Below are 57,671 nucleotides of genomic sequence, written 5' to 3' on the forward strand. Positions count from 1 at the left end.
GCCCCTGCTTTTTCAGGGGCGCGGGGAACTGCGCGAGCAACCCCCACCCACCCGCACGCGCCCAACCACCGCACCCCCCACCCCCTCCGCCTACTCCCGAGTCACCCGTATCCGGTGTTTCCCGGCGGCATCCACCCCCATGACCCGCACCTCGATCCCCGCCCTCGTGTCCTTGAACGTCTCCCCGGTGACGAACGGCGCGTCCGACAACTCGGCGTGGACGTTGGGGCTCCGCGTACACCCCCCGCTGTCCCGCCGGGCGTCGTACACCCGGATGGGCCCGTTACCGGTGTCGACATCCGCGTCGACCCGGTAGACCAGCACCCCGGGCCGGCACACGGCGGCGTCGTTCCCGGCCCGCGTCCGCAGCTCGACGGCGTACGCGGCCCGCGAGGTCAGCGGCACGACGACGAGCTTGCCGCCCCCCGGCTCGGCCAGCGGCGTCAGGTTGTACTCGACGCTGCCGCGCGCGGCCACGCACCCGACCTGCCCGGGGTCCAGCCACCCGAGCTTCCACTTGTGCCAGCCGAGGAGGTCGTTGTCGGCGCCCCAGTCCTCGCTCATGATGTCCCAGTGCCCGACGGCACCCCCGCCCTCATGGGTGTAGAGATCGGGCAGTCCGAACACATGACCGTTCTCGTGGGGGAGCACGCGGTAGCCCGTCTCGTCGTACGAGCCGGAACCGTCGTCCTGGCGGCTGTAGACGAACGACGCGTTGGCCACCGGCGTCCCGTCCGCGACCGGCGCCTCCCTGTTCCCGGCGAAGGTCACCGACAGCACGGTGTCGAGGGCGGAGGGGCCCGCGTTCGGGGTGACGAGGACGTTGACGAGGTCGTACGCCCGGAAGTCGACCAGCGGATCGGCGACCCGGACGAGGTCCTGGACGAGACGGCGGTAGCCGGGGTCGAAGGGCGCGCCGCGCTCTATGTCGTAGGAGCGGAACGGCTTCGGCATGCGCAGCCACTCGGTGACGGGGGCCTCCGGACGGTAGTCGATCCGGCCGTAGGAGCTGGTCCTGAACCACTTCTGGGTCTGCGGCGCGAACTCCGCGAAGCGGTCCATCGCCTCGCCCTCGCCGGGCGCGTCGGAGAAGTCGACCATCAGATTGAGGGCGCGGACGGTGCCGGTGGAGCGGGAGTAGCCGGGCGGGGTGGGTATGCCCTCGGACATCTGGACGCCGAGCCGTCCGCGGATCATGCAGGGGCCGAGCGCCGAACCCCGGGCCAGGGACGTGGCGCCGGCGGCCGTCGTCGCGTTCGCCATGAGCCGGCCGGTGCCGGCGGAGGTGGAGACGGCGAGGGTGAGCACGGTGACCGAGGCGAGCGCGACGACGCGACGCGGACGAATCCGGCGTCGTATGGACCGGGGCTCGGGACGTATCCGGCGTCGTACGGACCGAACCTGCGGGCGTATCCGGCGTCGTACGGACTGCGACTTCGGGTCCGGCTGCTGCATGCACGGGTCCCTTCGCGTCACGGCAGCCACGGGGTGCGAAGCGGCTGCGCCCTTTCGATCACCCTGGGGCGGGGGGTGCCGGGGGCGCGCGTTGGAAGAGGCCGAACGTGGGTTTCCTGGCCAGCGGGCTGTGACTCAGGTCACAGGAAATCTCCTCGATGGCGGGAAATAACCGGGGACCGTTTCCCCGTTTGGTCAGGTGTCCGAGCGAAACGGGGACAACATCCCCGGATAATCACCCTCAAGGAGTACGCCGTGGAGACCATGACCGCCCCCGTGCCGCGCAAGGCGCCCCGCCCCCGGGCCGACGCACTGCGCAACCGGGAGCGGATCGTCACCGCCGCCCGGGAGATGTTCGTGGAGTTCGGCCCCGAGGTGCCGCTCGACGAGATCGCCCGCCGCGCCGGTGTCGGCAACGCCACGGTGTACCGCAACTTCCCGGACCGCGAAGCGCTGGTCCGGGAGGTCGTGTGCTCGGTCATGGACCGTACGGCGGAGGCGGCCGAGGCCGCGCTCACCGAGACCGGAGACGCGTTCGAGGCGCTGTCCCGGTTCGTGCACACCGCCGCCGACGAGCGGATCAGCGCGCTGTGCCCGATGGTCCAGAGCGCGTTCGACAAGCACCACCCCGACCTGGAGGCGGCGCGCGAACGGCTGGAGGACCTCATCGGCGAGGTCATGGAGCGCGCCCGGCGGGCCGGGCAGCTCCGCGCCGACGTCGGCGTCGGCGACATGATGCTCGCCGTTGGCCAGCTCAGCAGGCCCCCGGCGGGCACGCAGTGCGCGGGCGCCGACCGCTATCTGCACCGCCATCTGCAGCTCTTCCTGGACGGCCTGCGCGTCCCGGCCCGCTCCGACCTGCCCGGCACCCCTCTGACCATGGAGGACCTGCGCCAGGCCTGACCGACAGACCGACAGACCGACTGACCGACTGACCGACTGAGCAAGGACGCAAGGACGCGGGGACGCGGGGACGTCCCAGGAGTCACCTTCACGGCTGTCAGCGTTGACCAGCCGCACTTCAAGTCACCCTTTTTTGCCGCCAGTTACCGATATTTCCGTCACATACTCCCGGAGTGGGTACCCCCATGTCTGAAACGGCCCAGAGCCTCGCGAAGTCGTCGGTGGACGACTCGCACTCCAACCGCTGGAAAGCGCTCGTCTTCATCGCGCTCGCCCAGCTGATGGTCGTACTGGACGCGACCATCGTGAACATCGCCCTCCCGTCCGCCCAGCAGGACCTGGGGATATCGGAGGGCAACAAGCAGTGGGTCATCACGGCATACGCGCTGGCCTTCGGTGGTCTGCTGCTCTTCGGCGGCCGCATCTCCGATCTGTGGGGCCGCAAGCGCACCTTCGTCACCGGTCTGATCGGCTTCGCCGGCGCCTCCGCGCTGGGCGGCGCGGCCACCGGTGAGGCGATGATGCTGGGCGCCCGCGCGCTCCAGGGCGCCTTCGGCGCACTCCTCGCGCCGGCCGCGCTCTCCCTGCTGGCCGTGATGTTCACGGACGCCAAGGAACGCGCGAAGGCGTTCGGCATCTACGGCGCCATCGCGGGCGGCGGCGGTGCCGTCGGTCTGATCCTCGGCGGCTTCCTGACCGAGTACCTGGACTGGCGCTGGACGTTCTTCGTCAACATCCCGTTCGCGGTGATCGCGGCGGTCGGCGCGTACTTCGTCATCCGTGAGCCGGAGGGCGGCCGCAACCGCTCCCCGCTGGACATCCCGGGCGTCGTCCTGTCCACCCTGGGCCTGGTCTCCCTGGTCTACGGCTTCACCCGCGCCGAGTCCGACGGCTGGGGTGACGGTGTGACCATCGGTCTGTTCATCGGCTCCGCCGTCCTGCTGGCGGCCTTCGTCCTCGTCGAGTCCAAGGTCAAGGCCCCGCTGCTGCCGCTGCGCGTGGTGACGGAGCGGAACCGGGGCGGTGTCTACCTCTCCCTCGGCCTCGCGGTCATCGCGATGTTCGGCCTGTTCCTCTTCCTGACCTACTACCTGCAGATCGTGAAGGGGTACTCACCGGTCAAGACCGGTTTCGCCTTCCTCCCGATGATCACGGGCATGATCATCGGCTCCACCCAGATCGGCACCCGCCTGATGACGAGGGTCCCGCCGCGCCTGCTGATGGCGCCGGGCTTCCTGGTGGCGGCCGTGGGCATGCTGCTCCTCACCCGGATGGAGGTCGACTCCTCGTACCTCGGCCTGCTGCTGCCCGCCCAGCTGCTGCTCGGCCTCGGCATGGGTACGGCGTTCATGCCGGCGATGTCGCTCGCGACCCTCGGCGTCGAGCCGCGTGACGCGGGTGTGGCCTCCGCGATGGTGAACACCTCCCAGCAGGTGGGCGGCGCCATCGGCACCGCCCTGCTGAACACCGTCGCCGCCTCGGCGACCACGTCCTACATCGAGGACCACATCGCCACGGCCACCTCGAAGCCGGCCGCCCAACTGGTCCAGCTCCAGGGCATGGTCCACGGCTACACCAACGCCATCTGGTTCGCCGTGGCCATCCTCGCCGTCTCGGCGGCCATCGCCTTCACCTTCGTCACCACGGGCCGGCCGGACGCCTCGAATCCGGTTGCCACGGGCGGCGAAGAGGCCGAGTCGGACGAGGTCAAGATCCCGGTGATCGCTCACTGAGGTTGGAAGGCCGGGGCGCAGCCCCGCCTTCCAGGGGCGCGGGGCTGTGTTGGATTTGCGGCTACCGCCGCGTGGGCGCGACAAGCCCCCACCGGACCCGCACATCTCCCCAACCCCAGTCACCCCCCACCTCACCCGGCTCCCCGGCGGAGCCTCACCGCAGCCAAGGCAAATCCGCCCCGGCCTCCTTCGGCTGAAGTCCCTCGGCGATGATCCCCATGATCTCGCCGAGGGACTTCTGCTGTTCCGGCGTCAGCCGATCGAACAACGCCTGCCGCACCGCGGCCACATGCCCCGGCGCCGTCTTCTCCAGCACCTCCTGCCCCTCGTCCGTGAGCACCGCGAACTGCCCCCGCTTGTCCGACGGGCAGTCCTCGCGCCGCACCCACCCGTTCTTCTCCAGCCGGGCGACGGCGTGCGACAGCCGGGAACGGGTGATCTTCGTGTGCATCGCCAGCTCGGTCATCCGCATCCGCCGCTGCCGCGAGCCGGACAGCACCACCAGCAGGTGGTAGTAGAGGTGCGGCATGCCCGCGTCGCGCTGCAACTGCCGGTCGAGATGGTCCTCCAGGAGGGTCGTGGCGTGCACAAACGCGAGCCAGGTGCACTGTTCGCCGTCGGTGAGCCACCGGGGTTCGTCCGGGGCCGGGGACATGTCGTTCGACGTGTCGGATGCCTTCTTCATACCCCCACTGTACGAGTACCCTTCTTGAATTTTGAACTATAGAGATGTAAGGTGAAGCAATAAATATTGAGACTTCAACTACTGGGGAGTTGGGAGAGGTCTCAAGCGCCGGAAAGGCGCGTTTGAGCACGAAGGAGCCCTGAAGCAAGCCGAAAAAGCCGAAGAGGCAGAACAAACCAAACAGCCTGAAGCGACCGCAGTGCCCGCTGAGGCATATGCGTTCCGCATGTGATGCATCACCTGTATGCACTGGATGCGACGCATACGACGTACGAGATCTACGCACCCGTACATCACGTATGTCACGGACGACCGCACACCGCCGACAACACCGCCGACAACACCGCGCGTAGCCGTCCGTAGCCACCCGAACCCGCCCTGCGCGTCGCGAATGCCGTGTCGAGGGAGTCACCCCTGATGTCCGCCACCTCAGCCACCTCCGCCACCACCGTCCCCGAAGGGCGCCCGGCCGTGGAGCCGGAGCGTATGCCCGCGCTCTATCTGAGCCACGGCGCCCCACCGCTCGCCGACGACCCCATCTGGCCCGGCGAACTGGCCGCCTGGTCCGCGAGCCTGCCCCGCCCCCGGGCGATCCTGATGATCTCGGCCCACTGGGAGGAGGCACCGCTGGCCATCGGCGCCGTGGAGCCCGTCCCCCTGGTCTACGACTTCTGGGGCTTCCCGGAGCACTACTACAAGGTCACGTACGGTTCGCCGGGCGCCCCCGAACTGGCCGAGTCCGTCCGCAAGCTGCTGCGCGCCCCCGGCATCCCGGTCCAGGACATCCCGGACCGGGGCCTGGACCACGGCGCGTACGTCCCCCTGGTCGAGATGTACCCGGACGCCGACATCCCCGCCCTCCAGATCTCGATGCCGACCCTGGACCCCCTGAAGCTGATGGACATCGGCCGCAGGCTCGCCCCCCTCCGCGACGAGGGCGTCCTGATCATCGGCTCCGGCTTCTTCACCCACAACCTCGCCGCCCTACGCCACTCCGACACCCCGTCCTGGTCCACGGAGTTCGACGCCTGGGGCCACCAGGCCCTCGAATCCCACGACTGGGACGCCCTCCTGGACTTCCTCCACAAGTCCCCGGCAGGCCACCTGGCCCACCCCCGCACGGAGCACTTCGCTCCTCTGTTCGTGACGATGGGCGCGGCGGACGCCTCCGGCGAACTCACCGCCCAGAAGTCGGTGATCGACGGCTTCTGGATGGGGTTGGCGAAGAGGTCGGTGCAGTTCGGGTAGCGGCGTCGGCGCGGTTCGGGTAGCCGTGGCCGACGTGCCGTTTCCCCTATGGGCGTGGGGGAGTTGCTCCTAGGCTTGACGGTGTGACGGAGCGGGGCGGGACGGACAACAGCATCAACGACACCACGGTCCACGGCACGGCCTTCCAGGCGCGGGACGTGGGCCAGTTGGTGATCAACCACTACGCGACGCCCGCACCCCCGACCGCCGCTCCCACGGAAGCGCTTCACCCCTGGGTGCGGGAGATCGACGGTTCCCAGTTGTGGCAGCGCGTCCCCGAAACGCAGAACCGCTTCTCCGAAACGCGGGACGGGGAGGCGTTCCGGGGCGCGGCCCGCGTGCTGGCGGGCGCGCTCGGGGCGCTGCACGACGAGGCCGAGCGGACGTTCGCGGACGACGACCCCTGGTGGGACCGAGGGCTCACCAAACGGTTCCACGGCCACATCAGCAGGCTCGCACGGGCCGGCGCATGGCAACTGGCCGGAGTGGAGGCCCTGTTGCTGGCCCTCGCCCCGTTCCTCTCCCAGTGCCTGTGGGCGCGTACCGCCGCCGCCCGCCGCCATGTGGGACCCTCGAACCTGGAGCCGACGGGCACAGCCGGGGAGCGGGCCGACTTCGAGGTGTTCTTCCACCGCGAGCACGAACGGCTCGTCAGGCGGGCCAGGTTGGGCCTTCCCGCACGAGGGGACGCCAAGAAGGAGATCGGCTGGTGGCTGTTCCACCAGTGGGTCGACGCCGAACTGCGCGGTGCCGAGCGCTACTCGTGCGCGTACAAGGACCTGATGGACCGACTGCCCTGGGACGATCCGGCCCTGGTCGCCGTGAGCGCGGACCGTGTGCTGCGGCGATGGCGCCTGGTGGAGCGGATGCTGTACGGGGTGCGGCTGCCGCCCGGCGAGTTGTGCCGTCCGGAGCGTTTGGAGACGGTTGACGCGGTGGCTTCCCCCGGCGGAGGCGGCCAGGTCCGCCAGGTGATCCACGCCAGAAGGCTCGGCCTGCTGCTGGCGGTCGCCCGGGCCCGCGCCCTGGACATGCCCGCGCTTCCCGACGTCCTGGTGGAGAACCTGGGCATCCCGCACCGAGTGGATCTCGACGAGCTGCGCACCACGCTCGACGAAGCCGACTGGGAGGGCGACACCGCGACCACGGTCCTCGCCGCCGAATGCCATCACGAGGCGGTCTTCGAGGCACTGCTCCAGCACACGAACCAGATCGACGCCCTCCTGTCCGACATCCACCGGACGGTACGCGACAGCGACGACCGGGAGCCCCTGCGCGCACTCCCGATCAGGGCCCAGGCGGAGCGCCTGAAGCCCGCGCAGGGCGACGACCTGAGACCGAAGTTCGAGAGCTACAGCAAATTCCAGGTCGATCCACAGCGCGTGCAGACCCTCCTCATGGGCGACCAGCTCTACCGCAGCCCCGGCCTGGCCGTGCGCGAGCTGTACCAGAACGCCCTGGACGCCTGCCGCTACCGCAGGGCCCGCACCGCGTACCAGACCCGCCTGGCGCGCAAGAAGGGCGTCGTACGCGGCGACTCCTGGACGGGGAAGATCCGTTTTCGGCAGGGTGTGGAGAACGGTCGCGCGTACCTCGAATGCGAGGACAACGGCATCGGCATGAGCGACAGCGATCTCGCCCGCGTCTTCGCCCGCGCGGGCACCCGCTTCACCGACCTGACGGACGTACGCAACGAACGGGCGAAGTGGCACACGGAGGACGTCCACCTCTATCCCGTCAGCCGCTTCGGCATCGGAGTCCTCAGTTACTTCATGATCGCCGACGAGATCGAGGTCACCACCCGCAAACTCCGGGAGGACGGCAGCACCGGCCCCTGCTACACGACCTCCATCCACGGCCCCAACCACCTGTTCCGCATCGCCCCCACCGAGACCGGCCGAACCGGCCCGGGCACAACCGTGCGGCTCTATGTCCGGGACAACGCCCCGTCCTGCGTACGGGAGTTGACCCGCCTTCTGGGGGTCGCGGACTTCGAGACCACGGCGGAGTTCGAGGGGCGGGGGCCCGCGGTGACATGGGAGGCGGGGGAGCTGCGGCCGAGGCCGCGGTCCTCGTGGGACGACGGCACGGACGGCATCCACGCGGAGGGGGCACTGGTGCCCTGCCTGCGTACGGCGGACGCCGCGATTCCGCAGGTGGTCTGGTGCGGGGAGGGAGGGGGTGTGCTGGTCGACGGGCTCCTCGCGCGCCCGAGTCGACCGGTCGGGCTGCTCGCGGTTCCCCGTAGGGACATGCATACGTCATGGCAGTCGTCATCGGATGGGAGGCTGCGCGGTGCGGTGGTGAACCTCGTGGGAGCGCAGGTGCCCAAGCTCTCCATCGACCGCCTGGAGATTCTTGAGGACGTCTCGGGGAAGACGGGAGAGCTGTTGGGCGCGGCGGCAGAGGAACTGGTCGCCTCGGACCCCGATCTGCTGACCTTCGGATGGATCACCGATGTGGCCCGCCACAGCCCAGGGGTCGCCGACATCGTGGTCAGGGCGGCAATGGTGGCGGGCGTGGAGTTGGGGCTGCGGGACGGCCGGACGTTCAAGGTGGCCGAGGTGGGTTGCTTTCCCACAGATACCCACCTGATCGCTTTGGCCTTGGGCAACACCCATCCGAGCGCCGGAACCCCGGACCACGTCCTGCTCTGGCGGCTACTGCACCATGGTGCGGCCGAAGCGTTCTCCGTCCTCGTCCCGGAGTTGAGGGACGTGGGGCCGCTCCTCCCCGCGCTGCCGTCGGACCATGATGTACTCGGGGGCTTTCGGGACTGGACCGGGGTCGGCGGCGATGTGGCTCCCGGCCATGTGCTCTCGGTGGCCTCCTGGACGGGGATGACGCCGCGCACGGTCGCCCAGCGTGCCGTGGCACTGGGCGCCGACATCAACCGGGTCGACCCGTTCCCGGACACCCCGCCTGACCCGCTCGACCTGGCGCTGCTCAGCCGCTCACTCAACGGGTCTCCGGATTGGCTGCCCGCCGATGAGCCTGTTCCACTGGGACACTTTCTCGACGCCTGCCTCCGACTCGACATCAGTGTCCCGGAGGCCGCCAGGCGCCTGAAGGGCTACGGTCTCGACGTCACCGCTGCCACGAAGCTTCCGGCTCGGCCCGGCGAGGAGGAACTCCGCCTGCTGAGCGTCGCCGTGGACGACGTTGGGGGCTGGCTGCCATCGGACGAGCCCGTACCGCCCGGACGGGTGCTCCAGCAGTCGGTACACCTCGGTGTCTCCGCCGAGGAGCTGCGGCAGAGACTGCGTGACTTCGGCTTGACCGTCGGTCAGGCACCGGCCGTCCCAGGGCCCAGCGACATGAGACTGCTCAGCCACGATCTCGACGGTGCCCGCCCCTGGCTGGTGGCCGGGGAGTCCGTTCCCGGCCTTCACCTGCTGTGGGCCGCGAGGGAACTTGACCTGTCCATGAACACACTGGTCTCGATCCTGGAGTCCTACGGAATGGCCGTCCCGTCGGTGCCGACCTGGGAGCCTTCCGCCCGGGACTGGGCACTGTTCGATGTCTACGAAAGCGCGGCCAACTGCGACTACCTGTGGATCTGGGCTGATGAACTGAATCTGACGTTGAAAGAAGTGGCCGACGGGTTGCGCAGACTCGGCGTGGACATCGTGTTCGATCCTCCCGAGGCACCGGACACCCTGGACACGGTGCTCCTGAACGAGAGGCTGAAGATCTGGAGTGACCGGGGTTTGAACGATTCCAGCGTTTCGATCGTGGAACTTCTGACCACGGCACAAGACCTGCGCAGGAGCACCGCCGAGATCGCGTCCCGACTCGCGTCGTACGGACTGGACATCCCGGACTACGACCACCCGGACCGGAACCGCTGTCAGGACGACCTGAAGCTGCTCAGCTGCTTCCTGCACGGCGTCGAGCCCTGGCTCGACCCGCGAGAGTGCCCTCACCTGGGTCACATCTACGCCGCCTCCCGGAAACTCGACCTCACCATGGACGAGGTGGCGGCCCGCCTCCGTTACCTCGGCGTCGATGTCCCCGACGTCAGGGACATGATCCGCGCCGCGATGGCGAAGCTCCCCAGGTTGTCGGGGGACGGGCGGTCGCGGGAACAAAACCCCGACCAGGTCCGGGAACAAAACCCCGACTAGAGGTCCTTCTCGTACCAGGCCACATCCCAGTACCGCCCGAACTTGCGGCCCACCTCGCGGTACGTGCCGACGTGGCGGAAGCCGAAACGTTCGTGGAGGCGGGTGGAGGCGGCGTTCGGCTGGGCGATGCCGGCGTAGGCGCGGTGGATGTCCTCGTCGGCGAGGGCCTCGAAGAGGGCCTTGTAGAGGAGGGTGCCCACGCCGCGGCCGCCGGCGTCCGGGGCGAGGTACACCGACACCTCCACCGAGGTGTCGTACGCCGCCTTCGCCCGGAACGGGCTGCTTGTGGCGTAGCCAAGGATTCTCTGTGAGTTTGCCGTGGCGGCAACTATCAGGCGGTGCCGTCCGTCTTCAAGGTGGGAGAGCAGCCAAGGACGGCGCTCTTCCGGAGTGAAGACAGTGGTATCGAATGTGATCGGCGTCTCATGGACGTGGTGGTTGTAGATGTCGGTGAGGGCATCGAGGTCCGCCTCGACTCCCGGCCTGACCTGCACCTCTTCGGGCTCGTTCGACATCACGCCCCCTCCTGTGGCCGCACAGGGTACTGCAAGATCAGAAAAATAGTGGGACAGGTTGGGAATTCTGTCCTGATTCCAGTCGTTGTTTCCTTCGGAAGCCGGGCACTCGCGGCAGAGTGAGAGGCAGTGGCTAGTGCAGTCAGTGACTAGTGACCGCCTCGCAGCTCAGCGGCAGCGCCCGTGCGGCCACCGGACCACGTAGGACCCAGACACGACCCTGCCAGCCCACCATCGCAAGGGAGCACGCATGGCAACCCGTGCCGTCGCCGCTCGTCGTTCGTCCGCCACCGGCGGGAGCGACGCGGCAAGCAGCGTTCGCGCCTCTGGCGGCGAGATCGCCGACCGCGACCTGGTCGGCATGTACCTCGACGAGATCGCACGTACACCGCTGCTCGACGCCGCCAAGGAAGTCGAGTTGTCCCAGATCATCGAGGCGGGTGTGTTCGCACAGCAGATCCTCGACGGCGAGGAGGAGCCCAGGGCGGACGCCACACGCGAGGAGCTCCAGGCCCTCGTCGCCGACAGCGACCGGGCCAAGGACATCTTCATACGGTCCAACCTCCGCCTTGTCGTGGCCGTCGCCCGCCGCTATCCGCGCAGCGGCCTGCCCCTGCTCGACCTCATCCAGGAGGGCAACGCCGGCCTGGTCCGCGCGGTGGAGAAGTTCGACTACCGCAAGGGCTTCAAGTTCTCGACGTACGCCACCTGGTGGATTCGTCAGGCCATCACCCGTTCCATAGCCGACCAGTCGCGCACGATCCGGCTGCCCGTCCACCTCGTCGAGGAACTGGGCCGCATCCGCCGGGTGCAGCGCGAGTTCAACCGCGAGCACGGGCGCGACCCCGAGCCCCACGAGATCGCCGCCGAGCTGGGCTCCACCCCGGAGCGCGTCGGTGACGTCCTCGACTGGGCCCGCGACCCCGTCTCGCTGAACATGTCGGTGGACGACGAGGGCGAGACCCAGTTCGGCGACCTGCTGGAGGACACCTCCGCGGTCTCACCGGAGCAGTCCGTGCTGACGCTGCTGCGCAGCGAGGAACTGGACAGCCTCATCGGGCGCCTCGACCAGCGCACCGCCTCCATCATCAAGATGCGGTACGGCATCGAGGACGGCCGCGAGCGCACCCTCACCGAGGTCGGCAAGGAGCACGGGCTCACCCGCGAGCGGATTCGCCAGATCGAGAAGCACGCGCTGCTGGAACTGAAGAAGCTGGCTCGCGACACCGGGTTCGACGCGGCGGCGTAAGCCGCCCCCGGGCCGCGCCCCCTTGCGCCGCTGCGGGGCGGCCGCCGACGGTTCGCTCCTTCGGCCGCGGGGGAGTGGGGTGCTGGGCGGGGTCGCCGTTGTAGGACGACGTGGTCGAGGGGTGGATGTGATTCGGTCGGTCCGGTGTGGGCCGACCGGTCGGGTCCGCGTGGTGAGGCGTGGGTCGGCTGTGGCTGCCGCGATTGCGCTGTGGCGGTACCGGGCGCCGGGCAGCCGGTCGGTCGGCTGGGCGGCGGCGTACCGTACCGCCGTGCGTCGGCCATGGCTCGGCCGTAATGGCTGTACTACGTCGCTTCAATCCCCCGTTCCCGGGGCACAAGACTGGCGGGCCCACCGAATTCACCGGGCCCGGAGCCTCGCGGCCCGGGACCCGTGGTCCGAGAACGTCCGTCCCGAGAGGAGTCCGGGGAAGCCGAGGGCGCCGCGACCAAGCCCCTTGAACGAACCGAGCCGAACCGAGCCGATCGCGCCACGTGGCCGCACCTCAGCCCGAACGAGCAAGTGAATCCAGCCGGTGAGCCTGGTGCACCCAGCCCAGGTGGCCGCACCTGAGTCCGACCGAGCCGAGTGAACCGAGCCGCCGAGTCCGGTGCACCTGGCCCGCGCTTCGACCCAATGCGACCCATCGGCCCACCCGAGACGAACGCCGAACGACCGAGAGCCCCGGCGTAGGCGGCGCAGGGCGACGGCCGACCGAAGACAGGTCGACGTCGACCCACCGACCACCGACCGCCGAACCGTGGACCACCGAACCGCCGCCCCACCGAAGCCAAGTCCCGACGCTCTCCCCCCAGCGCCGGGACTCTCCCAGAGCCGGGCTTCGGCGCCTCCCCTCGGCGCCGGAGCCCGGCTCCATTTCCCCGCCTTCCCGCTGTGCCGCCGTTCTCCGCCGGTCCTCTACGCCGTCCGACGACCCACTCGCCGCCCTCCGGCTCCCGCCCCCTCGCTCCCGCTCTCGCCTCCCCGGCGCCCGCCACCGAACCTGCCCCGCTTCCGCCCTCCCCCTGTCCAGCCCCCTCACCCCTCCGCCGCTTCAGCTGTCGTCGCCGTCGCCGCCCGACTGAGGCGGGCGCCCAACTGCCGTACGCACTCGACCAGTTCCGGCGGTTCGCGCACCGTGAAGTCGCAGTCGAGGAGGGCGAGGCGGACCGCCACCCACTCCAGGGCGTCGCCGGTGGTGGTGCGGAGACGGCAGCTGTGGGCGTCGACGGGTTCGGGGGTGCCGAGCCAGTGGGCCAGGCCGGGCGGGAGGGACTCGGCGGGGGCGGCGAAGGTGACATCGACGTCGTACGAACCCTGCCGGCCGTACATCGACTGCTGGACGAACTCCTCCGCACTCCCCGCCGGCAGCTCGCGCGGCGCGAAACGGGCGCCCGTGGCGAAGGGGTCCGCGACACGGTCGACGCGGAAGGTGCGCCAGTCGGCGCGTTCGAGATCGTAGGCGACGAGATACCAGCGGCGGCCGGTCGAGACGAGCCGGTACGGCTCGCAGTGGCGCCGGGATTCGGCTCCCTGGCCGGAGCGATAGGCGAAGCGGAGGCATTCATGGCCGGCCACCGCCGAGGCCATGACGGTCAAGGTCTCGGGAGCCACCGTCGCACCGTCGCCGCTGGTCAGAGGGCTGGTCGCGGCCTGGAGCGTGGAGACGCGGTGCCGTAGTCGGGAGGGGAGCACCTGTTCGAGCTTGGCGAGGGCCCGTACGGAGGCCTCGTCCACGCCCTCGACGGCGTGCCCGGCCCCGGCCCGCAGCCCCACCGCGATGGCCACGGCCTCCTCGTCGTCCAGCACGAGCGGCGGCATGGCCTTCCCCGCGACCAGCCGGTACCCGCCGTCCGCGCCCCGGGACGCCTCCACCGGATACCCCAGCTCCCGCAACCGATCGACGTCCCGCCGCACCGTCCGCCGCGACACCCCGAGCCGCTCGGCCAACTCCCCACCGGGCCACTCCCGAGGCGTCTGGAGAAGCGAGAGCAACTGCAGCAGGCGGGCCGGGGTGTTGGTCGTCACGACGCGGCCCTTCCCGCGCAGGAGATGGCGGAGGTACGGGATGTGCCGGTCATCCTGTGTGTCGTCCTCATGGCCCCAAGAATCCCGCACGAGTGGGACAGGAACTGACCCAACCGGACGGCATTCCCCGACGAGCGAGCCGCCGGTCCACGTCGCGCCACCCCGGCTACCCACACCCACAGATGCCCACTTGTTTCTGATCAACGTCCGAACCTGTTTACTTTTCGGAAATCCGGGCGTAGCCTCCGAGCGAAACCACAGACTCGGGCATCAGGCGGAGGCGAACGGACATGTACGCACCGGAGCGGCAGCAGGAGATCCTCCGGCTCGCCCGTGACGGCGGCCGGGTGGACGTGGTGTCGCTGGCCGAGGAGTTCCAGGTCACGGCGGAGACCATCCGCCGCGATCTGAAGGCCCTCGACCGCGCCGGTCTCGTCCAGCGCGTGCACGGCGGCGCCATCCCGGCCGGCCGGCTGGACTTCGAGCCCGACCTCGCCGAGCGCGAGGGCACCGCGGCCGACCAGAAGGACCGTATCGCCCAGGCCGCCCTCGCCGAACTGCCGAGCGACGGCACGGTCGTCCTCGACGCCGGTACGACCATCGCCCGCCTCGCCGCCGCGATCCCGCTGGAGGCGACGCTCACCGCCGTCACCCACAGCCTCCCGATCGCCGCACGCCTCGCCGACCACCCCGGCATCCAGCTCCACCTCGTCGGCGGCCGGGTCCGCCACCGTACGCGCGCCGCCGTCGACGCCTGGGCCCTGCGGGCCTACGGCGAGATCCGCGCCGACGTCCTCTTCGTCGCCGCCAACGGTTTCTCCACCGAGTACGGCCTGACCACCCCCGACCTCGCCGAGGCCGCCGTCAAGCGGGCGGCGGTGGCCGCCGCCCGCCGGGTCGTACTGCTCGCCGACTCCACCAAGCACGGCCAGGAACACTTCGCCCGCTTCGCCCACCTCGGCGACGTGGACCTGCTCATCACCGACAGCGGCCTCAGTCCCGAGGACACAGCGGCCATCGAGCGCGGCGGCACGGAAGTACTGCGTGTCTAGGGCCGCGGAGGCCGGGAGCTGAAAAGCCTCCGGGCGAAGCGGCAGATCGGAGCCGCGCAGAAGGCCTGGCAGAAGGCATGGCAGAAGGCCTGGCAGAAGTCCTGTCTGTCGAGAAACGAGTGCGCATGATCCTCACCGTCACCCCGAACCCCTCCCTCGACCGCACCTACGAGGTCCCCTCCCTCGACCGCGGCGAGGTCATCCGGGCCACCGGCGAACGCATGGACCCGGGCGGCAAAGGCGTCAACGTCTCCCGCGCGGTCGCCGCCGCCGGACAGCGCACCGTGGCCGTACTCCCCCTCGGTGGTGCGCCGGGCGCACTGGTCGCGGACCTGCTCGACGCCCAGGGGATCGAGGTGGCCCGCGTCCCGGTCGCCGGGGCGACCCGCTCCAACATCGCCCTCGCCGAGGCCGACGGCGTCCTGACGAAGGTCAACGCACCCGGCCCCGAACTCTCCCCCGCCGAACAGGAACTCCTCCTGGAGACCGTCCGCGCCCAGTCCGTCGACGCCTCCTGGATCGCCTGCTGCGGCAGCCTCCCGCGCGGGCTCGCCCCGTCCTGGTACGCCGAGGTCGTCGCCCGCGCGCATGCGGCGGGCGCCCGTATCGCCCTGGACACCTCCGGCCCCGCCCTCATCGCCGCCCTCCGCGAACGCCCCGACGTCGTCAAGCCCAACGCCGAGGAACTCTCCGAAGCCGTGGGCCGCCCCCTCGCCACCATCGGCGACGCCGTCAAGGCCGCCGAGGAACTCCGCGAGATGGGTGCCACCGCCGTACTCGCCAGCCTCGGCGCCGACGGCCAACTCCTGGTCGACGCCTCGGGAGCCTGGTACGGCAGCGCCCACGTGGACGTCGTCCGCAGCAACGTGGGCGCCGGCGACTCCTCCCTGGCCGGCTTCCTGATCGCCGGCGGCCGAGGGCCGGAAGCCCTTGCCTCCGCCGTGGCGCACGGAGCTGCCGCGGTGCAACTGCCGGGGAGCGTGATGCCCGCCCCGGGGGACCTGGATCTGGGCGCGGTGACGGTCACGGCGGAGGTGCCGGTGGACCGGGGGCTGAGGGAGGGGGTGTCGTGAGCGGGGGTGGGGGTATGGCCGGAATGAACGTTCGTTTTGTTTCGGGCCGCGGGGGTGTTGATGCTGTGGGGGCTCCGCGAGCGAACGTTCGTTTTGCGGCGCCCGCCCCCGACTCCGACGTAGCCCCAGCTCCGCGAACGAACCTTCGTTTTGCGTTACCCCACCTCACCCCAACGCCCCCTACCCCCCACACTCCCGTCACCCCCGTCCCCACCCCCGCCCACCACACTCCCCGGGCGATACGCGTGCGAAGGAGCCCGCGATGAGCGAGATGATCACCGCGGACCTGGTCGACCTCGACCTGTCCGCCGAGACGAAGGAAGCGGCGGCGCGTGCCCTCGCCGAGCGCATGGTGGCGAAGGGCCGGGTCACCGACCTGGACGGCTTCCTCGCCGATGTCGCCGCGCGTGAGGCCCAGATGCCCACCGGCCTCGACGGCGGTATCGGCATCCCCCACTGCCGTAGCGAACACGTCACCGAGCCGACCCTCGCCTTCGGCCGCAGCGCCGCCGGTGTCGACTTCGGCGCTGCCGACGGTCCCGCCGACCTGATCTTCCTGATCGCCGCCCCGGCCGGCGCCGACGACGCCCACCTCACGATCCTGTCCTCCCTCGCGCGCCAGCTGATGAACACCGAGTTCACGGACGCGCTGCGCGCCGTGGACGACGCGGCCCGCGCCGCCGCCCTCATCCGGGGCGACGCGGACGCGCGGCCCACCGAGGTCGCCGAGGTCACCGGCGGCGCCGACGGCACCTCGGGCACCGAAGACTCCGCGGCGGCGTCGGGCGGAACGGCCTCCCCCGACGCCGCCGCGGTCAGCACCACCCCGGACACGCCCTCCACCCCGCCCACCACGGATGGGCCCTCGGCCACCACGGACGACCCCCCGGCCGCCGAACCCGCCCCGGCCGCCCGCCCGTTCCGTATCGTCGCCGTCACCTCCTGCCCCACCGGCATCGCGCACACCTATATGGCCGCCGAGTCGCTAGAGAACGCGGGACGGGACACCGAGGGCGTCGAGGTCGTCGTCGAGCCGCAGGGCTCGGCCGGCTTCACCCGCCTCGACCCGGCGGTGATCGCCGCCGCCGACGGTGTGATCTTCGCCCACGACGTGCCCGTACGGGAGAAGGACCGGTTCGCCGGAAAGCCCACGGTCGACGTCGGTGTGAAGGCGGGCATCAACCGTCCCGCCGAACTGATCGCCGAGGTACGGGAGAAGGCCGCGCGCGGCGAGGTCACCGCGGCCGCACGACCCGGCGGCTCCACCCCCGTCGAACGCGCGGGCGAACCCGGCGAGGGCTACGGCACCAAGCTGCGCAAGTGGCTGATGTCCGGCGTGAGTTACATGGTCCCGTTCGTCGCGGCGGGCGGCCTCCTCATCGCCCTCGGCTTCGCGATCGGCGGCTGGGAGATCAACTCGGCCAAGCCGGTCACCGAGCACTTCGACTGGCTCCAGGTCGACAGCTGGGCCGCACTGCTGTTCCAGATCGGCGGCGTCGCCTTCGGCTTCCTGATCCCCGTCCTCGCCGGTTACATCGCGTACGGCATGGCGGACCGGCCCGGTCTCGTCCCCGGCTTCGTCGGCGGCATGATCGCGTCCAACATCAACGCCGGCTTCCTCGGTGGTCTGGCCGCCGGTCTGATCGCCGGTGCGGTCGTCATGGGCATCCAGCGGATCAAGATCCCGCCGGTGCTGCGCGGCATCATGCCGGTGGTCGTGATCCCGCTGGTCTCGTCGATGATCGTCGGCTTCCTGATGCTGGTGGTGATCGGCAAGCCCATCGCCGAGGCGCAGGAGGGCATGACGGACTGGCTGGACGGCCTCTCCGGTTCCAACGCCGTTCTGCTCGGCATCCTCCTCGGCCTCATGATGTGCTTCGACCTCGGCGGCCCGGTCAACAAGGTCGCGTACGCCTTCGCCACCGCCGGAATCGCCGTGCAGGACCCGAGCGACTCGGCGATGAAGGTGATGGCCGCCGTCATGGCCGCCGGAATGGTCCCGCCGCTGGGCATGGCCCTCGCCACCACCATCCGCAAGAAGCTGTTCACCACCGCCGAGCGCGAGAACGGCAAGGCGGCCTGGGTGCTCGGTGCCTCCTTCATCTCCGAGGGCGCGATCCCGTTCGCGGCGGCCGACCCGCTGCGGGTGATCCCGGCCTCCATGGCGGGCGGCGCGGTCACCGGCGCGCTGACCATGGCGTTCGGCTCGACCCTGCGCGCCCCGCACGGCGGCATCTGGGTCACCTTCCTGATCGGCAAGCCCGTCCTCTATCTGCTGGCCATCGCGGCCGGTACGGCGGTCACGGCCGGCCTGGTCATCGCCTTGAAGGGCATGCGCAAGACCCAGCCGGGTACGGCCGCCGGCTCCGCCTCCGCTCCCGCCGGCACGGAGGCCAAGCAGCCGGTCGCCGCCTGAGCACCACCCCGGCCACCACCACTCCGGTGACCACCACGTGGTGACCACCACGGGCACGTCGTACATCGGCCGCAGCTCTCGTGCAGAGGGCTGCGACCGCGCGCGTTCGCGCGCGGGGGCCATGTCCCGCGCGCCCCTTTGGGCGCCTTTACAACCCGTGTGACTTGTACGCCGTACCTGCGAGATACGTCACGGTCCGGGCACAAAGTCCCATCCGTTGGTGTCTACTGGTGGGCATGCCTGAGCACGTGTCGATCCTCCAGTTGGTGGGCGTGGCCGCCCTCGCCCTCGCGGCGGTCATCTGGGTCGCCGTGCTGGTCCGCGTACTGCGCCGGGACCGCGAGGTCCACCGCATCCGCTTCGCCGAACTGGCCCGCCGCCGCGGTGAACGCCTGCGGGCCCTGCCGCATCAGCGCCGCAGAGGCCCCCATGTCGAGCATGTGGAACTGACCCCGGCGGAACAGGACGCCTTCGCCTTCCTGGCCCGCCGCTTCAGCGACGACGGCCGCACCTGACCCACACCTCTACGTCGTGCGCGCCTATGCGCGCCTGTACGTCGTTCACCCGGCCCGGCGTTCCATCGCGTCCCGCGCCGCGTCCTCCGTGGTGTACACCTCGCACATATGGCGTCCGTCCGGAGTGCAGGTGTGCTCGACCTCCCACAGGGAGATCTCCTGGCCGTCGGTGAGTAGGAACGCGTGTTCGTAGAGCGAGAAGTTGGCCCCCGGCCGACCGCGCCGAGCGCGCCTGCTGGGGCGGCCGAAAGCCTGGGTGATCTCGTGTGCGAACGCTGTCCGCAGCAGCAGTGTGGCCAGCTCCCCACCGGGAGGGTCCGGGTTCTCCGCGCGCCGCAGCAGTCGCCGGGCATGGTCCGCCGAGTCGTCGAGAAGATACTCGTGACGCGGCTCCGGGAACGGCGTCAACTCCACCATGTCGGGCAGCTCGAAGTCCTCCGGGGAGTCCGGGGGCAACGGCAGCCGCGCGGTGGCGGCCCGCAACTCCTCCTCCTCGGTGTACACCTCGTGCTGGGTGTCGCTGCCCGGCGTCGTGTTGTGCGCGAGCTCCCACAACGTGACCGCGGAGCCGTCGGCGAGCAGCCAGGTGTGCCGGTACGTCGCCCGGTGCAGCCCCGAACTGTAGTGCGCGGAGTGCAGCGAGCTGTCGTGCGCGAGGGCGCAGTCGAGCTGCCGTATGGTCTCGTCGGGCAGTTCGAAGGAGTTCAGGGCGCGACCGAGGAGTCGCGCGAGGTGCTCCTCCGGAGACTCGGGCGACTCGGGTGGTTCGTACGCTGCCGTCTCGTACGGAACGCTCAAGGTTTCTCCCGGCGTTGCTGCATGTCACCTTGTGGGTGCATACCGTAGCCCCTCGGTCGGACATCATGTCCCCGAACCGAGAAACGTACGTCCATAAAACGACGTGGCCGCGCGGGCGGTTCCCGCGCGGCCGTACGAACTCCGGCCAACCCTCGGCCAGGGGGAGTTCACCGGGTGGATCACTTGGTCGTCATTCGGGCGGTATGCGGCGCACCGCTCACCTGGAACTCTCCGCTCCCGCCCCTCAGACCGCGCTGCCCGCGGTCCACGCGCTCCACGACATGTTCCAGCCGTTCAGGCCGTTGTCCGGCGCGACCGTGTCGTCGGGGGAGTTCTTGACGATCACGACGTCACCGATCAGCGAGTTGTCGAAGAACCACTTGCCCTCCGTGTCCCCCTGCGCCCCCTGCGCGTCCGCCAGACCGACACAGCCGTGGCTGGTGCCCTGACTGCCGAAGGGCGGGTTGGACCTGCTGTACCAGTAGTTGCCGTGGACGAAGGTGCCGGACGTCGTCAGCCGCATCGCGTGCGGCACGTCCGGGATGTCGTACTCCCCGCCGAACCCGACCGTCGAGCCGTTCATCCGCGTCTGCGTGAACTTCTCCGAGATCACCATCTGACCGTTGTACGTGGGGTTCTGCGCGCTACCGGCCGAGATCGGCACCGTCTTGAGTGTCTGACCGTCCCGAACGACCGTCATCGTCTGTGTGTTGACGTCCACCGTGGACACCTGCGAACGCCCGACGGTGAAGGTGACCGTCTTGTCCTGCACCCCGTACAGCCCGTTCGCGCCCTCGACGCCGTCCAGGTCGATCTTCATCGTGACCTTGGACCCGGCCTTCCAGTACTCCTCGGGCCGGAAGTCCAGCCGCTGCTCCCCGAACCAGTGCCCGACCACCTCCTGCCCACTGCTCGACGACACCGTGATGTGCGACTGCACGGCCTTCTTGTCCGTGATTGCCTTGTCGAACGTGAACGACACCGGCATCCCCACCCCGACCGTGGTGCCGTTGTCCGGCGTGTACGTCCCGATGAAGCTGTTGGCCGAAGAGACCGTCGTGAAGATGGAGTTGGCCGCCGACGTCTTCCCCTCGGTGTTCTTCGCCGTCGCCGAGATCTGGTACTTGGTGCCCCGCTCCAACTGCTCCTTCGGCTGCCAGGACCGCCCGTCCGCGGCTATCTCACCCGGTACCTCCGTCCCGCTCTCCGTCACCTTCATCGTCACCTCGGTCAGCTTGCCGCCGCTGACCTTCACCCCGGTCGCGTTGATCGACGCTCCCGTTGAACCGTCCTTCGCCGAGATCGTGATCCGCGCCGCCGAGTCCTTCGCCGACGTCTTCTCGCCGCCGCTGCCGTTGTCGGCCTTGGCGTCCCCACCGCATCCGGTGAGCGTCAACGCCCCGACCACCAGCACGGCACAGGCCACCGTCGCACGCCGCACAGCACTCTTCGGCCTCGTCACGATCTGCTCCACCTTCTCCGCGTCCGCGTGATCCGCACCATCCATGCGATCCGCGAGATCTGCGTGATCTATGTGATCCGCTCCAGTACGTGGAGAAAGAGTGCTTGTCGCTTCAACGGGTTCCCCCGACCCGGTCACGTGACAGAACCGGGACAATCGCCAACTCCGGTGCCGGGAGCCACCGCTGTGGCCGAAGCCCCCGACGGGATGGATGAGGAGCCGGGCGGTGGGGTTCCGGCGCCCCTACCGAGCCCCGTCGCCTCTGCCGTACAACTCCCCGTACGACGGCCACACTCCGCCCGGCCCGTCCACCGACTCCGCCGCCCGCACCGCCCTCACGATCGCCCGCGTCACCAAGTCGGCGCCCACCGCCAGGAGTTCGTTCAGGGCGAGAGGGCCGGCCTCGGGCGGCAGCGGACGGGCGCCCGTCGCCAGGGTGAAGACCGTGTCGCCGTCGTTGAGCAGATGGACCGGGCGCACGGCACGGGCGATGCCGTCATGCGCGGTGCCGGCCAACTTGTGGGCCTGGGCGCGGGTCAGCTCGGCGTCGGTGGCGACCACGGCGAGCGTGGTGTTGAGCGTCGGCGCCGAGTTCTTCGCCGCGATCTCCGCGAGCCTCAGCCGTGCCGCCTCATGAACTCCGGGCTCCGGACACGTCGTACGCCCCTGGAACAATTCCCCGTACAGCACCCCCGTCTCCGGATTCACCACTGATCCCGCCGCGTTGGCCACCACCAGCGCGGCCACCGTGATCCCCGAGCCGAGCACGGTGCTCGCCGTGCCGACCCCGCCCTTGAACTGCCCGACCGTGGCCCCCGTCCCGGCGCCCACACACCCCTGCTCCACCGGCGCACCCGGCCCGCTCGCGGCGGCCGCCTCCACCGCCGCCCGGCCCATGGCCGCATCCGGTCTGGCCCGGAAGTCGCCACCCCGGCCCAGATCGAAGACACAGGCGGCGGGCACCACCGGCACCACATGCCCGTGGTCGGGCCCGACCCGGACACCACGCCCCCGCTCCTCCAGCCAGGCCATCACCCCCGACGCGGAGTCCAACCCGTACGCGCTGCCGCCGGTCAGCACCAGCGCCTCGACCTTCTGCACCAGGTTCCTGGGGTCGAGCGCGTCCGTCTCCTTGGTGCCGGGGCCGCCGCCGCGCACATCGACGGCCGCGATCGCGCCGCCCTCCGGTGCCAGCACGACCGTGGTGCCGGTGAGCCAGCCGCCGTCGTTCCGGGTGGCGTGACCGACCCGCAGACCCGCCACATCCGTCAAAGCGTCAACTGTCATGGCCACCAGTCTCGTTCGTGTCGTCGACCAGGGGTGTGCGTGGGGCTCTGGAGAGCCGCCGGTGAGCCGGGAGCGATGTCAGAGAGCCCCGGGGCCGTCAGGAGGTCGCCTTCTCTGCCGCCGTCTGCTCCTTTCCGCTCCGGCGGGCGGTGAGTATCACGCCGACCGCCACCGTCGTCGCCGCAACGACACCCGCCGCCAGGACCGCCCAATGGCCCAGGAACGTGCACAGGACCGTCGCCAGCGCGGCCACTGGCAGGACCGCCTGCTGCGCCATCCCCACCTTGTAGTGGCGGGAGTGCAACGCCCAGACCGAGATCAGATACAGCGCCGTCGGCAGCGTCACCGCCGCGGACGCGGCCAGAGTGGAGATGTGCGCCTCGTGCACCGCCTCCTCCACGGCGACCTCCAGCCCGGCGCCGATCGCCGCGGCCGAGGCGAAGATCAGGTAGTGGCCGTAACCCCACAGGAAACTCTCCCTGTTGGAGCGCAGATGGCCGTGGATGGGCACCGTGAAGTAGATCCACCACGCGGCGAACACGATCAGCAGCCCGCCCACCGCGATGGGCAGCAACTCGCCCAGCGCGTCGTTCTCGTCGGCGGCCGACTTCACCGCGACCGTGGCCGCCAGGATCGTCTCGCCCAGCACGATGATGGTGAACAGGCCGTACCGCTCGGCGATGTGATGCGGATGCCAGGACGTGTTGAAGCTCTTCTCCGCGAACACCGGCACGCTCAGTTCGGCAATCGCCATCCCCAGGAACAGCCACGGTCTGGCCGACTCCGGCAGCGCCAGCAGCCCCAGCCAACCGATCTGGCACAGCACCACACCGGCCGCGTACCGCAGCGCCATGGTCCGCTCGCCGCTCGTCGCGGACCGTGCCGCTCTCAGCCACTGCGCGGTCATCGCCAGCCGCATGATCACGTAGCCGAGTACGACCAGCGTCCAGTCGTGGTCCTCGAAGGCCCGGGTCACCCCGGCGGCGAGCACCAGCACCCCCGCTATCTGGACCAGTGTCACGAGCCGGTAGAGCACGTCGTCGTTGTCGTACGCCGAGGCGAACCAGGTGAAGTTCATCCAGGCCCACCAGATCGCGAAGAAGACCATCGCGTAGTTCACGATGCCCTCGCCCGCGTGGCCCTCCGCAATCGCGTGCACCAACTGGACACCGGCCTGGGCGACGGCGACCACGAAGCACAGGTCGAAGAAGAGCTCCAACGGCGACGCGACCCGATGTTCCTCCCCGCGCCCCCGGGCGACCAGCCTGCGCAGCGCCGGACGCGCGGCGGAGGCGGGGTGCGAGGTTGAGGACGAGTGCGAGGGCGAGGCTATGGGTGAGCCGGTCGGAGGCGCGGCAGCGGGGGTGGGGCGGCCCGGTGCGGGGGTGGGCTCCGGGCCCGCACCCGAAGGGCCGGATGGACTCGAACGGGGCGTCATAGCGCCTAGCAGACCAGAAAACCCAGGGGAATTCTCGCGCGGACGTTCACCGGCACATGTGCCCGTGCTAGCCGGATGCCGGTGGTAGGCGGGGCCGTACCCTGGAGGCATGAGTACCGCCGCCGCCCCCGAACCGCGTGACCCCAAGGCCGCGCTGATCTTCGACGACCCGCTCAGCCGTCCGTCGTCCGACGACTCGGACCACGGCTGGGGCGAGCGACCCGCCGACGGCGGCGACAGCGCGGCCGACCTGAAGCGCTTCCTCAACGAGAAGCCGCCCCACCACCTCTGACCCCGTCGGACGGGAGCCATGAGGGCGCGGCACCACCGGCCGGCCGCCCAAGCCGCCCCGGGCGGCGTTACCCGCGGTCGTGGTCGGAGCCCCGCTGGGCCACCAAGGCGTCGCGGATCTCCTTCAGGACCTCCAGCTCGGTCACCTCGATGACCTCGTGGGTGCCCTCCTTCGCCTTGCGGCGGGCCTCCTGACGGGCCAGGTACTTGGCCATGGGCAGGACCATCAGGAAATAGACGACGGCCGCCGTGATCACGAAGCTCAGCGTCGCGCCGAGGACCGAGCCCCACGCGATCCGGATGCCGCTGGTCACGGTGCCGTCCGCGGCCACGACACAGGGGTCCTTCAGGCAGGAGGCGTAGCTGTCGAGGTTCTTGGTGCCGACGGCGCCCACCAGGGGGTTGATGACCCCCTTCACCACCGAGTTGACGATGTTGGTGAAGGCCGCGCCGATGACCACGGCGACGGCCAGGTCGACGACGTTCCCCCGCATCAGGAAGGCCTTGAAGCCCTCCCAGACGCTCGGCTCCTTCTTGTCGCTCACCACGAGGCCCTTCTGCACTGGTTGTTGTGGAACAAACGACTCCGCAACTTACGTCAGGGCATGGCCCGGGTGTCCAACTGGGTCCCTCCGCCGGGGGACTTGCCGGGCAGGTGTCGGTCTTCGGCGCAGTGCCTCCGCCGAGGCTCGGGCTCACCACAGGGTCACCGCCAGTCGGGAGGTGACACCGGCACCGGCCAGCTTTGCCGCCGTCGTGCGGGGCACCGACAGGACGATCAGGGCGCCGCTCTCCGTGGCGTCGGCGGCCGGCACCTCGGTGACCCGGGCGCCACGGGCGATCACACGCGCGGTGCCGCCGGCCGCGGCGGACTCCTCGGCGGCGATCACATCGACGCGGTCGCCCGGCCGCAACAGCCGTACCGTCGCTCCGTCGGCGATCCGGACGGGCGCCGCCACCTTCCCCGACCGGGAGCCGCCGTCGGCCCCCGCACCGGGCCGGGGCACAGGGTCCGCCACGGGGTGCCCCCTGACCCGTTCGGCTTCCCCGGGGCCCGCCGCCCCTGTCGCCAGCAGCGCGACGGCGGTCACCGCGAGGCCGGCCGCCATGGCCCTCCGCCGACAACGGGCCAGCCGCCGCAGCCGCCCCGCCCCACCGCGCACCCGCAGCGGGGCGAAGTGCGGGACCTCGCAGGTGGGCGGGGCATCGGTACCGGGAGGGCCTGCGGCCCAGGAGGGGGTGCGTGCGGGCTGTGAAAGGGGTGCGGGCGGGCGCACGGGCGAGGAGGACATGGAACCGGGCGTGGAACGGGGCATGGAACGGGACATGGGGTCACCACCTGCTGTCGTGAGATCGGCTTGCGGTCCCACGATGAGGCCTCGTGGCGAAGCCCGCTGCGACCGGTGGACTACTCGCCGGTTGTGGAAAACTCCGCCCCTCGAACGAGCGATTCCGCCCCCGCCGCCCCTACCCGTCCCCTCCACCAGGGGCGCCGCCCCTTCGACCCGGACCGGTTCGGGGCTGCCGCCCCCCAGGCCCCGGCCGAGTTGGGGGAGGGCCCGCCCAGCCCCGGCCGAGGTGAGGGAGGGGTTCGCCCAGCCCCGGCCGTCTTGAGGGAGAGGCTGTCCAGACCCCGGCCGTCTTGAGGGGGCTGCAGCGCCCAGGCCTCAGGCCCGAGTCAGGTTCCCCAGCTGCCGCCCCAGCCCCGGTCGGGAGCCGGGGCCGTCGACACAGCCCCCGTGCATGGCCCAGTCGCTCGTCGACACAGCCCCCAGTCAGCCCCTGGGGCTCGACCCAGCCCCCGTTGATGGTCCAGTCGCTCACGGCAGGTCGAAGCCAGGACTCATGCCGCCCAGGGCCTTCGTGCACAGGCAGTCGCGGCCCTTGTTCGGAGGGAGCGCGGCGACCGCGTCGAACAGGACGCCTCGGAGGCGGTCGATGTTGGCGGCGAAGACCTCCAGGACCTCCTCGTGGGAGACGCCCTCGCCGGTCTCGGCGCCGGCGTCGAGGTCGGTGACGAGGTTCAGGGAGGTGTAGCAGAGCTCCAGTTCGCGGGCGAGGATCGCCTCGGGGTGCCCGGTCATACCGACGACGGACCAGCCCTGCGCCCGGTACCACAGGGATTCGGCGCGAGTGGAGAAGCGGGGACCCTCGACCACGACCAGCGTGCCCCCGTCCACCGGTTCCCAGTCCCGACCGCGAGCCGCTTCGAGGGCGGCCTTCCGGCCGACGGGACAGTACGGATCGGCGAGCGAGACATGCACCACGTTGGGGGTCGTGCCATCGGGCCGGGGGATGCCGTCGAAGTACGTCTGGGCCCGGGACTGCGTACGGTCCACCAGCTGGTCGGGCACCAGCAGAGTGCCGGGGCCGTACTCCGGCCGCAGCCCGCCCACCGCGCACGGGCCGAGTATCTGGCGTGCCCCGACGGAACGCAGCGCCCAGAGGTTGGCGCGGTAGTTGATGCGGTGCGGCGGCAGATGGTGACCGCGACCGTGCCGGGGCAGGAACGCGACTCGTCGGCCCGCGATCTCGCCGAGGAAGAGCGAGTCGCTGGGCGGACCGTAGGGAGTGTCGACCTGTATCTCGGTCACGTCGTCGAGGAAGGAGTAGAACCCCGAGCCGCCGATGACGCCGATCTCCACCGGCCCGTTCGCCGCAGCTTCTGCCGCAGTCGCCATGTCGGACGCCGCACTCGCCACCACCGCCTCGGCTGCCGTATCCGCCGCGCCCGCCGCGTTCACCACATGCTCCGTGTTCGCCATGCCCGCACCCTAGCCGCACGCCGATCACCCCAGGCCGGGGTCCCCAGCCGCACGCCGATCACCTCCGGCCGGGCCCATGGCAGCACCTCGATCACCTCGGGCCGAGCCGATGGCCGTACCGCGATCACCCCCGGCCGGCCGCACCCGCGCCTAGCCCACCGACTACCGACCGCCCGATCGTGCACCCACGCGCGCGTGCCCGCACCGCCGGGGCGGGCGACCGCCACCCACCACCTCGGCCACCTCACCCGGAAACGCCGAAGACCCCGCCCGTCGTACGGCGACGACGGCAGGGTCCGGGCGGAGCAGGCGCTATGCGGCGGAGGAACTGCTGCTGGAGGAAGAACTCGTGGACGACGACTTCGAATCGGACGACGACGAGGACGACGTCGACGAAGAGGTCGTCGACGAAGACGACTTCGAGTCCGACGAGGACGACTTCGACGCGGGGCTGCTGCTCGACGACGAGCCGCGGCTGTCGTTGCGGTAGAAGCCGGAGCCCTTGAAGACGATGCCGACCGCCGAGAACACCTTCTTGAGGCGTCCATTGCAGCTGGGGCACTCGGTCAGGGCGTCGTCGGTGAACTTCTGCACCGCTTCGAGGCCCTCACCGCATTCGGTGCACTGGTACTGGTACGTCGGCACTTGTCTTCCTCCTGGCACTCTCACTCGATGAGTGCTAACGACTGTCCATAGTGACGCATTCCCCGGCGATCAGTCCACTGTCACCGGCACTCGGTGACCGATGACACGTGCGACGGTACGGCCGCGGGGCCTGGTCGCGAGACGCGAACGCAGGGCCACCAGGGTCGCGAACGCCAGTGCCGTACCGGCCATCGGCACCAGGAACCCGGCGCCGTCCCACAGCCGGTCCTCCAGTTGCCCGGCGGCCGTCACGGCGGCCGCCTGGCCGAGCGCGACCGCGCCGGTGAGCCAGGTGAACGCCTCGGTGCGGGCGCTGGCGGGCACCAGGCCCTCGACGAGCGTGTAGCCGGTGATCAGGGCGGGCGCGACGCACATGCCCACCAGGAGGCCGAGCGCGGCCAGGACGAGCACCGAGTCGGCGGTCCACAGGGTGGACGCCACGAGCGCGAGGGACGCGTAGCCGACGATCAGGCGGCGCCGGGGAACCACCTTCCAGGCGATCGCGCCGCAGACGACGCCGGAGAGCATGTTGCCGGCGGCGAAGACGCCGTACAGGACGCCGTTGAGACCGGGCTCGCCGATCGCCTCGGAGAAGGCGGCCAGCGAGACCTGCATACCGCCGAAGACGGAGCCGATGCCCAGGAAGACGACGATCAGGACGCGCACTCCGGGGACGGACAGGGCGGAGGCGTGCTCCACGCGTGCGTGGAGCATCGACACGGGCTTGGGCTGGGTGTCGCGCCGGGCGGCGAACAGCAGACCGCCGACCAGGGTGAGCGCGGCCTCGGTGAGCAGCCCGGCGGCCGGGTGCACGGCGGTACACAGGGCGGTCGCCAGCAGTGGGCCGAGCACGAAGGTCAGCTCGTCGGTGACGGACTCGAAGGCCGCCGCCGTGGTCATCAGCGGTGAGTCCTTGAGGGTGACGCCCCAGCGGGCGCGCACCATGGGCCCGATCTGCGGCACGGAGGCACCGGTCGGCACGGCGGCGGCGAACAGCGCCCACAAGGGGGCGTCCGCGAGCGCCAGAGCCGTCAGGGACGCGCCACCGAGGGCGTGCAGGACGACACCGGGCAGCAGGACGGCCCGCTGCCCGTACCGGTCGGCGAGACGGCCGCCGTAGGGGGCGAACAGCGCCATGGAGACACCGGTGGCGGCGGCCACGGCGCCCGCCGCCCCGTACGAGCCGGTGGTGTGCTGGACCAGCAGCACGATGGAGATCGTCAGCATCGCGAACGGCTGGCGGGCCGCGAAGCCGGGGAGGAGGAACGTCCAGGCGCCAGGGGTGCGCAGCAGCTGCCCGTAGCCGGGGCGGGACGCCTTCGAGGTGGTGGAGCTGTCCGAGGTGACCGTGGACGCCACGGCCGTGCCTTTCCGCCACCTGGTAGCGCGCCCCCCGGCTGCGGGGGATCGGGCGCCGAGAGCTGTCCTCTTGCGCTACTGCGGTAGATGCCGGCGCCCACAGGGAGGGGCGTCCCGACCGCCATACGGTCGCGCCAGCTCTGCGTCAGGCAGAGTTGGTCCGATCAAGTGCGCCTTCATCGTACAGGGTGATCATCTGATCAGCCTGTGAAAATGAGCACCATGACGCGCCACGCCTCTCATTTGTAGAGGGTGCGATCGGTATGAAACGCGCCCTTGACGACCGGCCGCAGCCCTAATGCCCGCCGGCACCGCCCGAACGCCTCCCGGGCCCGGAGCCCTCGTGGCCGTTGCCCGTGCCCAGCCAGCCCGCCAGCTTGCCGCCCTGGCCGACGGCGCGCAGCCGGCGTTCGGCGGCGTCGCGGACCGGGTCGGTGGCGACCACCAGGAGTTCGTCGCCGCGGCGCAGCACGGTCGTCGGCAGGGGCACGAAGGACTTGCCGTCGCGGACGACGAGGGTGACGGCGGCCCCCGCGGGCAGCCGCAGCTCGTTGACCTCGACGCCGTGCATCCGGGACTTGTCCGGGATGGCGACGGACAGCAGATGGCCGCGCAGCCGCTCCAGGGGCGCCGATTCGATGCCGAGGTCGGCGGCCTCCCCGGTCTCGCCCAGCTTCAGCTTGCGGGCCAGCCAGGGCAGGGTGGGCCCCTGGACGAGTGTGTAGACCACGACCAGCACGAAGACGATGTTGAAGATCCGGCGGCTGGCCTCGACGCCCTCGACCATGGGGATGGTCGCCAGGATGATGGGCACCGCGCCGCGGAGTCCGGCCCAGGACAGCAGCGTCTGCTCGCGCCAGGGCACCTGGAAGGGCAGCAGCCCGACGACGACGCTGAGCGGGCGGGCCACCATGGTGAGCACCAGGCCGATGACGAGCGCGGGCCAGATGTCGTCGCCCATCTCGTGCGGGGTGACGAGCAGGCCCAGCAGGACGAACATGCCGATCTGGGCGATCCAGCCCACCCCCTCGGCGAAGCCTCGCGTGGCGGGCCAGTGCGGCAGCCGGGAGTTGCCGAGGATCATGGCGGCCAGGTAGACGGCGAGGAAGCCGCTGCCGTGGGCGAGCGCGCCGGCCGCGTACGCGGTGACGGCGATGGCCATGACGGCGATCGGGTAGAGGCCGGAGGCGGGGAGCGCGACATGGCGGAGGCCGAACGCGCCGAGCCAGCCGATGGCCAGGCCGATCGCCGCGCCTATCGCCAGCTCCAGGGCTATCTCCCCGATCAGGACGTACCAGTGTTCGGCTGGCCCTGCCATGGAGAGCGAGGCGACGAGGATGACGACCGGGGCGTCGTTGAAGCCGGACTCGGCCTCCAAGGTGCCCGTCACGCGCGCGGGGAGGGGGATTCTGCGCAGCACGGAGAAGACGGCCGCGGCGTCCGTGGAGGACACCACCGCGCCGATGATGAGTGACTGACGCCACTCCAGCCCGATCAGATAGTGCGCGCCCGCGGCCGTGACCCCGACGCTCACCGCGACTCCGACCGTCGCCAGCGAGCCGGCGGCCGGCAGGGCCGGCTTGATCTCCTTCCACTTCGTGCCGAGGCCGCCCTCCGCGAGGATCACGACGAGGGCCGCGTAGCCGATGACCTGGGTCAGTTCGGCGTTGTCGAACTGGATGTCGCCGATGCCGTCCTGGCCCATGGCGATGCCGATGCCCAGGTAGACGAGCAGGCTGGGGAGCCCGCTGCGCGACGAGATCCGGACCGCGGCCACCGCGATGAGCAGGACGAGCGAGCAGACGAGCAGGAGCTGGTTGAGGTCGTGGACAGTCAGTGGCCGAACCTTTCTCGCCGAACCGCACGTGGGTGGGAGCACTGGACGCAGGGCGTCGAATGCGGGCACACGCGCGTGTGGGCATGCGAAGCCGATCACGAAAACCGTGCTTCTGTCAGTGCAAGTACTTCGTTACCTTACCTAACTCTTGACGATTTCTTGACGCTTTCGAGGGCAAGATCGAACGTCCGTCCGCGCCAGTTCCCGACTCCGCGTCAAGTGGTGTCGGGCCCTGCGCCTATGGTTGCTCCAGCGTTCAGTACAAAGCACAGCCCGACCTGCCGCTCGTGTTAGGACAGCAAGGACAGCGATGCCCACCGACACCACCGCCTCCTCCGGCCAGCAGTCCGGCAAGTCCGGCAGGAAGAAGGGGCGCAAAGCCCGGCTGCTCCTGATCGTCCTGGTCCTGGCCATCATCGGCGGCGTCGGCTACGGGGCGTTCTGGTCCGTCAGCACGGTGCGCGCCTCGTTCCCGCAGACCAAGGGCTCGATAACCCTGGAGGGACTGTCCGGACCCGTCGACGTCAAGCGCGACGGCTATGGCATCCCGCAGATCTACGCCTCCTCCGACGAGGACCTGTTCATGGCGCAGGGCTACGTCCAGGCGCAGGACCGGTTCTACGAGATGGACGTGCGCCGCCACATGACGGCCGGCCGTCTGTCGGAGATGTTCGGCAAGAGCCAGATCGACAACGACGAGTTCCTGCGCACCCTCGGCTGGCACCGCATCGCCGAGGAGGAGTACAAGTCGACGCTCTCGGCGGAGACCAAGAAGTACCTCGACGCCTACGCCAAGGGGGTCAACGCCTACCTCGCGGGCAAGGACGCCGATGAGATCTCCCTGGAGTACGCCGCCCTCGGCTTCACGGGCGACTACGAGCCCGAGGAGTGGACCCCGGTCGACTCGATCGCCTGGCTGAAGGCGATGGCCTGGGACCTGCGGGGCAACATGCAGGACGAGATCGACCGCGCCCTGATGACCAGCCGCCTCGGCCCGAAGCAGATCGCCGACCTGTACCCGGACTACCCCTACGACCGCAACAAGGCGATCGTGCAGGAGGGCGAGTACGACGAGCTGAACAAGGTCTGGAGCGACGACGCGCAGTCCTCGCAGAACGGCCAGGGCTCCACACAGGGCACTGACGGTACGGGAACGGGCGTGGGCACTGCCGGGACCTCCTCGGACTCCACGGGCCTCCAGAGCCAGCTCACGGGCCTCTACGACGTCCTCGACGACCTGCCCGAGGCCGTCGGAGCGAACGGCAACGGCATCGGCTCCAACTCCTGGGTCGTCTCCGGCGACCACACCATCACCGGCAAGCCGCTGCTCGCCAACGACCCGCACCTCGGCCCCACACTGCCCTCGGTCTGGTACCAGATGGGCCTGCACTGCACGTCGGTCTCCCAGAAGTGCCAGTACGACGTGGCCGGTTACACCTTCGCGGGCATGCCCGGCGTGATAATCGGTCACAACGCCGACATCTCCTGGGGCATGACCAACTCCGGAGTGGACGTCACCGACCTCTACCTGGAGAAGCTCACCGGCGACGGCTACGAGTACGGCGACAAGGTGAAGCCCTTCGAGACCCGCGAGGAGACCATCGAGGTCGCCGGCGGGGACTCCAAGACGATCGTCGTCCGCTCCACCAACAACGGCCCCCTGCTCTCCGACCGCAACGACGAACTCGTCCAGGTCGGCAAGAAGGCCACCGTCGACCAGGACGCCCCCGACCGCGGCGACGGCTACGGCATCGCCCTGCGCTGGACCGCCCTCGAACCCGGCACCACCATGGACGCCGTCTTCGCCATGAACCGGGCCGCGAACTGGGACGACTTCCGCGAGGCCGCGGCCCTCTTCGACGTCCCCTCGCAGAACCTGATCTACGCCGACACCGAGGGCCACATCGGCTACCAGCTGCCCGGCAAGATCCCCACGCGCGGCAAGGGCGACGGATCGGTGCCCGCACCGGGCTGGGACCCCAAGTACCGCTGGACCGGCTACATCGACGAGGACGAACTGCCGTACGAGTACGACCCGGAGCGCGGCTACATCGTCACCGCCAACCAGGCCGTCGTCGACAAGGAGGCGGACGGCTACCCGTACACCCTGACCACCGACTGGGGCTACGGCACGCGCGCGCAGCGCATCACCAGCCTCATCGAGTCGAAGATCAAGGGCGGCGGCAAGATCTCCACCGAGGACATGCGGCAGATGCAGATGGACAACAGCAGCGAGATCGCCAAGCTGCTGGTGCCGCTGCTGCTGAAGATCGACGTCGACGACAAGGACGTCCGCGAGGCGCAGAAGCTCCTGGAGGGCTGGGACTACACCCAGGACGCCGACTCGGCCGCCGCCGCGTACTTCAACGCGGTCTGGCGCAACATCCTCAAGCTCGCCTTCGGCAACAAGCTGCCCAAGGAGCTGCGCGTCGAGGGCCAGTGCCTGTCGGTCGAGCCGGTCGACAGCACCGGCCCGGCGGACGAGGACCAGCGCGTCCGCGAGTGCGGCCGGCGTGACGCCGACCAGGCGCAGCCCGACGGCGGCGACCGCTGGTTCGAGGTGGTCCGCCGGATCATCGACGACCAGGACAACGACTGGTGGTCCACCCCGAAGACGCGCACCTACCGACAGGCCGCCGACACCCGCGACGAGCTGTTCAAGCGCGCCATGTGGGACGCCCGTTGGGAGCTGACCGCCAAGCTCGGCAAGGACATCGACACCTGGAGCTGGGGCCGGCTGCACCGGCTGTTCCTGAAGAACCAGACCCTCGGCACCGAGGGCCCCGGCTTCGTGAAGTACATGCTCAACCGCGGCCCCTGGAAGCTCGACGGCGGCGAGGCCGCGGTCAACGCCACCGGCTGGAACGCGGCGGGCGGCTACGAGGTGGTCTGGGTGCCCTCGATGCGCATGATCGTGAACCTCGGGGACCTCGACAAGTCCAAGTGGATCAACCTCACCGGGGCCTCCGGCCACGCGTACAGCGCGCACTACACCGACCAGACCGACAAGTGGGCCAAGGGCGAGCTGTTGACCTGGTCGTTCTCGGAGAAGGCGGTCGAGAGCGGTACGAGTGACACACTGCTTCTGAAACCGTGACCTCCGGCTGAACCCGGAAAGCGGCCTCCACGCGTGCGCGGAGGCCGCTTTCGCATCCGGGTCACCGGAACCGGCGTACTCCCGAAGGGGTCACCACCGCGTGCACGGGACGGTCGTGCGGCTCCTCCGGGACATGGTCGACCACCTCGGTGTCGTACAGCAGGACCACCAACGCCGGGTCGGCGCCCGCTCGCTCCAAGCGGGCCAGAACGCGGTCGTAGGAGCCGCCGCCCCGGCCCAGGCGCATCCCGCGCGCGTCCACGGCCAGGCCCGGCAGGAGGACCGTGTCGGCCTCCGCGACGGCCTCCGGGCCCAACCGCTCGCCCGTCGGTTCCAGCAGGGGGATCTTTCCGGCGTGCTGCACGCGCGCGAGGGAGGGCTCGCCCTCGTAGACGGCCCAGTCGAGGTCGTTGTCGGGGAGGAGGACGGGCAGCAGGACGCGTACACCGCGCGCGTGGAGTGTGTCCAGAAGCGCGAGGGTGCCCGGCTCGGTGCCCACGGAGACATACGCCGCCACCGTGCGCGCCTGCGCCAACTCGGGCAGTTCCAGGGCCCGGACGGCAAGACCGTCCATCGCTTTCCGGACGTCATCCGCCGTCAACCCGCTCCTCACCAGGAGGAACTCTTGTCGCAACAATCGCTTGGCAGACTCCGCCCCGCGTCCCGTCCGGCCCATCAGTCGCTCCAGTACTGTTCGTAATCGGCTCATATGAGAGCGAATTAACCGGAGCCACAGATTCCCCACAAAGGCGCCGGATAAGGTTGCGCCCATGACTCAGGCGAACCCCACGATCAGCAAGGCTGTCATCCCCGCGGCGGGTCTAGGGACCCGGTTCCTTCCGGCCACCAAGGCGACTCCCAAGGAGATGCTGCCGGTCGTGGACAAGCCGGCGATCCAGTACGTGGTCGAAGAGGCCGCGTCGGCGGGGCTCGACGACGTCCTGATGATCACCGGTCGCAACAAGCGTCCCCTGGAGGACCACTTCGACCGCAACTACGAGCTGGAATCCGCCCTGCAGAAGAAGGGCGACGCCGGCCGGCTGGCCAAGGTCCAGGAGTCCAGCGACCTCGCCACCATCCACTACGTACGCCAGGGCGACCCCAAGGGACTCGGCCACGCCGTCCTGTGCGCCGCCCCCCACGTGGGCGACGAACCCTTCGCCGTCCTCCTCGGCGACGACCTGATCGACCCGCGCGACCCGCTTCTGAAGCGCATGGTCGAGGTGCAGGAACAGAACGGCGGCAGCGTCATCGCGCTCATGGAGGTCGCCCCCGAGCAGATCCACCTCTACGGCTGCGCCGCCGTGGAGGTCACCGAGGACGCCGACGTCGTCAAGGTCACCGGCCTGGTCGAGAAGCCGGAGCCGACCGACGCACCGTCGAACTACGCGATCATCGGCCGCTACGTCCTCGCCCCGCAGATCTTCGAGGTGCTGCGCGAGACCGAGCCGGGCCGCGGCGGCGAGATCCAGCTCACCGACGCCCTCCAGCAACTCGCCGCGGACGAGAAGGTCGGCGGCCCCGTGCACGGCGTCGTCTTCAAGGGCCGCCGCTATGACACCGGCGACCGCGGCGACTACTTGCGTGCCATTGTCAGACTCGCATGCGAACGTGAAGACCTGGGCCCGGACTTCCGGACCTGGCTTCGCACATACGTAGCCGAGGAGATGTAGTCACGTTGAGCACCGCCGCGACCCGCACCACCGGCCGGGACCACTTCTGGTCGGTGACCGAGCACCTGGAGGACATCCTCGCCACCGTCCGCCCCCTGGAACCCATCGAGCTGCAACTCCTCGACGCCCAGGGCTGCGTCCTGGTCGAGGACGTCACGGTGCCGGTCTCGCTGCCACCGTTCGACAACAGCTCGATGGACGGGTACGCGGTACGGGTCGCGGACATCGCGGGCGCGAGCGAGGAGTTCCCGGCGGTGCTCACGGTCGTCGGCGACGTGGCGGCGGGCCAGGCCGAGCAGATCCAGGTGGGCCCCGGAGAGGCCGCCCGCATCATGACCGGCGCCCCGCTCCCGCCCGGCGCCGAGACGGTCGTCCCCGTGGAGTGGACCGACGGCGGCCTCGGCGAGGGCCCCGTCTCCGGGATGCGGGCCCGCAGCGCGAGCCCCGAGGACGCCACCGGCCAGGTCGCCGTCCACCGCGCCGCCGAGGCACGCGCGCACGTACGCGCGAAGGGCAGCGATGTGAAGGCCGGCGACCGCGCCCTCGACGCCGGCACCGTCCTCGGCCCGCCCCAGATCGCGCTGCTCGCAGCCATCGGCCGCGCGTCCGTACGCGTACGCCCGCGCCCGCGCGTGGTGGTGCTCTCCACCGGCAGCGAACTGATCCCACCCGGCGAGACCCTGGGCACCGGCCAGATCTACGACTCCAACAGCTTCGCCCTCACCGCCGCCGCCCGGGACGCCGGAGCGATCGCCTACCGCGTGGGCGCCGTCGCCGACGACGCCGAGACCCTCCGCTCCACCATCGAGGACCAACTCGTCCGCGCCGACCTCGTCGTCACCACCGGCGGCGTGAGCGTGGGCGCGTACGACGTCGTCAAGGAGGCGCTGGAGTCCGTCGGAGACGAGGACGAGGAGGGCGCCGGCATCGACTTCCGCAAGCTCGCCATGCAGCCCGGCAAACCCCAGGGCTTCGGCACCATCGGCCCCGACCACACCCCGCTGCTCGCCCTCCCCGGCAACCCGGTGTCGTCGTACGTCTCCTTCGAACTGTTCGTCCGCCCCGCCATCCGCACCCTGATGGGCCTGGACGACATCCACCGCCCCACCACCACAGCGACACTCAGGACGCCCAAGGCGCTCACCTCGCCCAAGGGACGCCGCCAGTTCCTGCGGGCCACGTACAAGGACGGCGAGGCCACCCCCGTAGGGGGCGCCGGATCGCATCTCGTGGCCGCCCTGGCGCACGCCGACGCGCTCATCGTGATCCCCGAGGACGTCGAGTCGGTCGAGCCCGGCACCGAGGTCCAGGTGGTCCTGCTGGGCTGAGCGGCGAGGGTGTCCCACGGCCCGCGCGGCGGCCGCCGTAGGGCCCAGCGGTGGGTGACACCGGTGCCGTGGCGCCGACGGCCCGCGAGCGGGGGCGCCGCCCCGCTCGGCCGAACCGTCGGCGTTGGCGTACCGTGTCGCGCACGACAAGGCCGCGCGCCGCACCGCGACGGGCCCCGACCGGGAGCGCCACACCACCATGAGTACGCCGCAGGACCGACTGACCCACATCGACGAGGCGGGGGCAGCCCGCATGGTCGACGTCTCGGGGAAGGACGTGACCGCGCGCACCGCCCGCGCCAGCGGCCGGGTCCTCGTCTCGCCCAAGGTCGTCGAACTGCTCCGTGGCGAGGGCATGCCCAAGGGCGACGCGCTCGCCACCGCGCGCATCGCGGGCATCATGGGCGCCAAACGGACCCCCGACCTCATCCCGCTCTGTCACCCGTTGTCAGTGGCGGGTGTCAAGCTTGATCTGTCGGTCGCGGACGACGCCGTCGAGATCCTCGCCACCGTGAAGACCACGGACCGTACGGGCGTCGAGATGGAGGCCCTGACCGCGGTCTCCGTCGCCGCGCTCACCGTGGTCGACATGGTCAAGGCGGTCGACAAGGGGGCGGTCATCACGGACGTACGCGTGGAGGAGAAGACGGGCGGCAAGTCGGGCGACTGGAGCCGGTCATGACGAGCGCCGCGCACGACGCGTCGGCCGGGGGCGCCCCCGCCGCGCCGTACCGCGCCCTGGTCGTCACCGCCTCCAACCGGGCCGCCGCCGGGATCTACGAGGACAAGGGCGGCCCCCTGATCGCCGAGGGCCTCGCCGGGTTCGGCTTCACCGTGGAGGGGCCCCAGATCGTGCCGGACGGCGACCCGGTGGAGGCCGCGCTGCGGGCGGGCGTCGACGCCGGGTACGACGTGATCGTGACCACCGGCGGCACGGGCGTCTCGCCCACCGACCGCACCCCCGAGGCCACCCGCGCGGTCCTCGACCACGAGGTGCCCGGCATCCCCGAGGCCATCAGGGCGTACGGCCGCGACAAGGTGCCCACGGCGGCGCTCTCCCGGGGTCTCGCCGGAGTCGCCAGCCGCACTCTGATCGTCAACCTCCCGGGCTCCACCGGAGGCGTACGGGACGGCCTGGCCGTACTGGAACCCCTGCTGACCCACGCCGTGGACCAACTCCGGGGCGGAGACCACCCGAGGCCGGCCGGTGAGGATCGTCCGAGGCCGGCCGGGGGCGGCGGACACCGGAGGGTGACCGGCGGGGGCGAGAGCGCCCCGGTCGACGAGGACCCCTCCAGATCCCGTGGGGGTGCGAGCTGAACAGCCCATCCTGGCCCGTGGTGCTGGTGGACGGCGAGGTGCTCCTCCGGCCCATAAGGATGCGCGACCAAAGGGCCTGGCGCGAGGTCAACCGGCGCAACCGGGACTGGCTGCGGCCCTGGGAGGCGACCATTCCGCCGCCCACGCCCAGCGGGCCGATCGCGCATCGGCCGACATACCGTCAGATGGTGCGCCATCTGCGGGCGGAGGCGAACGCGGGCCGGATGCTGCCGTTCGTGATCGAGTACCAGGGGCGCCTGGTGGGGCAGTTGACGGTCGCCGGGATCACCTGGGGCTCGATGTGCTCCGGGCATGTGGGCTACTGGGTCGACGAGTCGGTCGCCGGGCGCGGGGTGATGCCGACGGCCGTGGCGCTCGTCGTCGACCACTGCTTCCGTACCGTCGGACTGCACCGCATCGAGGTCTGCATTCGGCCCGAGAACCGGCCCAGCAGGCGGGTCGTGGAGAAACTCGGATTCCGCGAGGAAGGCCTGCGTCCACGATATCTTCACATTGACGGCGCCTGGCGCGACCATCTCGTCTTCGCGCTCACCGCCGAAGAGGTGCCGGAAGGACTGCTGGGGCGCTGGCAGCGCGAACGCGCGCGGAAGGCACGGGACACCAGGAGCGCCGGTTCCGACGCGGGCAAGCCGGGGCAGACTCAGTAATCCGGGCTCGAAAAGCCGCCCGCGCGGCCCCGGACCGGCCTGGGCGGCAACCGCATCGGTCGTGCCGACGACGACCCCAAGAAATGAAATATATGTTCGAAAAAGGGGTTCGATCGGCGATCGAGTTGAACGAGTCGCGGCGTTCTTGGCGCGTTAATTTCCGGCTCTCGATGGCCTGCTGATCGCATCGGTCACAAAAAAAGCTCGAAATATCAGCCAGATCGTGCGACACACCGGCCCAATTGGCAGATGGCCTCATGCAAACCCCTCTACCGTGTGAGGCGTGAGCAGCAGCGGCCTCATCTACGCAGTCATCGTCGGGGCCTGGGCCGCCTACTTGGTGCCGATGTGGCTCCGTAGGCAGGACGAGCTGAACGAGGCTCGTCCGACGGAACGCTTCAGCACCGCCATCCGGCTGCTTTCCGGACGGGCGGGCATGGAGCGCCGATACGCCAAGGACCTGCGGGCGCGCTCCACCGATACGGGGGAGTTCGACGCCGACCCGGACGGCGCCACCGACTCGGTGGACGTCCGGGCCTTCGCCATGCCCCCGCACCGGGAGCACACGAAGGCCCAACTGCCAGTGGAGCGGGGTGAATCGCCGCAGGCCGCGCAGCAGCCGCAGTCCGGAGTGAAACCGGGAGCGGGAGCCCATGGAGCCCACGGGGCTTCTATCGCTCCTGGGGCTTCCGGTGCTCCTGGGATGCCCGGGGTGTCTGGGCCTCCGCAGGCGAAGGCGCTGCCGCAGCAGGGCGGCAGGGACTCGGGCAAGCCGATGGCGGCCGCCGGTGGCGCGGGCAGACGGGCGAGGGGCGTACGCCGGGGTAATTCGGCGGAGGCTGTGGCGCGGGCCCGGCGCTCGAAGGTGCTCGCGCGCCGGAGGCGTACGACGGTCCTGCTGTTCCTCGCCTTCACGCTGGGCGCGGTCGTGGCGGCGGTCGGAGGGTTGGCGTTCCTGTGGGCGCCCGCCGTGCCGGCGGTGCTGTTGAGCGTGTACATCGCGCATCTGCGCCGCCAGGAGCGGAAGCGGTTCGCGTACACCATGGACCGGCGACAGGCGGAGGTCGCGGCGCAGCGGTTGCGGGAGCGGCAGCCCTCTCGGCGGCGGCCGGTGCCGGACCCGGCGGACACCGACGAGCCGGAGGACGGTCCAGAGAACGAGGAGAACAGGCCCGATCTGACCGCGCTCGCGGCCGACCGCCGTGCCCTCGTCGAGCAGACCGACCACGCCGAGTGGGTCGATCAGCAGCGTGAGCGCCAGCGGCGCCCCGGTCAGGGCGAGAGCTGGGACCCCGTTCCCGTCCCCCTCCCGACGTATGTCACCGCGCCGGTGGCGCCCCGGGCCACGTCCGGTGTCGACCTGTGCGGGCCGGACGCGTGGAGTTCGGCGCGCTCCAGCGCGGCCGAACCGCAGGGCTCGCCGAGCGGGCAGGGACAGGCTTCGGGTGGTGGTGCGTCCTCGGCGGGTGGCGCGTCTGCGGGTGAGGCGGGTGCTGGCGGGCGCGGGGCGTCCGAGGCGAAGGGTGAAGGCGATCGGTCGTCGGCTCCGGCCGGTGGTGAGGCAGCGGCGTCCAGCGACGCCTCCGAGGGCGGCCGTTCCGACGCCCGCCGCCGCGCCGCCTCCGCGCGCCGCTCCCGCGAGCGGGGACGTACGCCGCTCTTCGACCAGTACGAGGACGGCGACCGCCCCCGAGCGGCCAACGAGTGACCTTGGGCGCACCGAGTCCCACGAGCGACCTTCGGCCCCTGGAACTCCACTCCGCCGACCAGGCTGACCAGCCAGGAGCCGCCCGGATGCGGGCCGGGAGGCCGTCCGGAACGGATTTCCAAGCACCACGATGGGGATGCTAGAGTTTCACTCGTTGCAAGGGCCTGTGGCGCAGTCCGGTAGCGCACCTCGTTCGCATCGAGGGGGCCAGGGGTTCAAATCCCCTCAGGTCCACGCATCACTGTTCTTGGGTTAGCTCAGGAGTGGTTGACGAGATCCCGCCGATCTTCATGATCGGTCGGGATCTTTGTCGTTTCCGGGGGCCCGTCGGGCTTCCTGCTCGGTGGGTTGTCGAGAGGCCCTTCGAAGCAGTCCTCCGGAGACCGGGGTTGGGTCGAGGGTGGTGTCGGGGTTCTTGTGGTGTAGTAGCCAGTCGTCGAGGTCGAGGGCTGTTTCCAGTGGTTCCCTGGCCATGTGGGTCCGTAGGTGGGGCATCTCGCCGGTGGTTTCGGGGGAGAGGAGGTTCTCTCGGAAGGTGGTCTCGGGTATTGCGAAGCACGCTCGGGCGGTCTGGGGGGATATGTCCAGGGTGTCGCCTATGAGTTGCCAGTCGGCGCCGGCCATGCGCTCGAAGACGGCGGCGGCTTCGAGGAGTTGGTGGGCGGCCGCCAGCACTCGGGCGGCGTCGGCCAGTACGGTGCCCGGCGAGTGGGTGGTGCCGTCGGGGTTCAGTTCGTGTTGGCCGATCGGGACGGCGGCACGTGCGAGGTCGGACAGTTCGCATGCCTCGTAGGCCATGACCAGTCTCGCTCGTGCCGCGTCCGTGTACGGTGCGGTGGCTTCCGTGTCACCTTGGGGCATGTCAGTCGGCCTCCGCTCCCGGTGGTGGGGGATGGTCGCCGCGGCTTCCCGTGGGTCAGCCGCGTAGGAAGTACAGGACGGTCATGATCATGGCGGTGGTCAGGATGATGCCGCGCAGCAGTCGGGCGGGGAGGCGGCGGGCCAGGTGGGCTCCTGTCCAGCCGCCGAGTACCGCGCCGACCAGCATGGCGGTGAGGAGAAGGGGAGCGCTCCTCAGTGCGTCCGACGCGGTGAGGAACAGTGCGGTCGCGCTCAGGTAGATGGCCGCGAGCTGGGCGATCCGCATCGGGTTGCTGACCGCGGCGTCGAGGCCCAGGCCGATGCTCCATAGGGCCAGCATCATGATGCCTACGGCACCGCCGAAGTATCCGCCGTACACGGCGAGGAAGAACTGGCCGATCAGGACGGCTCGGGAACTCATGTCGGCCGGGCGGCCCAGCTTGCTGCTCAACGCCTGGGACAGGCGCCGTCCGAAGGCGAGGACCGCCGTGGCGAAGGCGAGCAGCCACGGTGCCGCCGCGTCGAACGACGATGCCGGAAGCGTCAGCAGCAGAACGGCGCCGACTCCGCCGCCGATCGCGCTGATTGCCGTCAATGCCTTCGTGGACGTGGGCCCGACCGGGGCGAGTTCGCGTCGGTACACCCACGCGCTCGCCACAGCGCCGGGGACGAGGGCGACGCGCGACACCGCGTTCGCCGTCACCGGTGACAGGCCGAACGCGACGAGAGCGGGCAGCGCCACGAACGTGCCCCCGCCGCCCATGGCGTTCAACACCCCGGCGGCGAGACCGGCCAGCAGGACGAACAGCAACTCGGACACACGCCGAGCATCGCCCCCGGAGCAGTGGGTCCACAATGCGTCATCGGTGTACCCAGCCTACGGCTGGGACATAGGCTGAGACGGTGCGCTACGACCTGGACGATCTGCGGCTCTTTCTTCACATCGTGACGGAGGGGTCGATCACGGCGGGCGCTCAGCGGATGCATCTGAGCCTGCCGTCGGCCAGCGCCAGGGTGCGCTCGCTGGAGAACAGTGCCGGTGTGGCGCTGCTGATCCGGGGTCGGCGCGGTGTGCGGCCCACGCCGGCGGGGGCGACCCTGGCTCGCCACGCACGCGACGTACTCGACCGCACCGCGCGGCTCGAAAGCGCCGTCGCGAGCTACACCCGGTCCCCGGCCACTCCGCTGACGCTGCTGGGTGGCGGCTCCGCGATGCATCGGCTCGTGCCGCGCGCCCTGGTCTCGTTCCTGCGCGCGCACCCGGACGTCGACGTCACGGTGACCGAGAGCCGTACCCCTCGAACGGTGCGGACGCTCGCCGACGGCGAGGCGGACCTGGGGGTCGTCCTCGACGACGAGGCTCGCGACTGCGGCCTGCGCATGGAGCCCCTCGGCGATGACTCCCTCGTCGTGATCGGCCAGGTGGGAGGGGTCCTCACCGGGCGGACCGCGCTGACCTACGGCGAGGCCGCCGAGCACCCCCTCGTCGGGCTCAACGCCGACTCCTCGCTGCGCCGTTGGATCGAGAAGCATCTCGGTCCACACGCTCCGGTGGTGCGCTACCGCACCACCGTCGCCAACCTCAACGTCCTCGTCGCCCTCGCCGCCGCCGGAGTCGGGCTCGCCGTCGTACCGCGCCGCGCCGTCGACCCCGACCAGCCGCTCGACGTGTGCGAACTGCGGGAGCCCTGGGCTCGACGCCGCCATCTGCTGGCTTGGGGGGTCAAGGGCGACGGCGGATCGACGGTCACCGCTTCGACGGCTACCTCATCGGCGGCCACCGAGGCGCTTGCCGAGCATTTGCGCGCTGCGGCACTGTCCGAGTCCGAAGCCCTCAGGCCGACTCCGGGGTCACGGTCGTCGGCGTTGGTGGTTCCGTGATCGCGTCGAAGTACGGCCAGCCGTCCAGTTCGACCGTGTGGGAGGTCGGGGACCGGTCCAGGGCCGGGGCCGCCGCGTCCAGGAGGCGGCGGACCGTGCCGGGCTCGTGGAGGTTGAGATAGGTGCGGTCCGGGAGGCGGACGAGGGCGCCGGAGTCGAAGTAGCAGTTCGAGATGACGCGGTTCTCCGCCGGGGAGAAGAGCAGGACCAGACGACGGCGTCCGGGGTCGCCCTCGCGGTACAGGGTCAGCTTCAGATGGCAGTGGGAGTAGGCCGCGCGGGAGCGCTGGCGGACCGTCCAGCGCCAGGTGGTGTCGCCCACGACCAGGCGGCGCAGACGGTGGTTCTTCGTCACCGGGACACCGTAGGCGGTCAACGGCGATGTGGGCGCGGGGTTTTACCGGCCCCGGCCCCGGCCCGGATCGGAGCGGTCGCGAAGCTCGAAGCGGCTACGCGAAGCTCACAGCGGCTTCGCGAAGCACAGGCTCAGTTCGTGGAAGCGGTAGTAGCCGAACTTGGCGCAGGGTTCGTAGCCGCTGGAGGTGTAGAGCGCCACGGCCTCGGGCTGCTTGGAGCCGGTCTCCAGGACCATCCGGGTACGGCCCGCCTGGCGCGCGTCCGACTCCAGTTCGGTCAGGATGCGGCGGGCCAGACCCCGGCCGCGCGCCTCCGGGATGACGTACATCCGCTTGATCTCGGCGTCCCCGTCCAGATAGCCCTCGTCGTTGGTGTCCTGGGCGCGCCAGCCGCCGGTGGCGAGCGGTCTGCCGTGCTCGTCGTACGCGATGAGGTAGAGACCGGCGGGTGGGACGAAGTGTGCCGGGTCCACGTGGGTGGCGTCGCCGCCGTCGCCGTAGCGGACGCCGTACTCGGCCTGCACCTCGTCGTTCAGCTTCACGGCGTCGGGGTGGTCGAAGGGCACGCGGCGGATGAGCATGCCGAGAATCGTACATTTGTGTGTTGGGGGTGGGCGGTGGCGTCCGGTGGGACGGGCGTGGTGTGATCTTCGTCCGATTCTGGACCGTGTCCAAGGTGCGGGTATCGTGCCCTGGTGCTGACTGTGACCTCTGTGAATGTGAACGGGCTGCGGGCCGCCGCGAAGAAGGGCTTCGTGGAGTGGCTCGGCGGGACCTCCGCGGATGTGATCTGTCTGCAGGAGGTGCGGGCCGAGCCGGAGCAGTTGCCCGAGGGGGTGCGGCAGCCCGACGGGTGGCATGTCGTGCATGCTCCGGCCGCCGCCAAGGGGCGTGCGGGGGTCTCGCTCTACAGCCGTCGTGAACCCGACCGGGTGCGGGTGGGGTTCGGCTCGGCCGAGTTCGACGGCAGTGGGCGGTATGTCGAGGCGGACCTGCCCGGGGTCACCGTCGCGAGCCTCTATCTGCCCTCCGGCGAGGTCGGGACCGAACGGCAGGACGAGAAGGTCCGGTTCATGGGGGAGTTCCTCGCCCACTTGAAGGGGCTGAGGGAGCGCGCCGCCGCCGAGGGGCGTGAGGTGGTCGTGTGCGGCGACTGGAACATCGCCCACCGCGAGGCCGACCTCAAGAACTGGCGCGGGAACGTCAAGAACTCCGGGTTCCTGCCCGAGGAGCGGGAGTGGCTCGGGCGGGTGTTCGACGAGGCGGAGGGGGCGTACGTGGATGTCATGCGCGCCCTGCATCCGGATGTCGAGGGGCCCTACACCTGGTGGTCCTATCGTGGGCGGGCCTTCGACAACGACAGCGGCTGGCGCATCGACTACCAGGTGGCCACGCGCGGACTCGCCGACAGGGCGGTCAAGGGGTTCGTGGAGCGGGCGGCCACGCATGCGGAGCGGTGGTCGGATCATGCGCCGGTGACGGTGGTCTACGACCTGTAGACGGTTACGGGTTTTACGGGCCCGGTTCCGGTTCTGGTTCCGGTTTCGGCTCCCGCGCCGGTGCCGGTGCTGATTCCCGCTCCGGTGCCGGTTCCGGTTCCGGGATTCCGGCTGTCCGTTCCGTCTCCCGCAGATGCCGGTCCAGTGCCATCGACACCTCCGCCTCCACCACGCTCTTCGCCAGGGGGCGCAGGCGTTGGAAGTCCTCCGGGGTGTTGTTGCCGTGGGTGTGGAGGAGGGTGGTGAAGAGGGTGGCCAGGGCTTCGGCGTGGTCGCGTACCCGGCGGGCCGCCGCGAGGACTTCGGACAGGGGGATGCCCTCGCGGACCAGGGCCGCCGAGACCTCCAGGAGGCGGCGGCTGATGTGGACGATCTCGCCGCCGTCGGTGGCGAGATAGCCGAGGTCCAGGGCGGCGGAGAGGTTCTCCGGGGTGGCCTGGTCGCCGAAGTGGTCGGCAAGGGCCTCGGGGGTGAGGCGTACGGGGGTTTCCTCGGTGGGGGCGCCGAGGCCCAGCAACTCGCCGACGTCGCGGCCGTGATCGAAGGCCTCGGCCAGTTCGGCGATGCCGTTCAGGGTGTGGCCGCGCTCCAGCAGCGCCGAGATCGTGCGCAGCCGGGCCAGATGGGTGTCGTCGTACCAGGCGATACGGCCCTCGCGGCGGGGCGGCGGGATCAGTTTGCGCTCCCGGTAGAAGCGCAGGGTGCGTACGGTGATGCCGGCCTTCCCGGCCAGCTCCTCCATGCGGTACTCGCGTCGCTCGCCGTGCGGCTGCGGTGCCCGCGTGCCTTCCGCCCGCGCGCCCTCCGCCTCCGCGCCCTCCGCCCGCGCGCTTGCCGCCCGTGCGCCCTCCGCCTGCGTGCCTTCGGTCGTCGCACCCTCTGCCGTCGCGCCTTCTGTCACCCGGGCAGCCTATGTCGTACCAGCGGTAACTCCAGTGTCCCCGACCCCTACCCACGCGTACGGTCCTGCCCTACTCTCCCACCACGCCAGTGATTACTGGCGTGGAAACGGTGTGGAGGTGCCGGATGGGCGAGCATGTGCGGGTCGCCGTCGTGGGGGCCGGGTTCGGGGGGCTCGGGGCCGCCGTGCGGTTGCGGCGCGAGGGTGTCACCGACTTCGTCGTGCTGGAGCGGGCCGGGTCCGTCGGCGGTACCTGGCGCGACAACGACTATCCGGGGTGCGCCTGCGATGTGCCGTCCCATCTCTACTCGTTCTCCTTCGCGCCCCACCCCGACTGGCCGCGCACCTTCTCCGGGCAGGAGCACATCCGGGCGTATCTGGAGCATGTCGCCGATGTCTTCCGGCTCCGGCCGCACATCCGTCTGGGCACCGAGGTGCTGGGGATGCGGTGGGACGGGGACCGGCTGAGGTGGGAGATCGAGACCAGTGGTGGGCGGTGGTCCGCCGACTTCGTCGTGTCGGCCACCGGGCCGCTGTCGGACCCCAGGGTTCCGGGGGAGGCGGAGGTGCCGGGGATCGGTTCGTTCCCCGGCAGGGTCTTTCACTCCGCCCGCTGGGACCACGGCTACGACCTGCGCGGCAAGCGGGTCGCGATGGTCGGTACGGGGGCCTCGGCCATCCAGATCGTGCCGGCGATCCAGCCCGAGGTGGGGCGGCTGACCCTCTTCCAGCGGACCCCGCCCTGGGTGCTGCCCCGCGTCGACCGGGACATCACCCGTGCGGAGCGGTGGCTGCACCGGCAGGTGCCCTTCACCACCCAGCTGCGGCGCGGGCTGCTCTGGGGCATCCGGGAGGCACAGGTCCAGGCGTTCACCAGGCATCCGGGCCAGCTCGGGGTCGTCGAGGCCCTGGCCGGGCGGCATCTGCGGCGGGCCGTCACGGACCCGGCGCTGCGTGCCGCGCTCACGCCCGACTACCGCATCGGCTGCAAGCGGATACTGCTGTCCAACACCTACTATCCGGCGCTGACCCGGCCGAACGTCGACGTCGTCGCCTCCGGGCTCGCCGAGGTCGACGGTTCCACGCTCGTCGCGGCCGACGGGAGCACCGCCGAGGCCGACGCGATCGTCTTCGGCACCGGGTTCCATGTCACCGACATGCCCATCGCCGACCGGGTCGTGGGCGTCGACGGGCGGACGCTCGCCGAGGCCTGGGCCGACACCGGTATGAGGTCGCTGCGCGGGGCCTCGGCCGCCGGGTTCCCCAACTGGATGACGGTCATCGGGCCCAACACCGGCCTCGGCAACTCCAGCATGATCCTGATCATCGAGTCCCAGCTCAACTACATGGCCGACTTCATACGGCAGTTGGACGTTCTGGGCGGGGGGCACCTCAAGGGGGGCGGCGGCTCGGACGGCGCGGGGCGGCGGGTCGCGCTCGACGCCCGGCCCGATGCCGTGGAGGCGTGGAACCGGCGGGTGCAGGAACGGATGAGGCGCACGGTGTGGAACACCGGCGGGTGCAGCAGCTGGTATCTCGACGCCGAGGGGCGGAACACCACCGTCTGGCCGGGCACGACCACCGAGTTCCGCGCGGCCACCAGGAGGGTCGACCTGAGTGAGTACGAGGTCCTGCGGGTAGCGCACGAGCGTACGGGAGACAACCGCGCAGCGGCGGTGGTGAAGGCGACGAAGGTGGAGGCCGGGACGTGACTCGACTGATGCATGTGAAGCACGGGCCCTACGCGCCGCCCGTCGCCGCGAGGGAGTTGGCGGCCGTCTCCGCCGACGGGGCGCGGCTGCATGTCGAGATGCACGGGCCGCTCGACGACCCGGACGCGCCCGTGGTGGTGCTGGTGCACGGATGGACCTGTTCGACCGCCTTCTGGGCGGCGCAGATACGTGAACTCGCCGTCGACCACCGGGTCATCGCCTACGACCAGCGCGGGCACGGCCGCAGTCCCGCCTCCCCCTCGGCCTCGTACGGTACGGAGGTGCTGGCCGACGATCTGGAGGCGGTGCTCGCGGCGACGCTCGCGCCCGGGGAGAAGGCGGTGCTGGTCGGGCACTCCATGGGTGGGATGACCCTGATGGCGGCGTCCGCGCGGGCCGGGGTCCAGAAGCACGCGGCGGCCGTACTGCTGTGCAGTACGGGCAGTTCACGGCTGGTCGCCGAGTCCCTGGTCGTGCCGGTGCCCGCCGGGCGGGCGCGGAACTGGCTGACGGCGAAGGTCCTCGGGGCGCGGGCGCCGCTCGGGCCGGTCACACCGGTCGCCCGGTGGATTCTCAAGTACGCGACCATGGGACCCGGTTCGTCGCCGGCCATGGTGGAGGCGTGTGCGCGGATCGTGCACGCCTGTCCCGCGCGGGTGCGCCACGCCTGGTCGCATGTCCTCGACTCCCTCGATCTCGACGGTGCCGTACGGGAGTTGACGGTGCCGACGGCGGTCGTCGTCGGGACGGCGGACCGGATGACACCGCCGGTGCACGCGCGGGCGCTGGCCGCCGCGCTGCCGGACTGTGTGAGCGTGACCGAGTTGACCGGGGTCGGGCACATGACGCCGGTGGAGGCGCCGGAGGCGGTCACCGCGCGGATTCGCTCGCTGGTGACGGCGTATGGGCGGGCGGAGGGCGAGGCGGTTGAGCGGGGCGAGCTTGACGGGATGGGCGAGTTGGAGGAGGCAGGGGCATGAGCGCGGGTGGCAGGGGTGGCAGGGGTAGTGCTCTGGAGGGGCGGGTCGCGGTGGTCACCGGGGGCGCGCGGGGTGTTGGGGAGCTGCTCGCCCGGAAGCTCTCCGTGCGTGGGGTGAAGGTCGCGTTGGTCGGGCTCGAAGCGGACGAGTTGAAGCGGGTGTCGGAGCGGCTGTACGGGGAGAGCACGTATTGGCACGCCGATGTCACCGACCATGAGGCCATGGCCCGGGTCGCCGAGGAGGTCAAGGAACGGTTCGGGCGGGTCGACATCGTCGTCGCCAACGCCGGGGTCGCGAGCGGGGGGCCCTTCGCGGACTCCGATCTCGACTCCTGGCGGCGGGTCGTCGAGGTCAATCTCATCGGATCGGCCGTCACCGGGCGGGTGTTCCTGCCCGCGCTGATCGAGAGCCGGGGGTATCTGCTGCAGATCGCCTCCCTCGCCGCGATCACCCCGGCGCCGATGATGACGGCGTACTGCGCGTCCAAGTCGGGCGTCGAGGCGTACGCGCACTGTCTGCGGGGCGAGGTCGGGCACAAGGGGGTGGGGGTCGGGGTGGCATATCTGTCGTGGACCGACACGGACATGGTGCGCGGGGCCGATCAGGACGATGCCATGCGGCAGTTGCGGCAGCGGTTGCCGTGGCCGGCGGGCAAGACGTATCCGCTGGGGCCGGCCGTGGATCGGATCGTCGCCGGGATCGAGCGGCGGGCGCCGCATGTGTACGGGCAGTGGTGGCTGCGGGGGATGCAGGGGGTGCGCGGGTATCTGCCGGGGATCATCGGGACGTTCGCTCCGCGTGATGTGCGGCGGTTCGAGGGGCGGTTGGGGGGCTTGACCGGGCTGGTGGGGGCCGGTGGGGCTGCCGATGAGCGTGAGCGGAGGGGCGGCGTCGGCGCCGGGGGCGGGGGTTGAACGGGGCAGTGACTGAACGTAACTGATCGACATGCGTGGCGTGTTCGGTCGTGTTTGGCTGGTCGTGCCCGAATCCCCTCACCCATTACGGGAGTGAACACATATGGGCATCAAGGACCAGTTCCAGGACAAGGCCGAACAGCTCAAGGAGCAGCAGGCCAAGCGGCGTCAGGAACAGCAGCGGGGGGCGCAGCGCGGGGGGCAGCGGGAGTCGCAGCCGTCGCGTGAGCCGCAGCCGTCGCGTGAGGCGCGACAGGGGCGTGAGGCTCGTGAATCGCGCGAGGCGCGTGAGTCTCGCGAGGCGCGTGAGTCTCGTGAGGCGCGTCAAGGGCGGGAGCGGGGGCGGCAGTCGGAGACTGAGCGGGAGATGCGGGAGGCGGAGGATCGCTTCCAGCAGGACTACGACATGTAGCGGGTGTAGCTGCCGCTGGCTTGGCCGGATGTGGGGTGCCCTTCTTGTGGAGGGCGCCCCACGTCCTTGCTTGCGTTGTGGGTTCGTTGTCGGGTGCGGGTGGGTGGGGGCTTGTCGCGCCCACGCGGCGGAGCCGCATATGTCACAGCCCCGCGCCCCTGAAAGATCGGGGCTGCGCCCCTTCTTTCAACCCCGCGTGCCCAAGCGGTCTACCGTGGCGGGAGTTTCGGGCGGGTGCGGTCCGGGGCTTCTCTGTAGTCCGGGGGCATGGCTGCCGGGGTGGACCGCAACAGGTCCAAGGCCAGGTGGACCGCGTCTGTCAGTTGGGCGTGGCGGCCTTCCGCCCAGTCCAGGGGGGTGCGGATGACTTCCACGTCCGGGGTGACTCCGCGGTTCTCGATCGACCAGCCGTACTCGTCGAACCAGGCCGCGTTCATCGGCACCGTGATGACCGTGCCGTCGCCCAGCTGATGGCGGCCGGTCATGCCGACCACGCCGCCCCAGGTGCGCAGGCCCACGACCGGGCCCAGGCCGAGGAGTTTGAAGGCCGCCGTGATCATGTCGCCGTCGGAGGCGGTCGCTTCGTCGGCGAGGGCCACGACCGGGCCTCGCGGGGCGTTCGAGGCGTACGACACCGGCTGGGCGTTGCGGGTGAGGTCCCAGCCCAGGATCGTGCGGGTCAGCTTCTCGATGACCAGCTCGCTGATGTGGCCGCCCGCGTTGCCGCGTACGTCGACGATCAGGGCGGGGCGGGAGACCTCCATGCGCAGGTCGCGGTTGAACTGGGCCCAGCCCGAGCCGCCCATGTCGGGGATGTGCAGATAGCCGCAGTGGCCGCCGCTCAACTCCCGTACGACAGCGCGGCGTTTGGCCACCCAGTCCTGGTAGCGCAGGGGGCGTTCGTCGATCAGGGGGACCACGGCGACCCGGCGGGCGCGGCCCTCGCCCTCCGCGTCAGAGGGGCCCGAAGGGCCTTCCTCGGAAGGGTGGTGGTGGGCGACGGGTTGGGCGAAGGTCAGCTCGACCGTCGAACCGCCCGCGCCCGCCAGCAACGGATACGGGCCCGTGGTCGGGTCCACCGGGCGGCCGTCCACGTGGGTCAGGACCGCGCCCTCCCTGATGCCCGTCCCGGCCAGCGGCGAGCGTGCCTTGGAGTCCGACGAGTCACCGGCGAGGATGCGGCGGACCACCCAACCCTCCTCCCGGTGGACGAAGTTGGCGCCCAGCAGGCCCTGGCGGCGCTGGTAGTGGGGCGGGCCCTCGTTGCGGCGGGCGGGGGACACATAGGCGTGGGAGGTGCCAAGCTCGCCGAGGACTTCGCGCAGGAGGTCCGCGAACTCGTCGGGTGAGGCCACCCGGTCGACCAGCGGGCGGTACTGGTCCAGGACGCCGTCCCAGTCGATGCCGCTCATCCTCGGGTCCCAGAAGTACGCGCGGATCAGCCGGCCGGCCTCCTCGTACGACTGGCGCCACTCGGCGGCCGGGTCGACCTCGTGGAGGATGCGGCGGAGGTCCATCCAGACCGTGGAGTCGCTGTCCCCGGGTTCCGTGGAGGGGACGGCGCGCAGGTCGCCCTCGTCGACGACGACCAGTCGTGAGCCGTCGCCGCTGATCGCGAACCAGTCCAGATGGCCGACCAGTTCGGACCTCTTCGCCTTGCTGATGTTGAAGTATTCGAGGGTCGGGCGGCCGGTCATGTCGTCCGGGCTGGCGAAGGTCTCGCCGAGCGCGCCGGAGATCGGCCAGCGCAGCCAGACCAGTCCGCCGCCCGCGACCGGGCACAGCGCCGAGTACTTGGACGCGGTGACGGGGAAGGGGGTGACCCGGTTCTCCAGGCCCTCGATCTCGACGGTCACCGTGCCGTCGGTGTCCTCGTCGGCGGTCGGGTCCATGCCACCGGCCACCGGGCGCCCGTCGGGATTGAGCGCGAAGGGAGAAGGGGTGGCCGACGACAGCGGCACCAGGTAAGGCCTGCAGCCCAGTGGGAAGGAGAGATCGCCGGTGTGGACGTCGTACACCGGGTCGAAGCCTCGCCAGGAGAGGAAGGCCAGATAGCGGCCGTCGCGGGTGAAGACCGGGTTCTCGTCCTCGAAGCGGCCGTTGGTGACGTCGACGATCAGACGGTCCTTGATACGGGCCATCTTGATCTGGCGGAGGCTGCGGCCGATGCCGGGGTGGGACCAGGTCAGCCAGGCGCCGTCCGGGGAGAAGGCGAGGTCGCGGACGGGGCCGTTGAGGGAGGTGATCAGTTCGGTGACCTCGCCGCCCGAGTCCTCGGTGCCCGCGGCGGTAGCCGCTCCGTCGGACACGGTCAGGAGGAGCAGTCGGCCGTCGTTGGAGGCGATGGCGAGGCGTTCGCCGCGTGGGTCGGACACCTGTTCAAGGACGCGGCCCAGATCGCCGGAAGCGAGTCGGCGGGGCTCGCGGTCGCCGGTGGCCCGGGGGAGAGAGGCGATCTCGATCGCGTCCTCGCCCTCCGCGTCGGTCACATAGGCCACCTGCCCGTTCGAGCCGAGCATCTCGGGGAGCCGGACGCGTACGCCGGGGGTGTCGGTGATGGTGCGGGCGGGGCCGTCGCGATGGGTGAGCCAGTACAGGCTGCCGCGTACGACGACCGCGCTGGCGCGGCCCGTGTCGTCGACCGAGAGGCCGTCGACATGCTGCGCGGCCGGGACCTGGTACGGGCGCCGGCCGGTGCGCGGGCCCGCGAGGCGTACGGCGAGGCGGCGGGGGAGGGAGTCGGGGGCCAGGTCGTCCACGATCCACAGGTCGCCCGCGCACTGGTACACCACCCGGGTGCCGTCGCTGGCGGCGTGCCGGGCGTAGAAGGCGTCGTGGTCGGTGTGCCGGCGCAGATCGGAGCCGTCGTAGGCGCAGGAGTAGAGGTTGCCGACCCCCTCGTGGTCGGAGAGGAAGGCGATCCGGCCGCCGACGAACAGGGGGGAGTGGAGGTGACCGCCGATGCCTTCGAGGAGTCGTTCGCCGTGCAGCCAGAGGCGGCCCATGGCCCCGCCCCGGTAGCGCTTCCAGGACGCCGGTTCGTGCGGGGGCGTGCCGGTGAGCAGCAGGGTCTTGCGCTCGCCGTCGATCTCGGCCATCTGGAGGTCGGAGACCGGGCCCCACGGCAGTTTGCGGCCGGGGTCGCCGTCGGGGCGGAGCTTGTACGCCCAGGTGAAGTACGAGAAGGGCTCGCCGTGCGAGGCGACGGCCAGGATGTCCGAGTGGCCCTGCTCGTCGGGCGGGGTCCAGCCGCAGACCTCGGTGTCGGGGCTGCCCCAGTAGGTGAGCCGCCGGGCCGGACGGCCGCCGTCCACCGGCGTCAGATGGATCTCGGGCACGATGCTGCGCCAGCTCGTGTACGCGATATGGCGTCCGTCGGGCGAGAAACGCGGGGTCGCGACCTTCGTACGGTCGGCCGTGAGCCGCCAGGCGCGCTCAGAGCCGTCGAGCGGGGCCAGCCAGAGATCGTCCTCGGCGACGAAGCAGAGGCGGTCGCCGCTGAGGTGGGGGAAGCGGAGGTAGCCGGGGGTGGGCCTGTCGTCGGCCGCCTCGTGGGTCTCGCGGTGGTGGGTCTCGCTCACCTCCCCATGCTTTTCCGGGTGGAGGGACGCGGCAACTTATGACTTTTCAGGATGTAAGGGTGGGGTGACTCGCCGTTCCGGGACGCTCGTGACCCAGGACACGTACGAAACGGTTTCGTTTCGCAGGTTCTCAGGGTATCTTCATGAGCGTACGAAACCGTTTCGTTCGGGAGTCGGTATGGGCAGCCTCTGTCGTGGGTATCGAGTCCGTGGGTCGCATGGCCCGCGACCGGTAGCCTTGTCGTCTCGAACGTGCAGCCGGAGTAACCGGAGTAAGGGGAGTGGGATGACTGGGACCACGACGGTGCGCCGCAGTCGACTCACGCCCGAGCGCGAGGCCGAGCTGTACGCGGCCGTGCTCGATCTCCTCCGGGAGGTCGGCTACGACGCCCTCACCATGGACGCCGTGGCCGCGCGCACCCGGTCGAGCAAGGCCACCCTCTACCGCCAGTGGGGCGGCAAGGCCGAGCTGGTGGCGAAGGCGATGTGGGCCAGTCAGCCGGGCTGTATCGCGGACGTCGACACCGGGACCCTCCGCGGCGATCTGCACGCCCTCACCAGTCGTGAGGACGACGGCACCATCGAACAGAACGCCCAGCTGATGCGGGGCCTGTTCATGGCGGTGCACTCGAATCCCGACCTTCTGGCGGCGTTCCGGAAGCATCTGGTCGACCCGGAGATGGACGACTTCAAACGGGTTGTTCAGCGGGCGGTCGACCGAGGCGAGGTCCAGGCGGACAACCCGGCGATCGGCTATGTCATCCATATGATGCTGGGCGCCTTCGTCACGCGGACACTCCTGGAGGACTGTCCGCCGACCAAGGACTACCTCCGTTCGTACATCGACGCCGTGGTCCTCCCTGCCCTCGGTGTGTCCATCACCCACCACTGACCGCTGACGCGTCCGGCACCCGCCGGTTCCGTTAGCGCCCCCGGTTCCACCGTTTCCTGACGCGACCCCTCCCCCAGCTTTCGGCTTCGCTCAAGCCGGGGGGACTCCCATCGTCGTCGGGCCGATCATCCCCGCCCCTGTCCCCGCACGGGCACCCCCATGCCTCGTCCACGGGCTCTCCCCTGCCCGCACCCACGTGGCTTCGCCATGCCCCCGCACGGGCTGATCAGTCCTGTCCTCCGCACGTCCACGACGTCCATGACCTGAACGGAAGTACCACCCGTGGCCACATTCCTCTACAGACTGGGCCGGCTGTCCTTCCGGCGACGACACTTCGTCGCCCTGATCTGGGTCGCGCTGCTGGTGCTCGCAGGCGCCGGCGCCGCCTCCGCGCCCTCCCCGGGCGCGACCTCCTTCTCCATCCCCGGCACCGAGGCCCAGAAGGCCTTCGACCTGCTGGACGAACGCTTCCCCGGCATGACCGCCGACGGCGCCACCGCGCGTGTCGTCTTCAAGGCGCCGGGCGGGGAGAAGATGACGGACGCCGACAACAAGGCGACCGTCGAGAAGACCGTCAAGGAACTGGCCGACGGGTCCGACGAGGTCGCCTCCGTCGCCGACCCGTACCAGGCCAACGCCATCAGCCAGGACGGCACGGTCGCGTACGCGTCGGTGTCGTACAAGGTCACCGGTTTCGAGCTGGAGGACAGCACCCGGGACGCCCTGGAAGAGGCCGCGCAGAACGCGCGGGACGCCGGGCTGACCGTCGAGGTCGGCGGTGACGCTCTCCAGGCGCCCTCGGAGATGGGGGTGGGCGAGATCATCGGCCTCGCCATCGCCGCGGTCGTTCTCCTCATCACCCTCGGCTCGCTGGTCGCGGCCGGGCTGCCGCTGCTGACCGCGATCATCGGCGTGGGTATCGGCGTCTCCGTCATCCTCGCCCTCGCCAGCACCCTGGAGATGAACTCGACCACATCCACCCTGGCGGTGATGATCGGACTCGCGGTCGGCATCGACTACGCGCTGTTCATCGTCTCCCGCTACCGGGCCGAGCTGGCCGAGGGCCGCGAGCGCGAGGAGGCGGTCGGCCGGGCCACCGGCACGGCGGGCTCCGCGGTGGTCTTCGCCGGCCTGACGGTCGTGATCGCCCTGGCCGGCCTCTCGGTCGTCAACGTTCCGATGCTGACCAAGATGGGCCTCGCGGCGGCGGGCACGGTCGTCGTCGCCGTCCTGATCGCGCTGACCATGATCCCGGCGCTGCTCGGCTACGCGGGCGGGAAGGTCCAGCCGGCGGGCGAGAAGAGCAAGCTGTTCGGCCGCCGCAAGAAGGCCACGGAGGGTTCGGAGGCCGCGGAGGCCGCGGAGGCCGCGGAGGCCGCGGCGGCGAAGCCCAACATGGGCACCCGCTGGGCGAGCTTCGTCATCCGACGGCCCCTCGCCGTCCTGGTCCTCGGCGTCGTCGGCCTGGGCACCCTCGCGATCCCGGTCACCTCGATGGAACTGGGTCTGCCCGACGACGGCACGCAGCCGACCTCCACCACGCAGCGCCGCGCCTACGACGTCCTGTCGGAGGGCTTCGGCCCCGGCTTCAACGGCCCGCTCATGCTGGTGGGCGACGCCAAGGGCGCCGACGACCCGAAGGCGGCCGCCACGACGGCGGCCGACAAGATCAAGGGCCTGAAGGGCGTCGCGGCGGTGGCCCCGGCGCAGTTCAACGAGGCCGGGGACACCTTCATCATCACCGTCATCCCGGACTCCAAGCCCGCCTCGACGCAGACCGAGGACCTGGTCCATGCCATCCGTGACGTCGGCGCGGACATCAAGGCCGACACGGACGCGGAGATCCTCGTCACCGGCCAGACGGCCATGCAGATCGACTTCTCACAGAAGATGAACGACGCGCTCGTCCCCTACCTGGCTCTCGTCGTCGGCCTGGCCTTCCTCCTCCTCATCCTGGTGTTCCGCTCGATCCTGGTCCCCCTGAAGGCGGCCCTCGGCTTCCTGCTGAGCGTGCTCGCCGCGCTGGGCGCCGTCGTCGCGGTCTTCCAGTGGGGCTGGCTGTCCGGTCTGCTGGGCGTCGAGGAGACCGGGCCGATCATGTCGATGATGCCGATCTTCCTCGTCGGCGTGGTCTTCGGTCTGGCGATGGACTACGAGGTCTTCCTCGTGACCCGGATGCGCGAGGCATACGTCCACGGGGAGCAGCCCAGCCAGGCCGTGGTGACCGGGTTCAAGCACGGGGCCCGGGTGGTCACGGCAGCGGCGATCATCATGATGGCCGTCTTCGCGGGCTTCATCACCTCCAGCGAGTCGATGGTCAAGATGATCGGCTTCGGCCTCGCGATCGCCGTCTTCTTCGACGCGTTCGTCGTCCGCATGGCCATCGTCCCGGCGGTGCTCGCCCTGCTGGGCAAGAGTGCCTGGTGGCTGCCGAAGTGGCTGGACCGGGTCCTGCCGAACGTCGATGTCGAGGGCGAGGGCCTGCGCACGCTGGACGACGCGGATGCCTCCGGCAACGGTGACGGCAAGGGCGGGCCCAAGGGGTCCGACGAGGACCGGGAGTTGGTGCGGGCGTGAGATGAGCCGGAGCCGGCGCGGGCGGGACGCAACCGAGCGGTACGCGTCCCACGCGCCGGCCTCCGAACAGGACCGCCGGTGAGGGCCCGTGGGGACGGGAGCCCTCACCGGCTCCTGTCTGCGCCAAGCCGCTCCGGGTCGTCAGCCGACGTGGGAGAAGAAGGTCTCCCCGCGGATGGCGATGACGCATGTCCTGCTGGAGTACGCCCGCCACAACGGCCACGCGGACTTCTTGAGGGAGGGGGTGGACGGGACGGTCGGGGCGTGAGTAGGAAGTACTCATGACTGGACTCGGTGCTGTCTTCCGCCCCCAACTGCCCCCGGAGCGACTGCGGGAGATCGCCCGCCTGGCCGATGAGACGGGGCTGGAGGAGCTGTGGCTCTGGGAGGACTGCTTCCGTGAGGGCGGTATCTCGGCGGCGTCGGCGGC

47 protein-coding genes, 1 tRNA gene and 1 pseudogene (1 of these 49 only partly in view) are annotated in these 57,671 nt (G+C 70.5%); 28 read left to right on the forward strand and 21 right to left on the reverse strand.

What is annotated here, in order from left to right; translation table 11 throughout:
- Nucleotides 1–90: 90 nt before the first annotated feature.
- On the reverse strand, nt 91–1,455 hold the full coding sequence (locus ACWD4G_RS08245) for a M6 family metalloprotease domain-containing protein (protein ID WP_451291425.1): 1,365 nt from the start codon (nt 1,453–1,455) through the stop codon (nt 91–93).
- Nucleotides 1,456–1,710: 255 nt separating this feature from the next.
- Here ACWD4G_RS08245 and ACWD4G_RS08250 point away from each other — a divergent pair, with 255 nt between their 5' ends.
- Together ACWD4G_RS08250 and ACWD4G_RS08255 are read left to right on the forward strand one after the other, a co-directional pair.
- Nucleotides 1,711–2,358 (forward strand): TetR/AcrR family transcriptional regulator, encoded by a 648-nt coding sequence (locus tag ACWD4G_RS08250; RefSeq protein ID WP_451291427.1) that lies wholly within the window; start codon nt 1,711–1,713, stop codon nt 2,356–2,358.
- Between the two features lie 185 nt (nt 2,359–2,543).
- Nucleotides 2,544–4,091: an MFS transporter gene (locus ACWD4G_RS08255; RefSeq protein WP_451291429.1), complete on the forward strand. Its 1,548-nt coding sequence runs from the start codon at nt 2,544–2,546 to the stop codon at nt 4,089–4,091.
- Between the two features lie 154 nt (nt 4,092–4,245).
- On the opposite strand, the gene ACWD4G_RS08260 is transcribed toward ACWD4G_RS08255, so the two are convergent.
- Nucleotides 4,246–4,776 carry a MarR family winged helix-turn-helix transcriptional regulator gene (locus ACWD4G_RS08260; protein ID WP_451291430.1) on the reverse strand — a complete coding sequence of 177 codons (531 nt, stop codon included), beginning with the start codon at nt 4,774–4,776 and terminating at the stop codon, nt 4,246–4,248.
- Nucleotides 4,777–5,193: 417 nt separating this feature from the next.
- Between ACWD4G_RS08260 and ACWD4G_RS08265 the strand changes: the two genes are divergently transcribed.
- Both ACWD4G_RS08265 and ACWD4G_RS08270 read left to right on the forward strand, forming a co-directional pair.
- Nucleotides 5,194–6,024, forward strand: a complete 831-nt coding sequence (locus tag ACWD4G_RS08265; protein ID WP_451291432.1) for a dioxygenase family protein — start codon at nt 5,194–5,196, stop codon at nt 6,022–6,024.
- An 83-nt stretch (nt 6,025–6,107) separates the two neighbouring features.
- Entirely contained in the window at nt 6,108–10,151 is a 4,044-nt protein-coding gene (locus ACWD4G_RS08270; protein ID WP_451291434.1) for a wHTH domain-containing protein, read from the forward strand.
- Here ACWD4G_RS08270 and ACWD4G_RS08275 read toward each other — a convergent pair.
- A complete protein-coding gene (locus tag ACWD4G_RS08275; RefSeq protein ID WP_451291436.1) occupies nt 10,148–10,666 on the reverse strand; it encodes an N-acetyltransferase family protein in 519 nt (172 codons plus the stop codon). The genes ACWD4G_RS08270 and ACWD4G_RS08275 overlap by 4 nt on opposite strands.
- A gap of 250 nt (nt 10,667–10,916) precedes the next feature.
- Between ACWD4G_RS08275 and ACWD4G_RS08280 the strand changes: the two genes are divergently transcribed.
- Nucleotides 10,917–11,915, forward strand: coding sequence for a sigma-70 family RNA polymerase sigma factor (locus ACWD4G_RS08280; RefSeq protein ID WP_451291437.1), 999 nt, complete (start codon nt 10,917–10,919; stop codon nt 11,913–11,915).
- A gap of 1,038 nt (nt 11,916–12,953) precedes the next feature.
- On the opposite strand, the gene ACWD4G_RS08285 is transcribed toward ACWD4G_RS08280, so the two are convergent.
- Complete coding sequence (locus ACWD4G_RS08285; protein WP_451291690.1) at nt 12,954–13,943, reverse strand: helix-turn-helix transcriptional regulator; 990 nt, start codon at nt 13,941–13,943, stop codon at nt 12,954–12,956.
- A 290-nt stretch (nt 13,944–14,233) separates the two neighbouring features.
- Here ACWD4G_RS08285 and ACWD4G_RS08290 point away from each other — a divergent pair, with 290 nt between their 5' ends.
- From ACWD4G_RS08290 to ACWD4G_RS08305, 4 genes are all read left to right on the forward strand, one after another.
- The gene (locus ACWD4G_RS08290; protein ID WP_451291438.1) at nt 14,234–14,995 is read left to right on the forward strand and encodes a DeoR/GlpR family DNA-binding transcription regulator; all 762 of its coding nucleotides are present in this window, start codon (nt 14,234–14,236) and stop codon (nt 14,993–14,995) included.
- 125 nt (nt 14,996–15,120) lie between these two features.
- Complete coding sequence (gene pfkB, locus ACWD4G_RS08295) at nt 15,121–16,068, forward strand: 1-phosphofructokinase (RefSeq protein WP_451291439.1); 948 nt, start codon at nt 15,121–15,123, stop codon at nt 16,066–16,068.
- 262 nt (nt 16,069–16,330) lie between these two features.
- Nucleotides 16,331–18,484, forward strand: a complete 2,154-nt coding sequence (locus tag ACWD4G_RS08300) for a PTS fructose transporter subunit IIABC (RefSeq protein WP_451291441.1) — start codon at nt 16,331–16,333, stop codon at nt 18,482–18,484.
- A gap of 236 nt (nt 18,485–18,720) precedes the next feature.
- Complete coding sequence (locus ACWD4G_RS08305) at nt 18,721–18,999, forward strand: hypothetical protein (protein WP_451291443.1); 279 nt, start codon at nt 18,721–18,723, stop codon at nt 18,997–18,999.
- A 45-nt stretch (nt 19,000–19,044) separates the two neighbouring features.
- Here the strand turns inward: ACWD4G_RS08305 and ACWD4G_RS08310 are convergent, their stop codons facing one another.
- From ACWD4G_RS08310 to ACWD4G_RS08325, 4 genes are all read right to left on the reverse strand, one after another.
- Nucleotides 19,045–19,797, reverse strand: a complete 753-nt coding sequence (locus ACWD4G_RS08310) for a DUF6227 family protein (RefSeq protein ID WP_451291445.1) — start codon at nt 19,795–19,797, stop codon at nt 19,045–19,047.
- Between the two features lie 244 nt (nt 19,798–20,041).
- Nucleotides 20,042–21,259: a L,D-transpeptidase gene (locus tag ACWD4G_RS08315; RefSeq protein ID WP_451291691.1), complete on the reverse strand. Its 1,218-nt coding sequence runs from the start codon at nt 21,257–21,259 to the stop codon at nt 20,042–20,044.
- Nucleotides 21,260–21,502: 243 nt separating this feature from the next.
- The gene (locus tag ACWD4G_RS08320) at nt 21,503–22,546 is read right to left on the reverse strand and encodes a P1 family peptidase (protein ID WP_451291446.1); all 1,044 of its coding nucleotides are present in this window, start codon (nt 22,544–22,546) and stop codon (nt 21,503–21,505) included.
- 97 nt (nt 22,547–22,643) lie between these two features.
- On the reverse strand, nt 22,644–23,984 hold the full coding sequence (locus ACWD4G_RS08325) for a low temperature requirement protein A (protein ID WP_451291448.1): 1,341 nt from the start codon (nt 23,982–23,984) through the stop codon (nt 22,644–22,646).
- Nucleotides 23,985–24,093: 109 nt separating this feature from the next.
- Between ACWD4G_RS08325 and ACWD4G_RS08330 the strand changes: the two genes are divergently transcribed.
- Nucleotides 24,094–24,276, forward strand: coding sequence for a hypothetical protein (locus tag ACWD4G_RS08330; RefSeq protein WP_451291450.1), 183 nt, complete (start codon nt 24,094–24,096; stop codon nt 24,274–24,276).
- 67 nt (nt 24,277–24,343) lie between these two features.
- Here ACWD4G_RS08330 and mscL read toward each other — a convergent pair whose 3' ends face one another.
- The 6 genes from mscL to ACWD4G_RS08360 all read right to left on the reverse strand — a co-directional run bounded on the left by mscL (nt 24,344) and on the right by ACWD4G_RS08360 (nt 30,950).
- The gene (gene mscL, locus ACWD4G_RS08335; protein ID WP_451291452.1) at nt 24,344–24,820 is read right to left on the reverse strand and encodes a large conductance mechanosensitive channel protein MscL; all 477 of its coding nucleotides are present in this window, start codon (nt 24,818–24,820) and stop codon (nt 24,344–24,346) included.
- A 150-nt stretch (nt 24,821–24,970) separates the two neighbouring features.
- Nucleotides 24,971–25,603: a hypothetical protein gene (locus tag ACWD4G_RS08340; protein WP_451291454.1), complete on the reverse strand. Its 633-nt coding sequence runs from the start codon at nt 25,601–25,603 to the stop codon at nt 24,971–24,973.
- Between the two features lie 492 nt (nt 25,604–26,095).
- Nucleotides 26,096–26,956, reverse strand: coding sequence for an S-methyl-5'-thioadenosine phosphorylase (locus ACWD4G_RS08345; RefSeq protein ID WP_451291693.1), 861 nt, complete (start codon nt 26,954–26,956; stop codon nt 26,096–26,098).
- A gap of 396 nt (nt 26,957–27,352) precedes the next feature.
- Entirely contained in the window at nt 27,353–27,685 is a 333-nt protein-coding gene (locus tag ACWD4G_RS08350; RefSeq protein ID WP_451291455.1) for an FmdB family zinc ribbon protein, read from the reverse strand.
- A 69-nt stretch (nt 27,686–27,754) separates the two neighbouring features.
- A complete protein-coding gene (locus ACWD4G_RS08355) occupies nt 27,755–29,044 on the reverse strand; it encodes an MFS transporter (RefSeq protein WP_451291456.1) in 1,290 nt (429 codons plus the stop codon).
- A 295-nt stretch (nt 29,045–29,339) separates the two neighbouring features.
- A complete protein-coding gene (locus tag ACWD4G_RS08360; RefSeq protein WP_451291457.1) occupies nt 29,340–30,950 on the reverse strand; it encodes a potassium/proton antiporter in 1,611 nt (536 codons plus the stop codon).
- Nucleotides 30,951–31,191: 241 nt separating this feature from the next.
- On the opposite strand from ACWD4G_RS08360, the gene ACWD4G_RS08365 reads away from it, so the two are divergent.
- Nucleotides 31,192–33,978 (forward strand): penicillin acylase family protein, encoded by a 2,787-nt coding sequence (locus ACWD4G_RS08365; RefSeq protein ID WP_451291459.1) that lies wholly within the window; start codon nt 31,192–31,194, stop codon nt 33,976–33,978.
- Between the two features lie 61 nt (nt 33,979–34,039).
- Here the strand turns inward: ACWD4G_RS08365 and ACWD4G_RS08370 are convergent, their stop codons facing one another.
- Nucleotides 34,040–34,654, reverse strand: a complete 615-nt coding sequence (locus ACWD4G_RS08370; protein ID WP_451291461.1) for a 5-formyltetrahydrofolate cyclo-ligase — start codon at nt 34,652–34,654, stop codon at nt 34,040–34,042.
- Between the two features lie 94 nt (nt 34,655–34,748).
- On the opposite strand from ACWD4G_RS08370, the gene galU reads away from it, so the two are divergent.
- From galU to ACWD4G_RS08405, 7 genes are all read left to right on the forward strand, one after another.
- Nucleotides 34,749–35,651, forward strand: a complete 903-nt coding sequence (gene galU / locus ACWD4G_RS08375) for a UTP--glucose-1-phosphate uridylyltransferase GalU (protein WP_451291463.1) — start codon at nt 34,749–34,751, stop codon at nt 35,649–35,651.
- A 5-nt stretch (nt 35,652–35,656) separates the two neighbouring features.
- On the forward strand, nt 35,657–36,979 hold the full coding sequence (gene glp / locus ACWD4G_RS08380; RefSeq protein WP_451291465.1) for a molybdotransferase-like divisome protein Glp: 1,323 nt from the start codon (nt 35,657–35,659) through the stop codon (nt 36,977–36,979).
- Between the two features lie 199 nt (nt 36,980–37,178).
- Nucleotides 37,179–37,661: a cyclic pyranopterin monophosphate synthase MoaC gene (moaC, locus tag ACWD4G_RS08385; protein ID WP_451291695.1), complete on the forward strand. Its 483-nt coding sequence runs from the start codon at nt 37,179–37,181 to the stop codon at nt 37,659–37,661.
- The gene (locus tag ACWD4G_RS08390; RefSeq protein WP_451291467.1) at nt 37,658–38,299 is read left to right on the forward strand and encodes a MogA/MoaB family molybdenum cofactor biosynthesis protein; all 642 of its coding nucleotides are present in this window, start codon (nt 37,658–37,660) and stop codon (nt 38,297–38,299) included. Before moaC ends, ACWD4G_RS08390 begins: the two co-directional genes overlap by 4 nt.
- A gap of 17 nt (nt 38,300–38,316) precedes the next feature.
- Nucleotides 38,317–38,967, forward strand: coding sequence for a GNAT family N-acetyltransferase (locus ACWD4G_RS08395; RefSeq protein ID WP_451291469.1), 651 nt, complete (start codon nt 38,317–38,319; stop codon nt 38,965–38,967).
- A gap of 283 nt (nt 38,968–39,250) precedes the next feature.
- Nucleotides 39,251–40,675 (forward strand): divisome protein SepX/GlpR, encoded by a 1,425-nt coding sequence (gene sepX / locus ACWD4G_RS08400; RefSeq protein WP_451291471.1) that lies wholly within the window; start codon nt 39,251–39,253, stop codon nt 40,673–40,675.
- Nucleotides 40,676–40,835: 160 nt separating this feature from the next.
- Nucleotides 40,836–40,909, forward strand: a tRNA-Ala gene (locus tag ACWD4G_RS08405).
- Nucleotides 40,910–40,963: 54 nt separating this feature from the next.
- Here ACWD4G_RS08405 and ACWD4G_RS08410 read toward each other — a convergent pair.
- Complete coding sequence (locus tag ACWD4G_RS08410; RefSeq protein ID WP_451291473.1) at nt 40,964–41,536, reverse strand: hypothetical protein; 573 nt, start codon at nt 41,534–41,536, stop codon at nt 40,964–40,966.
- Between the two features lie 55 nt (nt 41,537–41,591).
- Nucleotides 41,592–42,356 carry a sulfite exporter TauE/SafE family protein gene (locus ACWD4G_RS08415; protein ID WP_451291475.1) on the reverse strand — a complete coding sequence of 255 codons (765 nt, stop codon included), beginning with the start codon at nt 42,354–42,356 and terminating at the stop codon, nt 41,592–41,594.
- 83 nt (nt 42,357–42,439) lie between these two features.
- Between ACWD4G_RS08415 and ACWD4G_RS08420 the strand changes: the two genes are divergently transcribed.
- Complete coding sequence (locus ACWD4G_RS08420) at nt 42,440–43,417, forward strand: LysR family transcriptional regulator (RefSeq protein ID WP_451291477.1); 978 nt, start codon at nt 42,440–42,442, stop codon at nt 43,415–43,417.
- On the opposite strand, the gene ACWD4G_RS08425 is transcribed toward ACWD4G_RS08420, so the two are convergent.
- Complete coding sequence (locus ACWD4G_RS08425) at nt 43,371–43,772, reverse strand: hypothetical protein (protein ID WP_451291479.1); 402 nt, start codon at nt 43,770–43,772, stop codon at nt 43,371–43,373. The two genes, ACWD4G_RS08420 and ACWD4G_RS08425, sit on opposite strands and share 47 nt — an antisense overlap.
- A gap of 105 nt (nt 43,773–43,877) precedes the next feature.
- A complete protein-coding gene (locus tag ACWD4G_RS08430; protein WP_451291481.1) occupies nt 43,878–44,354 on the reverse strand; it encodes a GNAT family N-acetyltransferase in 477 nt (158 codons plus the stop codon).
- A 123-nt stretch (nt 44,355–44,477) separates the two neighbouring features.
- Between ACWD4G_RS08430 and ACWD4G_RS08435 the strand changes: the two genes are divergently transcribed.
- Entirely contained in the window at nt 44,478–45,272 is a 795-nt protein-coding gene (locus ACWD4G_RS08435) for an exodeoxyribonuclease III (RefSeq protein ID WP_451291697.1), read from the forward strand.
- Nucleotides 45,273–45,285: 13 nt separating this feature from the next.
- Here ACWD4G_RS08435 and ACWD4G_RS08440 read toward each other — a convergent pair whose 3' ends face one another.
- Nucleotides 45,286–46,014 (reverse strand): MerR family transcriptional regulator, encoded by a 729-nt coding sequence (locus ACWD4G_RS08440; protein ID WP_451291699.1) that lies wholly within the window; start codon nt 46,012–46,014, stop codon nt 45,286–45,288.
- A gap of 284 nt (nt 46,015–46,298) precedes the next feature.
- On the opposite strand from ACWD4G_RS08440, the gene ACWD4G_RS08445 reads away from it, so the two are divergent.
- The 4 genes from ACWD4G_RS08445 (at nt 46,299) to ACWD4G_RS08460 (ending at nt 50,191) form a co-directional block, all read left to right on the forward strand.
- Nucleotides 46,299–47,885 carry a flavin-containing monooxygenase gene (locus ACWD4G_RS08445; RefSeq protein WP_451291482.1) on the forward strand — a complete coding sequence of 529 codons (1,587 nt, stop codon included), beginning with the start codon at nt 46,299–46,301 and terminating at the stop codon, nt 47,883–47,885.
- On the forward strand, nt 47,882–48,865 hold the full coding sequence (locus ACWD4G_RS08450) for an alpha/beta fold hydrolase (protein ID WP_451291484.1): 984 nt from the start codon (nt 47,882–47,884) through the stop codon (nt 48,863–48,865). Before ACWD4G_RS08445 ends, ACWD4G_RS08450 begins: the two co-directional genes overlap by 4 nt.
- Nucleotides 48,862–49,779, forward strand: coding sequence for an SDR family oxidoreductase (locus ACWD4G_RS08455; RefSeq protein ID WP_451291485.1), 918 nt, complete (start codon nt 48,862–48,864; stop codon nt 49,777–49,779). Before ACWD4G_RS08450 ends, ACWD4G_RS08455 begins: the two co-directional genes overlap by 4 nt.
- A gap of 103 nt (nt 49,780–49,882) precedes the next feature.
- Nucleotides 49,883–50,191: a hypothetical protein gene (locus tag ACWD4G_RS08460; protein ID WP_451291487.1), complete on the forward strand. Its 309-nt coding sequence runs from the start codon at nt 49,883–49,885 to the stop codon at nt 50,189–50,191.
- Between the two features lie 209 nt (nt 50,192–50,400).
- On the opposite strand, the gene ACWD4G_RS08465 is transcribed toward ACWD4G_RS08460, so the two are convergent.
- Nucleotides 50,401–53,772, reverse strand: a complete 3,372-nt coding sequence (locus tag ACWD4G_RS08465; protein WP_451291489.1) for a S41 family peptidase — start codon at nt 53,770–53,772, stop codon at nt 50,401–50,403.
- Nucleotides 53,773–54,058: 286 nt separating this feature from the next.
- Here ACWD4G_RS08465 and ACWD4G_RS08470 point away from each other — a divergent pair, with 286 nt between their 5' ends.
- The 4 genes and pseudogenes from ACWD4G_RS08470 to ACWD4G_RS08485 all read left to right on the forward strand — a co-directional run.
- Complete coding sequence (locus tag ACWD4G_RS08470; RefSeq protein ID WP_451291491.1) at nt 54,059–54,664, forward strand: TetR/AcrR family transcriptional regulator; 606 nt, start codon at nt 54,059–54,061, stop codon at nt 54,662–54,664.
- 282 nt (nt 54,665–54,946) lie between these two features.
- Complete coding sequence (locus ACWD4G_RS08475) at nt 54,947–57,241, forward strand: MMPL family transporter (protein WP_451291493.1); 2,295 nt, start codon at nt 54,947–54,949, stop codon at nt 57,239–57,241.
- 136 nt (nt 57,242–57,377) lie between these two features.
- Nucleotides 57,378–57,509, forward strand: a pseudogene (locus tag ACWD4G_RS08480) (mycothiol transferase); the annotation flags it as partial.
- A gap of 13 nt (nt 57,510–57,522) precedes the next feature.
- Nucleotides 57,523–57,671, forward strand: partial view of an LLM class flavin-dependent oxidoreductase gene (locus ACWD4G_RS08485; RefSeq protein ID WP_451291495.1) — the 5' end (the start) only. 724 nt of this gene lie beyond the right edge of the window; the window shows 149 of its 873 coding nt (coding positions 1–149); its start codon is at nt 57,523–57,525; its stop codon lies beyond the right edge, outside the window.

Source organism: Streptomyces sp. NPDC002643, from assembly GCF_053592555.1.

Bases quoted from the DNA above. Each gene is read 5' to 3' on its own strand.
- ACWD4G_RS08245 (WP_451291425.1), bottom strand. From the start codon at position 1,455: ATGCAGCAGCCGGACCCGAAGTCGCAGTCCGTACGACGCCGGATACGC.
- ACWD4G_RS08255 (WP_451291429.1), top strand. From the start codon at position 2,544: ATGTCTGAAACGGCCCAGAGCCTCGCGAAGTCGTCGGTGGACGACTCG.
- ACWD4G_RS08260 (WP_451291430.1), bottom strand. From the start codon at position 4,776: ATGAAGAAGGCATCCGACACGTCGAACGACATGTCCCCGGCCCCGGAC.
- ACWD4G_RS08265 (WP_451291432.1), top strand. From the start codon at position 5,194: ATGTCCGCCACCTCAGCCACCTCCGCCACCACCGTCCCCGAAGGGCGC.
- ACWD4G_RS08275 (WP_451291436.1), bottom strand. From the start codon at position 10,666: ATGTCGAACGAGCCCGAAGAGGTGCAGGTCAGGCCGGGAGTCGAGGCG.
- ACWD4G_RS08280 (WP_451291437.1), top strand. From the start codon at position 10,917: ATGGCAACCCGTGCCGTCGCCGCTCGTCGTTCGTCCGCCACCGGCGGG.
- ACWD4G_RS08290 (WP_451291438.1), top strand. From the start codon at position 14,234: ATGTACGCACCGGAGCGGCAGCAGGAGATCCTCCGGCTCGCCCGTGAC.
- pfkB (WP_451291439.1), top strand. From the start codon at position 15,121: ATGATCCTCACCGTCACCCCGAACCCCTCCCTCGACCGCACCTACGAG.
- ACWD4G_RS08300 (WP_451291441.1), top strand. From the start codon at position 16,331: ATGAGCGAGATGATCACCGCGGACCTGGTCGACCTCGACCTGTCCGCC.
- ACWD4G_RS08305 (WP_451291443.1), top strand. From the start codon at position 18,721: ATGCCTGAGCACGTGTCGATCCTCCAGTTGGTGGGCGTGGCCGCCCTC.
- ACWD4G_RS08320 (WP_451291446.1), bottom strand. From the start codon at position 22,546: ATGACAGTTGACGCTTTGACGGATGTGGCGGGTCTGCGGGTCGGTCAC.
- ACWD4G_RS08325 (WP_451291448.1), bottom strand. From the start codon at position 23,984: ATGACGCCCCGTTCGAGTCCATCCGGCCCTTCGGGTGCGGGCCCGGAG.
- ACWD4G_RS08330 (WP_451291450.1), top strand. From the start codon at position 24,094: ATGAGTACCGCCGCCGCCCCCGAACCGCGTGACCCCAAGGCCGCGCTG.
- ACWD4G_RS08340 (WP_451291454.1), bottom strand. From the start codon at position 25,603: ATGTCCCGTTCCATGCCCCGTTCCACGCCCGGTTCCATGTCCTCCTCG.
- ACWD4G_RS08345 (WP_451291693.1), bottom strand. From the start codon at position 26,956: ATGGCGACTGCGGCAGAAGCTGCGGCGAACGGGCCGGTGGAGATCGGC.
- ACWD4G_RS08365 (WP_451291459.1), top strand. From the start codon at position 31,192: ATGCCCACCGACACCACCGCCTCCTCCGGCCAGCAGTCCGGCAAGTCC.
- ACWD4G_RS08370 (WP_451291461.1), bottom strand. From the start codon at position 34,654: ATGGGCCGGACGGGACGCGGGGCGGAGTCTGCCAAGCGATTGTTGCGA.
- galU (WP_451291463.1), top strand. From the start codon at position 34,749: ATGACTCAGGCGAACCCCACGATCAGCAAGGCTGTCATCCCCGCGGCG.
- moaC (WP_451291695.1), top strand. From the start codon at position 37,179: ATGAGTACGCCGCAGGACCGACTGACCCACATCGACGAGGCGGGGGCA.
- ACWD4G_RS08390 (WP_451291467.1), top strand. From the start codon at position 37,658: ATGACGAGCGCCGCGCACGACGCGTCGGCCGGGGGCGCCCCCGCCGCG.
- ACWD4G_RS08410 (WP_451291473.1), bottom strand. From the start codon at position 41,536: ATGCCCCAAGGTGACACGGAAGCCACCGCACCGTACACGGACGCGGCA.
- ACWD4G_RS08430 (WP_451291481.1), bottom strand. From the start codon at position 44,354: ATGCTCATCCGCCGCGTGCCCTTCGACCACCCCGACGCCGTGAAGCTG.
- ACWD4G_RS08440 (WP_451291699.1), bottom strand. From the start codon at position 46,014: ATGGAGGAGCTGGCCGGGAAGGCCGGCATCACCGTACGCACCCTGCGC.
- ACWD4G_RS08445 (WP_451291482.1), top strand. From the start codon at position 46,299: ATGGGCGAGCATGTGCGGGTCGCCGTCGTGGGGGCCGGGTTCGGGGGG.
- ACWD4G_RS08455 (WP_451291485.1), top strand. From the start codon at position 48,862: ATGAGCGCGGGTGGCAGGGGTGGCAGGGGTAGTGCTCTGGAGGGGCGG.
- ACWD4G_RS08460 (WP_451291487.1), top strand. From the start codon at position 49,883: ATGGGCATCAAGGACCAGTTCCAGGACAAGGCCGAACAGCTCAAGGAG.
- ACWD4G_RS08470 (WP_451291491.1), top strand. From the start codon at position 54,059: ATGACTGGGACCACGACGGTGCGCCGCAGTCGACTCACGCCCGAGCGC.